49 protein-coding genes (1 of these 49 running past the window's edge) are annotated in these 57,671 nt (G+C 67.7%); 29 read left to right on the forward strand and 20 right to left on the reverse strand.

Translation table 11 applies throughout. From position 1 onward, the window contains the following. Positions 1–173: 173 nt before the first annotated feature. Positions 174–1,163, reverse strand: a complete 990-nt coding sequence (locus ACFW3F_RS10085) for a metalloprotease (RefSeq protein ID WP_388056818.1) — start codon at positions 1,161–1,163, stop codon at positions 174–176. A gap of 153 nt (positions 1,164–1,316) precedes the next feature. Here ACFW3F_RS10085 and ACFW3F_RS10090 point away from each other — a divergent pair, with 153 nt between their 5' ends. From ACFW3F_RS10090 to ACFW3F_RS10110, 5 genes are all read left to right on the forward strand, one after another. After that, complete coding sequence (locus ACFW3F_RS10090) at positions 1,317–2,213, forward strand: sulfurtransferase (protein WP_388056819.1); 897 nt, start codon at positions 1,317–1,319, stop codon at positions 2,211–2,213. Positions 2,214–2,226: 13 nt separating this feature from the next. After that, positions 2,227–2,664, forward strand: a complete 438-nt coding sequence (locus ACFW3F_RS10095; protein ID WP_388056827.1) for a SufE family protein — start codon at positions 2,227–2,229, stop codon at positions 2,662–2,664. Continuing rightward, positions 2,661–4,193, forward strand: coding sequence for a condensation domain-containing protein (locus tag ACFW3F_RS10100; protein WP_388056829.1), 1,533 nt, complete (start codon positions 2,661–2,663; stop codon positions 4,191–4,193). Before ACFW3F_RS10095 ends, ACFW3F_RS10100 begins: the two co-directional genes overlap by 4 nt. Positions 4,194–4,401: 208 nt before the next feature. Next, on the forward strand, positions 4,402–6,204 hold the full coding sequence (locus tag ACFW3F_RS10105; RefSeq protein WP_388056831.1) for an acetyl/propionyl/methylcrotonyl-CoA carboxylase subunit alpha: 1,803 nt from the start codon (positions 4,402–4,404) through the stop codon (positions 6,202–6,204). Positions 6,205–6,558: 354 nt separating this feature from the next. Beyond that, complete coding sequence (locus tag ACFW3F_RS10110; protein WP_388056833.1) at positions 6,559–6,921, forward strand: hypothetical protein; 363 nt, start codon at positions 6,559–6,561, stop codon at positions 6,919–6,921. Positions 6,922–6,942: 21 nt separating this feature from the next. On the opposite strand, the gene ACFW3F_RS10115 is transcribed toward ACFW3F_RS10110, so the two are convergent. Continuing rightward, positions 6,943–7,494, reverse strand: a complete 552-nt coding sequence (locus ACFW3F_RS10115; protein ID WP_388056835.1) for a hypothetical protein — start codon at positions 7,492–7,494, stop codon at positions 6,943–6,945. 275 nt (positions 7,495–7,769) lie between these two features. On the opposite strand from ACFW3F_RS10115, the gene ACFW3F_RS10120 reads away from it, so the two are divergent. Continuing rightward, positions 7,770–9,419 (forward strand): DUF222 domain-containing protein, encoded by a 1,650-nt coding sequence (locus tag ACFW3F_RS10120; protein WP_388056837.1) that lies wholly within the window; start codon positions 7,770–7,772, stop codon positions 9,417–9,419. A 573-nt stretch (positions 9,420–9,992) separates the two neighbouring features. After that, positions 9,993–11,747, forward strand: a complete 1,755-nt coding sequence (locus ACFW3F_RS10125) for an FAD-dependent monooxygenase (protein ID WP_388056839.1) — start codon at positions 9,993–9,995, stop codon at positions 11,745–11,747. On the opposite strand, the gene ACFW3F_RS10130 is transcribed toward ACFW3F_RS10125, so the two are convergent. The 3 genes from ACFW3F_RS10130 to ACFW3F_RS10140 are packed head-to-tail and all read right to left on the reverse strand — an operon-like array spanning position 11,683 to position 14,895. Next, on the reverse strand, positions 11,683–12,246 hold the full coding sequence (locus ACFW3F_RS10130) for a nuclear transport factor 2 family protein (protein WP_388056841.1): 564 nt from the start codon (positions 12,244–12,246) through the stop codon (positions 11,683–11,685). The two genes, ACFW3F_RS10125 and ACFW3F_RS10130, sit on opposite strands and share 65 nt — an antisense overlap. Next, positions 12,243–13,415, reverse strand: a complete 1,173-nt coding sequence (locus ACFW3F_RS10135; RefSeq protein WP_388056843.1) for a flavin reductase family protein — start codon at positions 13,413–13,415, stop codon at positions 12,243–12,245. Before ACFW3F_RS10135 ends, ACFW3F_RS10130 begins: the two co-directional genes overlap by 4 nt. A gap of 19 nt (positions 13,416–13,434) precedes the next feature. Continuing rightward, positions 13,435–14,895: an MFS transporter gene (locus ACFW3F_RS10140; protein ID WP_388056845.1), complete on the reverse strand. Its 1,461-nt coding sequence runs from the start codon at positions 14,893–14,895 to the stop codon at positions 13,435–13,437. Between the two features lie 157 nt (positions 14,896–15,052). On the opposite strand from ACFW3F_RS10140, the gene ACFW3F_RS10145 reads away from it, so the two are divergent. The 3 genes from ACFW3F_RS10145 to ACFW3F_RS10155 are packed head-to-tail and all read left to right on the forward strand — an operon-like array spanning position 15,053 to position 17,300. Then, on the forward strand, positions 15,053–16,348 hold the full coding sequence (locus ACFW3F_RS10145) for an amidase (RefSeq protein ID WP_388056846.1): 1,296 nt from the start codon (positions 15,053–15,055) through the stop codon (positions 16,346–16,348). 26 nt (positions 16,349–16,374) lie between these two features. Continuing rightward, the gene (locus ACFW3F_RS10150; RefSeq protein WP_388056847.1) at positions 16,375–16,653 is read left to right on the forward strand and encodes a hypothetical protein; all 279 of its coding nucleotides are present in this window, start codon (positions 16,375–16,377) and stop codon (positions 16,651–16,653) included. Beyond that, on the forward strand, positions 16,644–17,300 hold the full coding sequence (locus ACFW3F_RS10155) for a response regulator transcription factor (RefSeq protein ID WP_388056849.1): 657 nt from the start codon (positions 16,644–16,646) through the stop codon (positions 17,298–17,300). The genes ACFW3F_RS10150 and ACFW3F_RS10155 overlap by 10 nt, the downstream gene beginning before the upstream one ends. 9 nt (positions 17,301–17,309) lie before the next feature. Here ACFW3F_RS10155 and ACFW3F_RS10160 read toward each other — a convergent pair whose 3' ends face one another. The 6 genes from ACFW3F_RS10160 to ACFW3F_RS10185 form a co-directional block, all read right to left on the reverse strand. Then, positions 17,310–18,260: a PDR/VanB family oxidoreductase gene (locus ACFW3F_RS10160; protein ID WP_388056851.1), complete on the reverse strand. Its 951-nt coding sequence runs from the start codon at positions 18,258–18,260 to the stop codon at positions 17,310–17,312. Positions 18,261–18,301: 41 nt separating this feature from the next. Continuing rightward, positions 18,302–19,054 (reverse strand): SDR family NAD(P)-dependent oxidoreductase, encoded by a 753-nt coding sequence (locus ACFW3F_RS10165; protein WP_388056853.1) that lies wholly within the window; start codon positions 19,052–19,054, stop codon positions 18,302–18,304. 13 nt (positions 19,055–19,067) lie between these two features. Then, on the reverse strand, positions 19,068–19,565 hold the full coding sequence (locus tag ACFW3F_RS10170) for an aromatic-ring-hydroxylating dioxygenase subunit beta (protein ID WP_388056855.1): 498 nt from the start codon (positions 19,563–19,565) through the stop codon (positions 19,068–19,070). Continuing rightward, positions 19,558–20,835, reverse strand: a complete 1,278-nt coding sequence (locus tag ACFW3F_RS10175) for a Rieske 2Fe-2S domain-containing protein (protein ID WP_388056857.1) — start codon at positions 20,833–20,835, stop codon at positions 19,558–19,560. Before ACFW3F_RS10175 ends, ACFW3F_RS10170 begins: the two co-directional genes overlap by 8 nt. A 47-nt stretch (positions 20,836–20,882) precedes the next feature. Further along, positions 20,883–21,245 (reverse strand): hypothetical protein, encoded by a 363-nt coding sequence (locus ACFW3F_RS10180; RefSeq protein WP_388056859.1) that lies wholly within the window; start codon positions 21,243–21,245, stop codon positions 20,883–20,885. 64 nt (positions 21,246–21,309) lie between these two features. Continuing rightward, entirely contained in the window at positions 21,310–22,485 is a 1,176-nt protein-coding gene (locus ACFW3F_RS10185) for a flavin-dependent monooxygenase (protein ID WP_388056861.1), read from the reverse strand. 223 nt (positions 22,486–22,708) lie between these two features. Between ACFW3F_RS10185 and ACFW3F_RS10190 the strand changes: the two genes are divergently transcribed. Further along, positions 22,709–24,184 (forward strand): PAS domain S-box protein, encoded by a 1,476-nt coding sequence (locus ACFW3F_RS10190; protein ID WP_388057023.1) that lies wholly within the window; start codon positions 22,709–22,711, stop codon positions 24,182–24,184. 6 nt (positions 24,185–24,190) lie between these two features. Here ACFW3F_RS10190 and ACFW3F_RS10195 read toward each other — a convergent pair whose 3' ends face one another. After that, positions 24,191–24,772 (reverse strand): TetR/AcrR family transcriptional regulator, encoded by a 582-nt coding sequence (locus ACFW3F_RS10195; RefSeq protein WP_388056863.1) that lies wholly within the window; start codon positions 24,770–24,772, stop codon positions 24,191–24,193. Positions 24,773–24,915: 143 nt separating this feature from the next. Here ACFW3F_RS10195 and ACFW3F_RS10200 point away from each other — a divergent pair, with 143 nt between their 5' ends. The 5 genes from ACFW3F_RS10200 to ACFW3F_RS10220 are packed head-to-tail and all read left to right on the forward strand — an operon-like array spanning position 24,916 to position 30,095. Next, positions 24,916–26,352 carry an APC family permease gene (locus ACFW3F_RS10200; protein ID WP_388056865.1) on the forward strand — a complete coding sequence of 479 codons (1,437 nt, stop codon included), beginning with the start codon at positions 24,916–24,918 and terminating at the stop codon, positions 26,350–26,352. 33 nt (positions 26,353–26,385) lie between these two features. Further along, on the forward strand, positions 26,386–27,840 hold the full coding sequence (locus ACFW3F_RS10205) for an aldehyde dehydrogenase family protein (RefSeq protein WP_388056867.1): 1,455 nt from the start codon (positions 26,386–26,388) through the stop codon (positions 27,838–27,840). 37 nt (positions 27,841–27,877) lie between these two features. Beyond that, a complete protein-coding gene (locus ACFW3F_RS10210; RefSeq protein ID WP_388056869.1) occupies positions 27,878–29,272 on the forward strand; it encodes a flavin monoamine oxidase family protein in 1,395 nt (464 codons plus the stop codon). 48 nt (positions 29,273–29,320) lie between these two features. Further along, on the forward strand, positions 29,321–29,734 hold the full coding sequence (locus tag ACFW3F_RS10215) for a MarR family winged helix-turn-helix transcriptional regulator (RefSeq protein ID WP_388056871.1): 414 nt from the start codon (positions 29,321–29,323) through the stop codon (positions 29,732–29,734). Positions 29,735–29,765: 31 nt separating this feature from the next. Next, positions 29,766–30,095: a rhodanese-like domain-containing protein gene (locus tag ACFW3F_RS10220; RefSeq protein ID WP_388056873.1), complete on the forward strand. Its 330-nt coding sequence runs from the start codon at positions 29,766–29,768 to the stop codon at positions 30,093–30,095. A 19-nt stretch (positions 30,096–30,114) separates the two neighbouring features. On the opposite strand, the gene ACFW3F_RS10225 is transcribed toward ACFW3F_RS10220, so the two are convergent. Beyond that, entirely contained in the window at positions 30,115–31,242 is a 1,128-nt protein-coding gene (locus ACFW3F_RS10225) for a nitronate monooxygenase (RefSeq protein ID WP_388056875.1), read from the reverse strand. Positions 31,243–31,340: 98 nt separating this feature from the next. Then, a complete protein-coding gene (locus ACFW3F_RS10230; RefSeq protein ID WP_388056877.1) occupies positions 31,341–32,651 on the reverse strand; it encodes an NAD(P)/FAD-dependent oxidoreductase in 1,311 nt (436 codons plus the stop codon). 75 nt (positions 32,652–32,726) lie between these two features. Here ACFW3F_RS10230 and ACFW3F_RS10235 point away from each other — a divergent pair, with 75 nt between their 5' ends. The 3 genes from ACFW3F_RS10235 to ACFW3F_RS10245 are packed head-to-tail and all read left to right on the forward strand — an operon-like array spanning position 32,727 to position 36,330. Next, entirely contained in the window at positions 32,727–33,248 is a 522-nt protein-coding gene (locus ACFW3F_RS10235; RefSeq protein ID WP_388056879.1) for a 2Fe-2S iron-sulfur cluster-binding protein, read from the forward strand. Next, positions 33,245–34,228 (forward strand): FAD binding domain-containing protein, encoded by a 984-nt coding sequence (locus ACFW3F_RS10240; RefSeq protein WP_388056880.1) that lies wholly within the window; start codon positions 33,245–33,247, stop codon positions 34,226–34,228. The genes ACFW3F_RS10235 and ACFW3F_RS10240 overlap by 4 nt, the downstream gene beginning before the upstream one ends. After that, positions 34,225–36,330 (forward strand): xanthine dehydrogenase family protein molybdopterin-binding subunit, encoded by a 2,106-nt coding sequence (locus ACFW3F_RS10245; protein ID WP_388056882.1) that lies wholly within the window; start codon positions 34,225–34,227, stop codon positions 36,328–36,330. Before ACFW3F_RS10240 ends, ACFW3F_RS10245 begins: the two co-directional genes overlap by 4 nt. 11 nt (positions 36,331–36,341) lie before the next feature. Here the strand turns inward: ACFW3F_RS10245 and ACFW3F_RS10250 are convergent, their stop codons facing one another. Both ACFW3F_RS10250 and ACFW3F_RS10255 read right to left on the reverse strand, forming a co-directional pair. Continuing rightward, entirely contained in the window at positions 36,342–37,112 is a 771-nt protein-coding gene (locus tag ACFW3F_RS10250) for a hypothetical protein (RefSeq protein WP_388056884.1), read from the reverse strand. A 132-nt stretch (positions 37,113–37,244) separates the two neighbouring features. Continuing rightward, complete coding sequence (locus tag ACFW3F_RS10255) at positions 37,245–37,829, reverse strand: NTP transferase domain-containing protein (RefSeq protein WP_388056886.1); 585 nt, start codon at positions 37,827–37,829, stop codon at positions 37,245–37,247. 51 nt (positions 37,830–37,880) lie between these two features. Here ACFW3F_RS10255 and uraD point away from each other — a divergent pair, with 51 nt between their 5' ends. Then, on the forward strand, positions 37,881–38,384 hold the full coding sequence (gene uraD, locus ACFW3F_RS10260; RefSeq protein WP_388056888.1) for a 2-oxo-4-hydroxy-4-carboxy-5-ureidoimidazoline decarboxylase: 504 nt from the start codon (positions 37,881–37,883) through the stop codon (positions 38,382–38,384). Next, on the forward strand, positions 38,381–38,707 hold the full coding sequence (uraH, locus tag ACFW3F_RS10265; RefSeq protein WP_388056890.1) for a hydroxyisourate hydrolase: 327 nt from the start codon (positions 38,381–38,383) through the stop codon (positions 38,705–38,707). The genes uraD and uraH overlap by 4 nt, the downstream gene beginning before the upstream one ends. 47 nt (positions 38,708–38,754) lie before the next feature. Here the strand turns inward: uraH and ACFW3F_RS10270 are convergent, their stop codons facing one another. Next, positions 38,755–42,144 carry a pyruvate carboxylase gene (locus ACFW3F_RS10270; protein ID WP_388056892.1) on the reverse strand — a complete coding sequence of 1,130 codons (3,390 nt, stop codon included), beginning with the start codon at positions 42,142–42,144 and terminating at the stop codon, positions 38,755–38,757. Positions 42,145–42,663: 519 nt separating this feature from the next. Between ACFW3F_RS10270 and ACFW3F_RS10275 the strand changes: the two genes are divergently transcribed. From ACFW3F_RS10275 to ACFW3F_RS10305, 7 genes are all read left to right on the forward strand, one after another. Further along, on the forward strand, positions 42,664–43,452 hold the full coding sequence (locus ACFW3F_RS10275) for a GDSL-type esterase/lipase family protein (RefSeq protein ID WP_388056894.1): 789 nt from the start codon (positions 42,664–42,666) through the stop codon (positions 43,450–43,452). A gap of 110 nt (positions 43,453–43,562) precedes the next feature. After that, complete coding sequence (locus ACFW3F_RS10280; protein WP_388056896.1) at positions 43,563–45,059, forward strand: MFS transporter; 1,497 nt, start codon at positions 43,563–43,565, stop codon at positions 45,057–45,059. Positions 45,060–45,240: 181 nt separating this feature from the next. After that, entirely contained in the window at positions 45,241–46,086 is an 846-nt protein-coding gene (locus tag ACFW3F_RS10285) for an FAD binding domain-containing protein (protein ID WP_388057025.1), read from the forward strand. Further along, positions 46,083–48,851 (forward strand): molybdopterin-dependent oxidoreductase, encoded by a 2,769-nt coding sequence (locus ACFW3F_RS10290; RefSeq protein WP_388056898.1) that lies wholly within the window; start codon positions 46,083–46,085, stop codon positions 48,849–48,851. Before ACFW3F_RS10285 ends, ACFW3F_RS10290 begins: the two co-directional genes overlap by 4 nt. Positions 48,852–49,030: 179 nt before the next feature. Further along, positions 49,031–49,459 carry a hypothetical protein gene (locus tag ACFW3F_RS10295; RefSeq protein ID WP_388056900.1) on the forward strand — a complete coding sequence of 143 codons (429 nt, stop codon included), beginning with the start codon at positions 49,031–49,033 and terminating at the stop codon, positions 49,457–49,459. 22 nt (positions 49,460–49,481) lie between these two features. Beyond that, positions 49,482–50,933 carry a hypothetical protein gene (locus ACFW3F_RS10300; protein WP_388056902.1) on the forward strand — a complete coding sequence of 484 codons (1,452 nt, stop codon included), beginning with the start codon at positions 49,482–49,484 and terminating at the stop codon, positions 50,931–50,933. Then, positions 50,930–52,267 carry a diacylglycerol/lipid kinase family protein gene (locus ACFW3F_RS10305; RefSeq protein WP_388056904.1) on the forward strand — a complete coding sequence of 446 codons (1,338 nt, stop codon included), beginning with the start codon at positions 50,930–50,932 and terminating at the stop codon, positions 52,265–52,267. The genes ACFW3F_RS10300 and ACFW3F_RS10305 overlap by 4 nt, the downstream gene beginning before the upstream one ends. Positions 52,268–52,279: 12 nt before the next feature. Here the strand turns inward: ACFW3F_RS10305 and ACFW3F_RS10310 are convergent, their stop codons facing one another. Together ACFW3F_RS10310 and ppk2 are read right to left on the reverse strand one after the other, a co-directional pair. Continuing rightward, positions 52,280–55,060, reverse strand: a complete 2,781-nt coding sequence (locus tag ACFW3F_RS10310) for a cation-translocating P-type ATPase (protein ID WP_388056906.1) — start codon at positions 55,058–55,060, stop codon at positions 52,280–52,282. A 62-nt stretch (positions 55,061–55,122) separates the two neighbouring features. Next, a complete protein-coding gene (gene ppk2 / locus ACFW3F_RS10315; protein WP_388056908.1) occupies positions 55,123–55,956 on the reverse strand; it encodes a polyphosphate kinase 2 in 834 nt (277 codons plus the stop codon). A gap of 137 nt (positions 55,957–56,093) precedes the next feature. On the opposite strand from ppk2, the gene ACFW3F_RS10320 reads away from it, so the two are divergent. Continuing rightward, positions 56,094–56,429 (forward strand): three-helix bundle dimerization domain-containing protein, encoded by a 336-nt coding sequence (locus ACFW3F_RS10320; RefSeq protein ID WP_388056910.1) that lies wholly within the window; start codon positions 56,094–56,096, stop codon positions 56,427–56,429. Positions 56,430–56,450: 21 nt separating this feature from the next. Here ACFW3F_RS10320 and ACFW3F_RS10325 read toward each other — a convergent pair whose 3' ends face one another. After that, positions 56,451–57,671, reverse strand: partial view of an acyl-CoA dehydrogenase family protein gene (locus tag ACFW3F_RS10325; protein WP_388056912.1) — the 3' portion only. It continues 6 nt past the right edge of the window; 1,221 of the gene's 1,227 nt are visible here — the last part of the coding sequence; its start codon lies beyond the right edge, outside the window — the gene reads right to left on this strand; its stop codon occupies positions 56,451–56,453.

Raw genomic sequence — 57,671 nt, forward strand, 5'->3', positions numbered from 1 at the left:
CTGGTGAGACACGTTGCGAGACCCTTCGTGGCTCGCTTCGCTCGCACCTCAGGGAGCATGGATTTCGGACACTCACGAGTGTTCTTTTGTGGTCCACGACAGCCGCCAAGCCGCAGATACCTAGCCTTCTGCTCCCTGAGGTGCGAGGAGCGCAAGCGACGAGCCTCGAAGGGTCACTCCACCTCGAAGAACTCCGGCCAGTACCGCTCGATGCAGTCCACCGGCTGCCCCTGCCGGTTGAACTGCGGGCCGGTGAGCCCGACCGTGAGGGCCACGGCGCGTTCGCGTGCCGACCCGTGTCCGGAGGCCCCACCGGTGTCACCGATGATCGGCAGCAGACTCGCGACCTGCAGGATCTCTTTCGCGCCGAGCGCATCCCGCTGGTAGGCGGTTGCTCCCCAGTTCGCCGCGAGGCAGTCGGCGATCAGCTCGCTGTTCTTGCCGGCCGGGAGACGGCTGTCCGGGATGTCGAACGCCTCGGCCATCCGGAACACGACGTTGTGACCGTATTCGTGTGCGACCACGATGGCGGCGGTGAAGTCACCGACGATCGGTGACGGCACCCCGAAGACGTTGCCGTCCCAGATTGCCGCGAAGGTCTCGACCGGCAGCACGACGCTGCCCTCGGTCGGGGTGCCCTGCCCGTTGGGTTCGGTGTCCACACCGCAGAAGAATGCGTTCGCCTCATCGGAGGGAATGGGCACCGGACTCGAATCCTCGTCACCGGCAATGCATTCGGTGGTGAACGAGGTGCCCGATTCGATGAGCACCCGGCCCGGTGCGGGGTCGCCCCAGCCGAGTTGGTCGAACCATCCACCCCACGTCTGGTCGAGGTCGTCGAGGAGCGTCGTCAGGTATTCGGGGACCGCGGTGTCGACGTTGGCCGGGTTCACCCCGCTGGTCATGAGTTCCGCGGTCGGAGTCGGCAGCTTCGGGCAGTCGTCGGGCCGGCACTGCGCCGGGTCGGCGTCACCGGATGGAGAGGAATCCGGCGAGCGTGACGGCGTCGGACTCGGTGTGCTGCTCGTCGACGCGGACGATTCGGGGGCCTGCCCGGAGTCGTCGGACGGGATCAGCGAGCACCCGCTTCCGACGGTCAGTGTCACCACGGCGGCCACGGAGACCGCCCACCGCATCGCGAGGGAGCCGCGTCGATCGATCATTCGGCGAACCTAGCAGGCGATGACCCATCTCACCTGCGGTTTGTCGTCTGATCGAAGCACGCCCCGGCCGATGCCCTACCCTTTATCAGCGGGACCGCAGATGGTCCGCGCGTGATCCACGACGAACGTCCGAACAGCGAGCTGGAGAGCACCGTGAGCGTTGACACCGACCCGAATCCGGCCTTCGCCGAATACGCCCACCCTGAACGGCTGGTGACGACGCAGTGGCTGTCGGCGCATCTCGGCGCCAAGGGACTCAAGATCATCGAGTCCGACGAAGATGTGTTGCTCTACGACATCGGCCACATCCCGACGGCCCAGAAGATCGACTGGCACCTGCACCTCAACGACCCGGTCACGCGCGACTACATCAACGGCGAACAGTTCGCGGAATTGATGCGCAGCAAGGGAATCGAGCGGGACGACACCGTCGTGATCTACGGCGACAAGAGCAACTGGTGGGCCGCCTACGCACTGTGGGTCTTCACCCTGTTCGGTCATGAGGACGTCCGCCTGCTCGACGGTGGCCGCGATGCCTGGATGTCCGAGGACCGCGACACCTCCTTCGACGTCCCCGACTACCCGAGGTCGGACTATCCGGTCGTCGAGCGCGACGACGCCGCGATCCGCGCGTTCGCGCCGCAGGTCCTCGAGGCACTGGGTACCGAGCCGCTCGTCGACGTGCGTTCGCCGCAGGAGTACACCGGGGAACGCACCCACATGCCGGATTACCCGGAGGAGGGGGCGCTGCGCGGCGGGCACATCCCCACCGCCATCTCGATCCCGTGGGCGAAGTCCGCTGCCCCCGACGGTCGGTTCCGCAGCCGCGCCGAACTCGACGAGATCTATGCCGACCTCGATCCGCAGACACCCACGATCGCCTACTGCCGCATCGGCGAACGGTCGAGTCACACCTGGTTCGTGCTGACGCACCTGTTGGGGCACACCGCGGTCCGCAACTACGACGGTTCGTGGACCGAATGGGGCAACGCGGTGCGTGTCCCGATCGCGGTCGGCGAGGAGCCGGGCGCCGTCCCCGGCACCAAGTGAGCCCGAACGCACGATGAGCCTGCCTCCAGCCCTGGCCGAGATCGTCGACGACTTCGGCGCGCTCGGCGACTCCGACAAGATCACGCTGCTGCTCGAGTTCGCCGGCGAATTGCCCGACATACCCGCCCATCTCGAGCAGGATGCGATGGAACCGGTACCCGAGTGCCAGTCCCCGGTGTTCCTGTCCGTCGACGCCACCGACCCGTCGTCGGTGCGGTTGCATTTCAGTGCCCCGCGCGAGGCGCCGACGACCCGCGGGTTCGCCGCCATCCTGCACCAGGGGCTCGACACCGCGTCGGCGCGCGAGATCCTGGACGTGCCTTCGGATTTCTACTATGACCTCGGCCTGGGCAGCGCGGTGAGTCCGCTGCGTCTGAGGGGTATGGCGGGCATGCTCGGCCGGATCAAGGCCCAGGTACGCGCCCAGGTGCCCGACACCTCTGGGGCATGAAGTTCATCCAGATCCGCGACGAACCCATCGCGCCCGGCGGTCTCGTCGAGTGGACGCCGTATGTGCCTGGCGGGCTGGGCAACTGGGACTATGACTCTCGATTGACCTCGCACAACCACGAGCAGCATCTCCGGGCCGCGTTTGAGTACCGGGTCCGCACCCGGCGCGAGGGTGGGCGCGAGGCATGGCTCGGCCTGAGCATCGAGTTCGACGAGCCACTGTCGATCCCGGCCATCCGGTCGGTGCTGACCCAGTGGATCGACCGGCACGAGGTACTGCGGAGCCACGTCGTGATCAAGGGCTCCGGTCTGCAGCGGCTGACCACCGCGCCCGGCACCGTGAAGCTCACGATGGGCCGGATCGGTTGGTATTCCGAGTCCGGTCCCCTCGTCGAACAACTGGCGGGGTCGTTCGATCGTGCGACCGCGCCGTTGCACTGGCCGGCGTATCGATTCGCGACGGTCGGGCGTGAGCGGTCGTTCACCCTGCTGTTCGCCGCCGACCACTCCCTGGTGGACGGGTACTCGCTGATCATGGCGCAGCAGGAACTGGTCTCGATGTACCGCGCGGCCCGAGAGCATCGCGGCGCGAACCTGCCCGAGGTCGGCAGCTACGTCGACTTCAGCGCCGAGGAGCGTCGCCTCGCCGATCAGACCGGTGGTGACCACCCGGCCGTCGGCCTGTGGTCGGAGTTCCTTGCGGCCGGTGACGGTGGCATGCCCGCGCTGCAGGCGGCCAACGCGTCCGCTGCCGAGCTCCCGGCGGAAGCCACCGGAGCGCCGGTCCCCCAGGAATCGCTGTGGGGTGTCATCGCCGACGACGCGACTGCCAACCGGTTCACCGCAATCTGCTCGGAGGCCGGCGGGACCCTGACCGCCGGGGTCCTCGCGGCCTTTGCCCTCGTCCATCACGAGCTGACCGGCGATCGCGAGTTCCGCTGCGTGCTCCCCCGGCACACCCGCGACGACGCCCGTTGGCTGACCTCCCTCGGCTGGTTCGTGGGGGTCGCGCCCTTCTGTGTGGACATGTCCGACTCCCCCACGTTCGATCAGACTGTTGCTCGGTCGACCGCCGCGCTCAAGCGCGGTCGCCAGGGGGCGTCGTTGCCGTTCCTGCGGGTGGCCGACCTGATCGGCCACGTCGGCGGGCCTCGATTCGTGATCTCGTTCATCGACACCCGATACGCACCGGGCGCCGGGGCAGCCGACGCGGGGCGCGCAAAGGTCATCCGGAGTCACAGCTACTCGCCGGACGAGGTGTACATCTGGATCAATCGCACTCCGTCGGGCCTGCGGTACTCCGCCCGGTTCCCGTGGGAGTCACCCCTGCACGAGCTCGGCGTCGCCTCATCGGCGAACACACCGGGAGCGCAACATGAGGGAAACGTCACATTCAATTCCGGTGAGGTCGACTCGGGAAACGCCCTCAGAGTCGATCCAGCAGCAGGTCCTGTCCACGCCTACCTGCACGGTTTCGCCGAACTCGTCGCCCGCCTCGGTGATGCGAGCACATTCTCTCCGTCGTTGTGACCCAGGGCGCCACCGAACGATTGCTCGGTGGGCTAGGGTATTGCCCGGAAGGTCGCGACACCTGCACCTCGACGGTGTCGCATCGCCCTCGCCGTCCGCATCCCGGCCGGTGACGGCGGACCACCAGACTTGACCGACGTCCGACAAACGTGTCGCGTGCGCTACCGCGTCGTGAGCACCTGAGTACGAGTAAGGCCCAGGAGAACAAGTGCCCAGTACCTCTGCGAACACCCCGTCCGCAATCAGCAAGGTCCTCATCGCCAACCGCGGCGAGATCGCTGTCCGCGTGATCCGCGCCGCCCGGGATGCAGGCATCGCGAGCGTCGCCGTCTACGCCGAGCCAGACGCGAACGCGCTGTTCGTCAAGCTCGCCGACGAGGCATTCGCACTGGGCGGTCAGACCTCGGCGGAGTCGTACCTGGTCTTCGACAAGATCCTCGACGCGGCGAAGAAGTCCGGCGCCGACGCGATCCACCCGGGTTACGGCTTCCTGTCGGAGAACGGCGACTTCGCCCAGGCCGTCATCGACGCCGGGCTGATCTGGATCGGACCGTCACCGCAGTCGATCCGCGACCTCGGCGACAAGGTCACCGCGCGCCACATCGCCCTGAAGGCCGACGCCCCGATGGCCCCTGGCACCAAGGACCCGGTCAAGAACGCCGACGAGGTCGTGGAGTTCGCGAAGGAGCACGGCGTCCCGGTCGCCATCAAGGCAGCGTTCGGCGGCGGTGGGCGCGGCATGAAGGTCGCCTACACCATCGAGGAGATCCCCGACCTGTTCGAATCGGCGACCCGTGAGGCCGTCGCGGCGTTCGGTCGCGGCGAGTGCTTCGTCGAGCGCTACCTCGACAAGGCCCGCCACGTGGAGGCGCAGGTCATCGCCGACCAGCACGGCAACGTGATCGTCGCAGGCACCCGCGACTGCTCGCTGCAGCGTCGCTTCCAGAAGCTCGTCGAGGAGGCCCCCGCGCCGTTCCTGACCGCCGAGCAGCGCACCAAGATCCACGAGTCCGCCAAGGCGATCTGCCGCGAAGCCGGTTACTACGGTGCGGGCACGGTCGAGTTCCTCGTCGGCAGCGACGGCCTGGTCTCGTTCCTCGAGGTCAACACCCGCCTGCAGGTGGAGCACCCCGTCACCGAGGAGACCGCGGGAATCGACCTCGTTCGTCAGCAGTTCCGCATCGCCAACGGCGAGAAGCTGGAGTTCACCGAGGACCCGACGCCGCGCGGCCACTCCTTCGAGTTCCGCATCAACGGCGAGGACGCCGGCCGCAACTTCCTGCCCGCTCCCGGACCGGTCTCGGTCTACAAGGAGCCGACCGGCCCCGGCGTGCGCGTCGACTCCGGTGTCGTCGAGGGTGACGTCATCGGCGGCCAGTTCGACTCGATGCTGGCCAAGCTGATCGTCACCGGCGAAACCCGCGAGCAGGCTCTCGAGCGTTCGCGTCGCGCGCTCGCCGAGTTCCAGGTCGAGGGTCTCGCGACGGTCATCCCGTTCCACCGCCACATCGTCTCGAACCCGGCCTTCATCGGGGACGGCGAGAAGTTCGACATCTACACCAAGTGGATCGAGACCGATTGGGACAACCCGATCGAGCCGTACACCGCCGGCGAGGCCATCGACGAGGACGACGCGGCACCGCGTCAGAACGTCGTCGTCGAGGTCGGCGGGCGCCGCGTCGAGGTGTCCCTGCCCGGTGATCTCGCGCTCGGCGGCGGTGGCGGATCGGCCAACGGTGTCGTCCGCAAGAAGCCGAAGGCACGGTCGCGCAAGAAGGGCGGCGGCGCAGCCGCCTCGGGCGATGCCGTGGCCGCTCCGATGCAGGGCACCGTCGTGAAGGTCGCCGTCGAAGAGGGCCAGGAGGTCGCTGCCGGCGATCTGGTCGTCGTGCTCGAGGCCATGAAGATGGAGAACCCGGTCACCGCACACAAGGACGGCGTCGTCACCGGTCTCACCATCGAGGCCGGCGCCGCGGTCACCCAGGGCACGGTGCTCCTCGAGCTGAAGTAGGTCCTGCGGCCCCGAGGTGCGCTCCCCTGCTCCCTGAGGTGCGAGGAGCGCAAGCTCCGAGCCTCCCCCGCTCCCTGAGGAGCCCCGGAGCTTACGGAGGGGCGAGCCTCCCCCGCTCCCTGAGGTGCGAGGAGCGCAAGCGACGAGCCTCGAAGGGCCTGGTGAGGCGAGTTGCGAAGACCCTTCGTGGCTCGCTTCGCTCGCACCTCAGGGAGCAGAGAAGCGGGCCCCCTCGCATCGATCCCTGAGGAGCCCCGGAGCTTGCGGAGGGGCGCGGATCCCCCGCTCCCTGAGGAGCCCCGGAGCTTGCGGAGGGGCGTCACGAAGGGTCAACGCCAGAATAGCCTGGAGACCATGCAACCAGTCGAGATCAACGCCGGGACGTGGTATCTGCGTTCGCTTCGTGCGGACGAGCGGATCACCGACGTCCCGGCGTTGTCTCATCTCCAGGTTGACGACCCCACGACGTACGTCACTGCGGCACAGCGCGGTTGGGAATCCGAGACCCGATTCGTCTGGGCGATCTGCATCCCCACCACCGGTGAGCTCATCGCACTGATCGGGATCACCACCGACGGTTCGTCCGGCCGACTCTGGGGCGAGGCACGCGACGGCTACGACGAGGCGCTCGACGCCGCGATCGGACCGGTCACCCGGTTCGCCGAGGGGGCCCTGGGTCTGCCTGTCGGCGAACCGCTTTCGCGCGGTATCTACTGAGGTTCAGGCGTCGGCGCGGCCCTACTGCCCGACTCCGATGACCTTGATGGTCTCGGTGGCCACGATCGGCTGTCCACCGCCGGGCGGGGTGACCGACACCGTGACCCGGTAGTCACCGGGCACAGTGATCGACGGCATCTGAATGGAATTGCGCCCACCACTGCACTCGTCGCTCCGGTACCGTTCATCGACGTCGCCCGGGCCGGTCACATCGATCACGACTGCGCATTCATCCGACTCCAGGTCGCCGTCCTCTGAACGCGACGTCCAACTCACTCCGGGAAAGCTCGTGCCACCCCGTCGGTTGAGCTGAAAGAGCTTGTCGCCCACCTTGTCGCCGCTGAAGTATTCGAGCTTCACCGACCGGATCGCCTCGACATCGACACTGGCTTCGACACTGCTGGCCGAAGAATATGCAGCACCACTCGGGGAGGGTGCGGTAGAAGTGCTCGTGGTCTGCGTCGCAGTGACGGTCGAGGTCACGGTCTCCGGCGCAGCCGCCCTCTCCTCCGCACATCCCGCAATCACGCCGAGAGCGGCGACGCCGACCAGTCCACACACGATCCGACGCATGCGCGCCCCTTCCCCAGTTGCTTACCGACAGAGCATGGTCCCACGTTGGTCATCAAGTTGCGCGCGCAATGACCGGTCAGTCCGCAAAATGGTACGGACGGACTACATGATCGGTGCGAATCACTCGGCCTCGTCACCGGTGAGAGGTGACGGGACAATAGAGACATACAGCCGTCGTCACCCCGGACCGGGGCACCGGCCACAGACGTCGTGTCGACGGGCCGCGGTCCAGCAAGAACCCTTGACTCGAACGCGTGTTCGAGTATGATGGAGGCATGTCATCGGGGGCGGGGGCCGGATCCACCACATCGGTGGACCCATCACAGGAGTCGGTCGAACCACGGCTACGCCCCGACCATGAACTCTCCGCTTCTGAACTCATCGAGGTCCTGAATCACTGCGCCGGGCTGGCAGCGGCGTCCGCGCATCGAATGATGGTCGTTGCCAGCCTCATTCACGACGAACGCGAAATGGACTACGCGCAGCAGCGGGCCGAGGTGCACAGCGGCGAACTCGACTCCATCGAAGCCTTCGAGAACCTGTCGGCACGAGTAGCGGCCGGCGAGAACCCGTACGAGCAGTTCGGCCCGAACGGGCTCGAGCAGGCGATCGCCGAGGTCGGCGCCACTCTCACGGTGACACCGGCCGAGGCGAAAGAACTCATCGAGGCCGGCGACGCCCTGCGCTACCGGCTTGCGTTCACCGGACACGCACTGGCGTGCGGTCGAATCGACAAGCGCCGCTTCCTCATCGCCCTCAAGCGCACCGATCTCATCACCGACGATGAGGAGATGCAGACCGTCGACGCCCATCTGGCCGAGGCGATCTTCGCCCGCGCGCCGATGTCGACGGCGCGCTTCACCGCCATGGTCGACTCCATCGTCGCCAAGTGGGCGCCCGACGCGATCCGCCGACGCAAAGAGCGGGTCAGGGGTGATCGCAAAGTGACGGTCACCCCCGATCGGTTCACACCCGGGCAGTCCCGGATCGTCGGCACGCTGCCCGCCTCCGACGCCGCCGAGTTCGATGCCCGCCTGTCGTCGATGGCCAACGCCGTCCACGCCGGCGATCCGCGAAACTTCTCTCAGCGTCGCGCCGACGCCCTCAAAGCGCTCGCACGCAACGAAGCGGCTCTCGCCTGCCGGTGCGACGACTGCGACGCTGCCCCAGGCGACGCCGACTCAGCGCAACACCTCGATGCGGAAGTAGCCGCCGCCGCGGAACCTGTCGTAGACCCGTCCACCGACAGCGTGGTCGCCGAGCACCGCGACCCGAACGCCTCACCATCGCCCGCGCCGCGCGCGACCTTCCACATCGTGGTGAACCTGTCGACCCTGATCGGTCTCGACGACGACCCCGCATTCCTCGACCGCCACGGCATCATCGACGCCGACACCGCCCGGCAGCTCCTCACCCAAGCCCGGCGCACTTACATCCATCCCGCGCCCGACGCGCCACCGGCTCCCGTCGCCGACACTTCGACGACGCGGTACACCCCATCGAAGAAGCTCCAAGCCCTGGTTCGTGCCGGCGAACTGTGCTGCACCTTCCCCGGCTGCAACGCACCGGTCTGGCAGATCGATCTCGACCATACCGATCCGTTCGACCACGCCGACCCCCGTCGCGGCGGCCCGACCAATGCGCGCAATCTGAAACCGCTGTGCCGGTTTCATCACCGAATCAAGACCTTCACCAGCTGGCAGGACCACCAAGACGAATTCCAGACCGCCTGGTACACCACACCCACCGGACACATGTTCGTCGGCAACGCCTTCAGCGGACGCGACCTGTTCAACCGGCTCACCCCGAGCCGGCCACCCGATCACCCAGCACGGGCGAGGCTCAACGACCTGCGCGACAACGACTTCCGACGCCAACAACGCGCCGAGAAGCGCTGGAACGACGCCAACCCGCCGCCCTTCTAGACACAAGGCTCCGAGCACCGCCGGTCAGAACAACTCCGCCGCGGTGCTCGAAGTCATGCGCCGGATCTCGATTCTCGCCACCCTCCCACCAGTGGTCGCGACCTCGATGCCAGCCAAACCATGACCACCGGGTGCGATCACGTGAATCCGCCTGCCACCCAGCCGCATCGGGGCGCTCGCGCGGATTCGGTCGGCGAACAACCGGGTCTCCTCGGCGACAGCGCGCGCACCGGCGACCACGGCCGGTGTTCCCACAGGGACCAATGAGGGATCGGCGACACGTTCTCGCGCCGCAGATAGTGTTCATCGGCCGCGACGGTCTCCGCGCCCCGCGCTACTTCGTCGACAAGCGATTCCTCCCGGCGCCGGCTCCGCGCTCGCAACTGATCGAGGCACACACGGGTGAGTGCCGTCGTCAACCATGCTGCGGGATTGCGGATCTCGGCGTGATCGGCAAGCAATGTCTTGACCCACGTGCACCTGGAGTATCTGCGGCCCGGCGGCCGTCGTGGAGGACGAAAGAGGGGTCGGGTCGTTCTTTCGGGTCAGGAGGAAGGCCACGGGTCACCCCGCATGAGCACTGCACTGTTCATCGCGACGGTCCTCTGCATCGTCGCCAACGCGGGGATCGCCATCGCGGATTTCGCGAAAGCCGAGCTCGTTCTGCACAACTCCGCAGAAGTGCACGTAGCGCCGCGGGCTCTGCCCTACCTCGCGACCGCGAAGGCCGCTGGAGCCGTGGGACTCCTCATCGGGTTGACCGCCGAACCCTGGATCGGGGTTGCCGCCGGGATCGTACTCACGCTTCATCGGTGCCGTCTACGCCCACATACGGGCCCAGAGCGGATCAAACCGCCCCGCGGCGAGACGCAACACGGATATCGTCTCATCTGTCCGGGTGACCACCCGATGGATGGAGAATTCGCGATGAGCGAGCGAACCGAGGAATACGACGCCGTCATCGTGGGTGCCCGATGCGCCGGCGCCGCGACGGCAATCGCGCTGGCCGGACGAGGTTTACGTGTTCTCGTCATCGATTCGGCACGCTTTCCGTCCGACACCCTGTCGACTCATCTGCTGTGGCCGTCGACCATGGCCGAGATCCATGCGCTCGGCGCGCTGCCTGCCGTCGAGGACGCCGGCGCGCCGCGGCTCCCGACAGCCGAGGCCGTTCTGGATGAGATCGCATGGCGTACCCCGTATTCACCGGTCTCGGGTATCGATTACGCGATGTGTCTACGTCGCTCACACCTCGACGCCGCCCTCCAACGAACCGCTGTCACCGCCGGCGCCGACCTCCGGCAACTCTGCCGGGCGACGTCGTTGATCTGGGCCGACGGCCGCGCGGCGGGCGTCGTCTACGTCGACGAGGACGAACGTGAGCATCGTGCGGTCGCCCCCGTGGTGATCGGCGCGGACGGGCGCAAGAGCATGGTGGCCCGAGAGGCGAATGCCCAGATCCCGCTGATCTCGTCGCCGAGCGGCCGGTCCTGCTATTTCGCGTACTGGACGGACCCACGAAACGATCAGCGCCACATCGCCTCTCAGTGGCGAGTCGACGGTCTTCTCGGGACCGCGTTCCCGTGCGACGGCGGTCATACGCTCTGCCTCCTGCAGCCGCCGATCGACTTGGACGAGGAGTTCCGCGGCCGAAAGGTCACCGACGCCTACCTGGCGGGAATTGCCGCGATACCCGGACTCGCTCGCCGTCTCGACGGCGCCGAGATGACCTCCCGCGTCCGCTCCTGCACCGGCATCGAATCCTACTTCCGCCGGTCGAGCGGACCGGGCTGGGCGCTGCCCGGCGACGCCGGACACTTCAAGGACCCCGTCACCGCACAGGGCATCCGGGATGCCTACCGATACGGCCGCCTGCTCGGCGAAGAACTTGCCCCCGTCCTGCGAGGCGGTGACCCCGACCCCGATGCCGTCGACACCGCCACCGCGGCATGGGCGAGACGACGCGAGCGCGAATGCGTCGAGATCTATCAGTGGACGAACTTCCTGGCGTCCGGCACCCCACCGTCGCCGCTCGAGTACGAGGTCAACCGCCGGGCACGGGATCGAGCAGGGTATGCCGCGACACTCGGAGACATCTACAACCGGACGCAACCGCCATCGGCGATGCTGCCCATGACCGCGCTGCCGGGGCTCGTCTACAACGCGACTCGGCGCGCGTCGCTGCGCAAGGTCGCGGCCGATCTACGGACACAATCGCAGCGCCTGCGATCCGACCGACGCGAACGTCGCACACTCGAACGGATCAGCCCATCAGCACCGACGACGACGGGTAGCTCTCGGCGAATCCCGTGGGCAGCGGTGCGATGAAGACGTTCTCGGTGCGGGTGCGGGTGATGCGCCACCGGCCGTTGTCCTTACGGAAGGCGTTGTTCAGTCGACTCGACCGCAGGAGCGCAGTGCCGTCGTCGAAGAGCCACGGCTGCATGTGAATCCACTGCCCCTCCGCTCTGTCGCCGTCGACGTGGATCTGCTCCGACGTCAGGTAGTGCGCGTTGAGAAGAAGCGCCGGGTCGCGCTTCTCACCCCAGAAGCGCTGGAAGTGCTCACGGATCGCCTGCTTGCCCTCGGCACGTCCGAACTGTCCGTCGTAGTACTCGCCGACGCCCTCCCACACCGCGTCGTCGGTGTAGAGGTCCACGATGCGCTCGATGCGTTCCGCGTCGTCCGCGAGACCGGGTTCCGGGCACGGGGTGTCGCACAGGAACATGTAGCGGGCCTGGATCCGCCGGATGTCGGCTTCGGCCTCGAGCGTCTCGACGCGGGCCACCAGGCTTGCGATCCGGGCGTCGATGTCCACACCGGTCATCGGCCGAGGACCTCCACCACGGCGCGCGCCTGCTCGATCCAGGCCTCGACCTCGGCGCCGTTCACGCCGAGGGGCAGCTGCGACAGCCGAAGCGTCATCGAATAGCCACCGCGCGCGTCCCGGATGGGCAGCACAACCGAACCCACGTCATAGGTCTGATCGGGTCGCACGTCACGAATCCGATAGTCGACCGGCGACTTCCCGATGGACTCGCAGATCTCGCGTTCCAGCGAAGGCGTGAGGCGGCCCCGCTCATAGGATTTCGTCGCCGCGCGCATCTCCTCGTACGCCGCCGAGTCCGCGTCGGGCAGAAAGGACACCAGATAGCCGTGCTGCCGGACGAAGTCGAGACGGTCGCGATGCACCTGTCGCACATCGTCATCGGCGTTCCGCAGCTTCGCCAGCCACCTCTCGCGGGTCTCGTCGTCCTGGTCGAAGACATACGTGTCGCCGATCGGCGGCACCATCGGGATGCGATACGCCAGACCTTCCTCGCGGTCGATGCCGGGCGCGGTGGCCGACAGGACCACGGCCATCTCGTCGCGACTGACCGCGGTGAGGACCGAGACCTCGCATCGAACGGACGTGGCCAGGGCCTCGACCTGCGGGCGTGCCGCGTGCGCGGCGTGGATCGTCGGCAGGATCTCGTGATCCATCCGGGCCATCAGCGACGTCGACACGAAGCTGCCGTAACCACCCTGGAAGAAGATCAGCGGTGACACAGGGTTGGTGACGGCCAGGTCCTGCACCTCGCAGAGCGCGATCCAGTGATCACCCGCTTCGACGACGTTGCGGATGCGGGTGTCGATCCAGGCCACCGAATCGGCCAGAACCGGGTCCCCGGACGGGGACGGGAACCAGTCGACACCGTCGAGTTTGTTCTCCCACCTCTGCGCAACAGTGAGGACGACGTCTTCCTGCTCACCCCCGAGGATGTTGATGCACAGCGACTCGCAGCCGCGCATCTTCTCGAAGGTGCGCGAGGTCTTCATCGGCATGAAGGACACCAGCGGCGGGTCCATCGACACCGAGCTGAAGGTCCCGACGACCATGGCCAGCACCGATCCGTCGTCACCACGTCCGGTCACCACCACCACGCCGGTGGGATAGTGCCCCATCACATTTCGGAAGATTCCTGGATCGATGGCACTGATTACGTTGTCGGACATGATTTCTCCTGAGATCGGGTCAGGCGGCCGGTGCGTCGGCCGATACCTTGACGTAGCGCTTCTGCAGAGTGGCACCGAGTCGTTCCGGCCGGAGGAAGGCGATACAGAGTGCGCCGCCCACCAGGAGGACGATCCCGGTGATGGTGAAGGCCTGGTGCACGCCGTCGGCCATGTTGCCGGCCATCTCCGCACTCGGCTTCTCGCCCTTCGGCGGTGACACGTAGCCGGCGTCGGTCATCAGCCATCCGACCAGGATCGGCGAGATGACCGCGCCGAACGACGCCACGCCGCCGAGAGTCGCCATCAGGATCGGTCGCTGCCGGGCGCCGACCGCGTAACCGATCGCGGTCGCTGTCATCGGAAAGGCCAGGCTGCATCCACCGGCGAGACACAGCAGCGCGACCGCGGTGATCCCCGACGTCGCCTGGATGGCGATGAAACACAGTCCCGCCAGCACCGCGGCACAGCCGAACGGAACCGCGATCGCCAGGTGTGCCGAACTCCCCCGATGCAACATCCGGTGCCCCAGGGCGCCCAGTCCGAGCAGGACCAGCGCCCCGACCACCCACGGCACGGTCGTCATCGCACCGACCTCGCCGAGCGAGAGCCCGACGACGGTGCCCAGGTACTGGGGCAGCCAGGTCGTCAGGAAGCCCTGCACCCAGAAGTTCGACGCCCCGCCGATCACAGCCGACACGAACGCCAGGCTGAGCAGGGCACGCCAGATCACGACCGGCTTCTGCTCATCGACCGCGGCGGTCGCCGTCTCGTCGGTGTCGGTCACGACCTCATCCGGATCGGACACCACCTCGCCCGCGTCGGGTGCCGCGTCGTTCTTCTTGGGCCGGTAGGGTCCATCCGCGCCGATCGCCCACCAGGCGATCACCCACACCAGGCCGATGATCCCGAGGACACCGAACGCCCATCGCCACCCCCACACGGCGATGACCCAGGCCAGCAACGGTGCCGCGAAGACCGGCCCGAGCGTGGAGCCGGCGGCGATCAGGTTCGACGGCAGCGCGCGTCGCGTCGGCGAGAACCAGGTGTGCGCGGAGGTGAGCGACATGGCGGTGGCGGGTCCCTCGGCACCGCCGAGGACGATCCGCGTCACCAACAGGATGGCGGCGCCCCCACCGAGGAGCATCGGGAACTGCAGCACCGCCCAGGTGACACCCATCGCGAACAGGATCCACTTCACCGAGATCTTGGATGCCAGGAATCCGGTGATGACCGAGACGATCGCGTACAGGAAGAAGAAGGCGCTGCCGATGAATCCGAATTCGGTTGCAGTCAGCCCGAGTTCGGGCATGGCGTCGGCCGAGACCAGACCGAGGACCGCTTTGTCGGCGAAGGCGATGATCTGGAACAGCACGAGCATGCCGGTGACGACCCACGCTCGTCTCGACATGCGGCTGAGATCGATTCGTCGATCGGGGGCAGGCGACGACGGCGTCGTCACCTCGGATTCTCTGATGGTCATTGCGTTTCCTTGAGGCTGGCGGGAGAGATGACGCCTGGATTTCGAGGGCTGACATCGAAGTTATGGCCACTCGTGCCTACGGCGATACGAGGGAAATCTTTACTGTCGCCCCGCTGCCCGAGAGGGCAGACTGGTGCCAGCACAAGAAGGAGGAACGGTGAGCTCGGCCTACTGGAAACAGCCCATCAGTGAGCAGGCGACCGCGGTCCACGAAAAGGTGGTGTCGGCGGAGATTCTCGCGCAACAGACTCGTGAGGAGATCCGCCGCACCGACACCGAACTGCACGCGTGGGTCGAGCTGTCCCCGACCGTCGTCGACGACGCGCGCCGACAGGACGCGATGCCGGGTCGTCGCCCCCTGCGAGGTGTGTCGCTCGGGGTCAAGGACCTCATCGACGTCGAGGGGTTGCCGACCCGCGCCGGCTCGAGCATCACATCCTCGGCTCCCGCAGCGTCGGATGCGCGCTGTGTCAGCCGGTTTCGCGATCTGGGCGCAGTGATCCAGGGCAAGACGGTCACGACCGAGTTCGGTTACTTCGCACCCGGCCCGACGCGAAATCCGCACGACCACGAGCACACCCCGGGCGGGTCGTCCAGCGGATCGGCCGCCGCCGTCGGTGCGGGTGTCATCCCGGTGGCGCTGGGAACGCAGACCGCAGGTTCACTGACGCGTCCGGCTGCCTACTGTGGCGCGGCGGGCATGGTCCTCGCACACGGATCGACGCACTTGTCCGGCGTGACCGGACTCAGCGAGTCGCTGGACTCGCTGGGGCTCCTCACGCGGGACATCACCGACCTGCAGTATGTGTACTCCGCGTTCTCGGGTCGCTCGCCGTACGTCCCGGGACGGGCCACCGTCCGGACCGTGGTGGTGTGGGGTGGCAGCGACCTGCACCCGATCGATCCGTCGATGTCCGAGCTGATCAACCGCCTGCCCGGCCTGCTCGAACGAGCCGGCGTCGAGACCCGCACGCTCGAGTACGACGACCATGTGCGCACCCTGGCCGACGACCACGTGACGGTGATGTCCCACGAGGCGGCCGGCACGCTGGACGATGTCGTCCGGGAGCACGCGAGTGCGCTCAGCCCCGCCCTGCGCGATCTCGTCGAGGCCGGACGTGCGGTCGGCGTCGCCGATCACGCCGCCGCCCTCATCCGCCGCGACCGGTCGCGGGATCTGTTGGCCGAGGCGCTCGGTGATCACACGGTGATCGTCGGTCCTGCCGCACCCGGACCGGCACCACGGGGCCTCTCGGCGACCGGATCGCCGGTGCTGAGCCGCCCGTGGCAGCTCCTCGGTTGTCCGGTCGTCGTCGTACCCGGTGCGACCACCGACTCCGGGATGCCCCTCGGGCTCCAGGTGATCGGTCTGCCCGGCCGGGAGTCCGCGCTGTTCGAGATCGCCACCGTGCTCGAGACCGAGCTGCGGTCGCATCCGGTCGTTCCGGCCTGAGTCCGGTTGGAAGAGAGAAGATCTGCATGACGCTCAAACCCCGTCCCGAGACGCATCACCGGATGTTCCTCACGTGTTACGAGGACACCTTCAACTACGGCTGGCACCACGTCGACCTGTTCGTTCACGACGAGCACGGCCGGGAGGTCAACTGGGTGCACTGGACCGTCGAAGCCGATGGGCCGGAGGCCGCCGACGCGTCGGTCCGGCAAGAGGAACCGTGGCTGAACCGGACCTCGGAGTGGCAGCACCGGGTGAGTGCCGTCGGTATGAATTACTGGACGGCCGACGCGGCATGGACGTGACCCCGGCCGACGTGACCGCAGCAGACGTGACCGCGACCGTGTTCGTCGTCGACGATGATCCGGAACTGTGCGAATCAGTCGACTGGTTGCTCGGCAGCATCGGCATCTCACCGCGGATCTGCCACAGCGCCGACGACTTCCTCGCCCAGTACTCCGGCGACACACCCGCGTGCATCGTCCTCGACGTCCGCATGCCGACGATGAGCGGTCCGCGATTGCAGGAGAAGCTCAACGAGTTCGCGCCGCACGTCGCCATCATCTTCGTCTCCGCGCACGGTGACATCCGGATGTCGGTGTCCACCCTGCAGGCCGGCGCGATGGACTTCCTGGAGAAGCCCTACGATCCCCAGCGGCTGCTCGACGCCGTTCAGGCGGGTATGGAGAAGGCCGTCGAACGGTTTCGTACCCACGCGCAGAAGCGGTGGGTGGAATCGAAGGTCGCACTGCTCACCCCGCGTGAGCGGGAGATCCTCGCGCTGGTCGTCGAAGGTCTGCCGAGCCAGAACATCGCCCGCCGTCTCGACATGAGCGTCAAGACGGTGGACGTGCACCGTGCCCGGATCAAGAGCAAGACCGACGCCGACAGCATCAGCACTCTCGTTCGGGACATCCTGCGGTTCGACGTCGAGGTGCCGACCAATCCCTGACGCCCCTGGTCAGTAGTAGTCGAGCACGATCTTCTCGCCGGCAGTACGCGACACGCACACCGCCATCACCTCTCCGGACTCTCGCTCGGCCTTGGTCAGCACATTGTCGCGATGCTCGGGCTCGCCGGCGAGGACCTGCATGATGCAGGTGCCGCAGATGCCCTCCTGACACGAGGTGTCGACGTCGCAACCGTTCTCCTCGAGGACCTCGACGATGCTCCGGTCGGCGGGTACGTGATAGGTCTCCCCGTCGAGTTCGACGTCGAAGGATGTGTTCTCCGACGCATCCGGCTGGTCCGTCGCGTGGAAGTTCTCGAAGTGGACCGCGTCGGCCGGGACGAATTGTTGCGCCAGATCGCGGACCTTGGTCATGAACCCGTCGGGACCACAGACGTAGACATGCGCCTGCTGCGGTGCCGCCTGCAGTGCTGTTGTCAGGATCGAGGCGTGGGCGTCCCGCCCGACGCCGACGTGTGCGTGGAGCTTCTCCGGGCACCGCTCGCGCAGCAGCGGCAGAAAGGCCGCGTCCTCGACCGTCCGGGCGAAGTAGTGCAGTTCGAAGCTGATGCCGTGCACGTCCATGTAGCGCGCCATGCTCAGCATCGGGGTGATGCCGATGCCGGCGGCCACGAGCACGTGATGTGTTGCTGTGGAATCTATCCCGAGCAGGTTCCGCGGCTCGCTGATCTGCAGCCGGTCGCCGACGCGCAGGTCGTGCAGTGCCGCCGACCCACCACGGGACTGGTCCTCGCGCTTGACCGCCACGGCGAACGACTCGCGGCCGTCGGGGCGGCTGCACAGCGAGTACTGCCGGGTGATGGCGGTCGGTCCGACGACGTCGATGTGCGCGCCCGGCGTGTACTCCCCCATCGTCGAGCCGTCGGGCTTCGACAGGTAGAACGTCTTGATGCTCGGGGTCTCCTGGACGATTGCGGAGACGACGACGTCGGTGAGGGCCATGGGAGTGCTCCTGGTGGTGGCGGTGGCTGTCGGAGATGCGGTCAGCGGACGAAGAGCCCGCCGTTGACGTCCCAGCAGGCACCCGTGACGAAGAAGGCGTTCTCGGCGGTCAGCAGGCCGACCATGTCGGCGATGAAATCCGGGCTGCCCAATGAGCCGACGGGGATGCCGGCGATCACGGCGTCGAGCTTGTCCGGCGGTACGGTCGCCTTCACGACAGGTAGGTCGTGGGGTCCAGGCGCGATCGCATTGACCGTAACTCCGCGCGCCGCAAGCTCTTTGGCGAAGATCTTGGTCGCCGTGAGGATCGCGCCCTTCGACGTGGCGTAATGGGCGCCGGTGGCCGTGCCGCCGTTCTGACCGGCGAGCGAGGCCATGTTCACGATGCGGCCGTAACCCTCGTCAGCCATCGCGGCACCGAACACCTGGCAGCCGAAGAAGATGCTGTTGACGTTCGTGTTCAGCACCCGGTTGAAGTCCGGCTCGTCGAGGGTCATGAGGTCGGCAGCCTGGGTGAGGGCGGCGTTGTTGACGACGATCGTCGGTGTGCCCCACATGGACTGCACGTGCGCCAGCGCGTCGACGAAGTTCTGTCGGTGCGCGACGTCGAGAACTGCCGCCTGCGCCGTCGACCCATCGGGCGAGAGTTCCTCGGCGATCCGCTGGGCCGGGTCGAGAGTGATGTCGGTGAGCAGTACGCGATGACCGTCCCGATGCAGGCCGCGGGCGATGACCGAACCCATCCCGCCGGCCGCGCCGGTGACGACCGCGATCCCCTTGGTTGTCGAGCTCATGTCCACTCCCCGCTCACACCAGGTATCCGGAGGCGCTGACCGCGTCCTCGCTGTCGATGAGACGGGCGACCTTCAAACTGATCCGGTCGTCCCCGTCGGGCCCGAGCGCAATGGTGTGGGTGAGCTCGGCGCCGATCGTCGAGAAGGCGTCCCGCTTGAACGCGTTGAGGATCTGTGCCGAGCGCAGGATGACGGTGTCGTCGCTGACGTCGGACACCGTGAACCGCGAGATGACCCGGACCGTACGGGCCGCGGCGACCGCCGACGGTGCGTATCCCTGCATCATCCGTTCGACGCGCAACCGGCGCATCCGCTTGTCGTCGTACACCATGTTCAGCGACGAGTCGAAGTCGTCGGTGTCGGGATCGATCGGGATGACGTAATGCGCGTCGTCGGTGTAGAGGGCTTCCCATGCCGGGTAGTCCTTGGCGTCGAGGAGTTCGGCCTCCTTCCACACGAGCGCGATCGCGCGCAGCACGCGCGGGTCGTTGAAGGTGTGCAGCTCAGTCATCGCTCATCATCCTCTTCCACATGCCGTAGGACTCGCGCATCCCGGTTTCGTCGGTGACATGCGAAGTGGGCCAGCCCTCTTCGGTCGTGAACTCGCGGTTCTCGCCGCGGTTGACCAGGATCGGCATGTTCGGGTTGCCCCCGGCACCGATCTGCACCCGGTCCCATCCCTCCGCATCGTCGGGACTGCCGAATCCGAAGGGGCCCTGGAAATGCTCGTGGATACGCAGGCGCTCTCGGTTGATGCTCTCGGGGCCGCCGTCCATGCCGATGGCCATGTGCCAGACCTCGGTGACGTCCACGCTGATCGGGATGAGCACCCGGAAGAACGACGACGACATCGCGATGTTCGGGAACATGTTGAGGTTGAACCCGCAGCCGTGCATGGACCGCATGTAGCGGCGGATGCGTTCGGGACTCTCACCGGCCTCGGTGAGTTCGTCCACGAGGTGCTGGAATCGCGGCTGGATCTCCTCGTCGCCGTCGTCGACGTCGAGATCGGCGTGAGCTGCCGCCATGATCGCGACGCTGTGCCCGTTGCCGAGTGCGTGCGTCTGCGCGGCCGGGTCGTCCATGAACGACATCATGTTCGCGGTCTCGGCGTCGACGGAGGCCATCCACGACTTGTGCACCATCGGGAAGTGGTAGCCGTCGGTGGTGTTCTCGAGCTGGATCTTCCAGTTTCCCTTGAACCGGAACTTGTGGCTGCCGAGGACCTTGGTCGGAAATCCGTTGGACTGCTTGAGGAATCGGTCCATCCAGATCTTGGCGTCCCCGAGGTGATCCTCGAGCGGCTCGATCTCCTGATTGAACGTTGCGAAGATCATGCCGAGATAGCTCTCGGTGCGCAGCTTCTGCAACGGGAAGTCGTTCTTCTCGACGACACCCTCATACCCATCCGGGTAGGGGATGCCGCGCAGTCGGCCGTCGAGGGTGTACGACCAGTTGTGGTACGGGCAGGTGAACCCGTTGGCCTTGCCGCTGCGCTGGTCGCACACGGTTGCGCCGCGGTGTCGGCACCGGTTGAGCAGGGTGTTGAAGTTGCCCTTGCGATCCCGGGTCACGATGACCGGTTGATCACCGACCTGCGTCGTCTTGAACGAACCCGCCTCCGGGACCTCGCTCTCGTGCGCGACCCACACCCAGGTGCGGTAGAAGATCTTGCGCATCTCCTCGGCGAAGATCTCGGGGTCGGTGTACAGCTGACCGGCGACGCGGTCCTTCTCGGCGAGGTCCGCGAAGCCGCGGGACGGCCGCTCGATGGTGGTCATCGATGTTCCTTCGGTCTGGGTCGGGATGGACGGGGTCGGGTGTCGCCTCAGGAGGTGACGTCGTCGCGGATGGTGAGGGCTCTGCCCATCCGCGCCTCGACCTTGAAGTACTTCCACAGCGCGTACTCGCCGACCATGGTGGTGCGCAACAGGTTGCAGGCGGCCTTGACGGTCGGCTGGTCGCGCACGTCGGCGAGAACGTAGAACGTCCACGGCCAGCCGTCGGACGGTCCGACCATGTGGGCGTCGTCGTCGAAGGTCCCGATGATGTCGACGCCGTCGAGATTCTTCAGATTCGTGAGGAACTCCATCGTCGCCTCCCATACCGGCCCGATGTCGGCCTTGGGCAGGTCGAAGAAGTTCTGGTTGTTCCCCACGCAGAACAGCGTGCGCAACGGTTCGTCGGTCATGGGCGGTGCACTCCTTGCGGGTGGTGATCTCGGCGGTCGTGACAGTCAGGACTGGATGTCACGTTCAGGGAAAGCTGGGGATACCGGCATCGAGGCCGAGCAGCAGTGCGCCCGCCGCCTCGTAGGTGTTCGTCTGCAACATGGCGTGCTGGGCGGGCACCAGGGCGTCCTGCAGGAACCGCTGCAACGGATGGGTCTCGTAGATCGCTCCGGTCCCGGCGAGATCGAAGACCTGCAGCACGACGCTGCGGCCGACGTGCGCGGCATGCGTGGCGCTCAGCCGCAGCACCGCCTGATCGTCGGTCGAGATATGCTCTCCCGCCAGGGCTTTGGCCCACACCCCATCGGTGCTCTCGTAGAAGAACGCGCGAGCCGATCGCAGTTGCGCTTCGGCGATCGCGAGGCCGCTCTTGTATGCCGGCCGGTTGCCCTTGCTGGCACCCCCGGTGATGGAGGTCCGTGCGGCGCCGACCTCGATGGCGTAGTCGAGCGCACCCCGGGCGGCCCCGAGAGTCACCACCGCCAGCACCTGGGCGGCGTAAGCCAGCGCGGGATAGCGGGTCAGCGGTTCGTCGATCTGCGGCGCGCCGCCGCGCACGAAGGTCATCTCCTCCGGCACGAACACGCGATCGGCGCGGACGGCGTGCGAACCCGTCGCCTTCATCCCGGCGACATCCCAGTTGTCGACGATCTCCACCTCGGCCGGATCGACCAGCGCCGTCAGCGGTTTGCCGCCGGTCTCGGGCCCGCCGGCCAGTCCGATGCCGATGAGGTCGGCGCCGCGACAGCCGCTCGCGAACTGCCAGACCCCGCTGCACAGGTAGCCGCCGTCGACCTTCTGGGCCTCCTGCATCGGGAAGAGACCGCCCGCGTAGGCGATGTCGGGGCCGTACGCGTAGATCTTCGCCTGTGTCTCGGCAGGCAGCGCGGCGAAGTACACCAGCGACGAGCCGAAGCTGGACACCCACCCGGTGGCCGGGTCGACCGCGGAGATGCGCTCGACGAGGGACATGAAGTCCGACGGAGCCATCGGCTCGCCACCGAACACCGCGGGCGTCGACGCCCGGTACATGCCGGCCCGCTTCAGCAGCGCGATGTAGTCGCCGGGGACGTATCGCTGCGAGTTGAACTCGTCTCGACGATCCCGGAGCACGTCGAGCGCATGATCGAACGCTGCGTCACGCGCCGCCCCCGCCGGTTCCGCACACACCCGTTCGGTCAGGCTCTCCGCGGTCATCATTGTCTCCGTTCGGAATCGACTCTCGATCTCGAGTCCGACACTATGGACGCGGGGCCCGGCCCGGTATCGGGATTTCCCGCGATGCGGGTAAGCAATTCCTTACTTGCGTGTCGTCACCTGCATGGCATCGTGACGGGGGCGAAGGTCGGCTGGGGTGAATCCTGGCTGGGGTGAATCCTGGCTGGGGTGAATGCCACACACGGACGAAGGTGAGGTGATGGCGATGTTCCCCGCTCGTCGGGACTTCGAGCAGATGATCCTCCACACCGGCACCGGCATCCTCATCCACGAGGCGAGTTCGAAGAACATCCTGTGGGCGAACCCGGCCGCGTGCCGCATCTTCGGGTTCACGCTCGAGGAGCTCAAGCCCCTCAAGGCGCACCACATGAGCGCCCAGGAACGCCAGTACCGCCGGGAGGTCGGTGTGGCCTGGCTCCAGTCAGCGGTGGTCCACGGGTCGAGCCGCAAGCAGTGGAAGTACCGCGCGAAGGACGGCACCGAATTCCTCACCGATGCACGCGCGACTCTCGTGCGGTGCGAGGACGGGCCGGTCGTGATGGTCGAGTTCCGCAACATCTCCGACGAGGTCGAGCTGCAGGAAGAACTCACGTGGGTGTCGGAATCGTTGCAGCGCATCATGACCCACACGTCCGCCGGTATCGTCGTGCTCGACGACGACAACTGCATCGACGACATCTCCCCGCTCGCCGCGAAGCTTTTCGGCCGGACCCCCGCGCAGCTGTCGGGGGTCCACCTCGAGGACCTCGGTCGCTGCGAGCCACGACTCACCAGCGACCTCGTCGTCGAACGACTGGCCGGCGGAGCCGGGTCCGTCGAGATCCAGCAGGAGATCGTCAAGGACGACGACACCACCATCTGGCTGGCAGGCGAACTCGAGATCGTCGCCCATGACGGCATCCGTTCCCGGGTCCTGACCGTCCGAGACGTGACCGATCGCGTCGAATGGGAGCGGCGCAACGCCTATCAGGAGGCCAACCTCCAGTACCTGAGCCGCTATCACGCCATGGGCGACATGGCGATGATCCTGGCCCATGAACTCGGCCAGCCGCTCGCGGCGTCGACCAACTATCTCAGCGGACTCAAGGCCCGCGTCTCCGCCGAGACCGTTGACGCCCGCAGTCTCGCCTACGGGATCGACCAGATCGAGAAACAACTCCACCGCGCGGCCGACATCGTGGCCTCGGTACGGCGCTACGTGCGGCGCATCGAGAGCACGACGACGCTGATGGACCTCAACGAGACCGTCGAGGAGAGTCTGTATTTCGTGCGGCTGCGCGCGGCCGAGCAGGGCGTGCGCGTGTACGCCGAGATCCCCGACCGCGACCTGCCGATCCAGGGCGAGAACGTGCTCATCGGGCAGGTCATCATCAACCTCTGCGTCAACGCACTCGACGAGATCGTCCGCCCGACGACCGAGGTCAAAGAACTGTCGATCCAGACCGGCGAGGCCGACGGACTGGCCACGGTGTGGATCCGGGACCAGGGTCGCGGCATGACCGGCGCACCCACCGATCGGCTCGCGTCCGGCGCATTCTCGGCCAAACAGGACGGCTCGGGCATCGGGCTGATCATCTCCGAACACATCGTGGAGCGGCACGGCGGCACGATCAGGTACCTGCCGAACGAACCGTCCGGCACCGCCGTCCAGGTGACGCTCCCGCTCGCGACCGTGGGGTGAACCCGGTCAGTCGCCGTCGAGAATCGCGTCGACCAGTCTGATCTGGTCGACGCGCGACGTCGTCCGCGGGTCCAGGACCGCCGTCACCTGGAGTCCGAAGATGGTCGTCATCAGTAATTCGACACCCACACCGATGTCGCGGGCCGGTAGTTCACCTGCGGCGACCGCCTCGTTCCACAACTGCGCCATCCGAACCTTCCACTCCGCGACCGCCGCGTTGTTCACCTCCGCCATCACGGTGTCGGTCATCGCTCGCTGCCACAGCGACATGGCGATACGGGCCTCGAGGGTGGCCTCGTCGGTCAGCGGCATCAGCTCCTGACACAGCGCCCGCAGCGCCGCGCTCCCCGTGCGGCGCTGCGTCGCCGCCTCGATCCGGGCGTTGGTCGCCTCGATCACGTATTCATATGCGGTGCGGAGGATCTCGTCCTTCCCCGCGAAGTAGTGACTGAGCGCTCCGTTGGTGTACCCGGCCTCCGTGGCGAGATCCCGCATGCTGATCCCGTCGACTCCCCGCGTGGCGAGCAGCCGCCACGCGGCGGCGACGATGGCCCGTCGGCGCTCATCATGGTCGACCAGTCGTGGCATCACACCTCCCTGGGCTCGATTGCGCCCCGGGTAAAGGTTTTACCGACCCTCGTTCCGCTTCCCGCGCGCACACCCCGGATGTAGCCTCCATCACAGTTCTTGGTTCTACGTTCGTTGAACCATAGCCGACAGGAGAGCTCGCCATGGTCGACACCATCCATCCGACGTCGACGCCCGCCCGATCAGCCCTCAGGGGTTCGATCGGTGTTTCCGGAATCGTCTTCCTGGTCATCGCGGCGGCCGCACCGCTCACAGCGGTGGCGGGTTCGCTGCCGGTGATGATCGCGATCGGCAACGGCGCGGGAGCCCCGATGGCCTACATCGTCGCCGCGGCCGTCCTGCTGGTGTTCAGCGTCGGCTATGCGGCGATGAGCAGTTCGGTGACCGACACCGGCGCCTTCTACGCCTACGTCACCCACGGTCTCGGCCGCAGCGCCGGCGTCGGCTCGGCCGCGCTGGCCCTGCTCGCCTACACGACCATTCAGGCGGCCATCTACGGCCTGGCGGCGTCCACCATGCGCGACGTCGTTCTCCGATTCGGCGGTCCCGACCTGCCGTGGTGGTTGTGGGCATTCGTGCTGATGGCCATGGTGGCCGTTCTCGGTTATCGCAGCATCGACCTCGGCGCCAAGGTGCTCGGCGTCCTCCTCGTGGCCGAGATCGCGCTGATCGTCGCGTTGACGGTCGCGGTGCTGGCACAGGGTGGCGCGCACGGCGTCGACGTCGTGTCCTTCACGCCGTCGGAATTCCTGTCGGGCTCACCCGGCATCGCGCTGATGTTCGCGATCGGTTCGTTCGTCGGCTTCGAGGCGACGGCCATCTATGGCGAGGAGGCCCGCAATCCGAGGCGAACCGTGCCGATCGCGACCTACGTCGCCGTGGGCACCATCGGAATCCTCTACGCCGCGGCGAGCTGGGCGGTGGTGCTCGCCTTCGGCTCGGATCAGGTGCAGGCCGCCGCGCAGGCCGATACGGCGAATCTGACCTTCGTCGCCACCACCACCTTCCTCGGGAGCGTCGCCGCCGACGTGATGATGGTGATGCTGGTGACGAGCCTGTTCGCCGCCCTGCTGGCATTCCACAACGCCATCGCGCGGTACACCTTCGCGCTGTCGCGGACCGGGTACGCACCGCGCCGACTCATGGACGTGCACGGCCGCCACGGCTCGCCCCACGTCGGCTCGGTGGTGCAGACGGTGACCGCCTTCATCCTGGTCGGCGCGTTCGCCGTGGCCGGTGCCGATCCCGTGCTGCAGTTGTTCACCTGGATGGCCGGTGTCGCGATCGTCAGCATCCTGGTGCTGATGGTGCTCACCAGCATCGCGATCATCGTCTGGTTCCGGCGCAGCTCCACCGACAACCGGCTGTGGCACACCAGGATCGCGCCGGCCCTGGGCACCGTCGGACTGCTCGGTATCACCGCACTCGTGGTCGCCAACTTCACCACGCTGATCAGCGGATCGCAGATCCTCGCCACCGTGTTCCTGCTCGTCATCGTCGCCGTCTTCGTGATCGGCGCATCCATCGGCCGCTGGCGTCGGCCGGCGCGCCGAGACACCCCGGCCGCATCCGCCTCGTGACCAGTCCTGCCCCGCACAGAAAGCGAACTCACCATGATCGACATCTCGAACCTGCACACCGGCCTGTACATCGGTGGTACCTGGCACCGTTCAGACGCCACCTTCACGACCCTCAATCCGGCGACGGCACAACCACTTGCCGAGCTCGCATCGGCCGATGCCGCCGACGTCGACACCGCGGTCACCGCCGCGCGGTCGGCTTTCCGCGGCGAGTGGGGCGCCCTCGCCCCGTCCCGTAAAGGTCTGCTGCTCAACCGGCTCGCCGACCTCGTCGAGCGAGACATCGAGCAACTCGCCGCGCTCGAGTCGCTCGACATGGGGCGGCCACTCGGCATGAGTTCGGCACTGATGATCCCGAATCTGATCGCCACCCTTCGCTACTACGCGGGGTGGGCGGACAAGATCAACGGCGAACTCATCGCCAACGACGGATACCTCGGCGGACCGGTCCCCACTCACGCGTACACGCGACGCGAACCGATCGGCGTGATCGGTGCCATCATCCCGTGGAACGCGCCGCTGATGATCCTCGGGTGGAAGCTGGCTCCCGCCCTGGCCGCAGGCAACACCGTGGTCATCAAGCCTGCCGAGGACGCCTCGCTGTCGGTGCTCCGCCTCGCCGAACTCGTGGACGAGGCCGGCTTCCCACCCGGAACGGTCAACGTGGTCACCGGCATCGGCAGCGTGGCCGGCGCCGTCCTGTCCCGCCACCCCGGGGTCAAGAAGATCTCCTTCACCGGCTCCACCGAGACCGGTCGCACGATCCTGCGTGACTCCGCGGACACGTTCCGACGCACCGCACTCGAGTTGGGCGGCAAGGCGCCGCAGATCGTCTTCGCCGACGCCGATCTCGACGCGGCCATCCAGGGGTGCGCGATGGGCATGTTCTTCAACCAGGGCGAGGTCTGCGCGGCGGGAACCCGCGTGCTCGCGCACCGGAAGGTCTACGACGCGATCCTCGACGGGCTCACCGGTGCCGCGCAGGCACAGGTGCTCGGCGACCCGTTCGACCCGTCGACGACGATGGGGCCGCTGGTCAACGCCCGTCAGCGGGACCGCGTACTCGCGCTCCTGGACACCGGCGTCGACGAGGGCGCCGAGGTCGTCAGCGGCGGTGCGGCACCGGACTCCGCCGGGTTCTACGTGACACCCACCGTCCTGGCCGGGCGCAACGACATGACCGTCGCCCGCGAGGAGATCTTCGGACCCGTCGGCCTGGTCATCCCGTTCGACACCGACGACGAGGCGTTGGCACTGGCCAACGACAACCAGTACGGACTGTCGGCGACCGTCTGGACCACCGACCTGTCCCGCGCCCACACCGTCGCCGCGCGCATCGACGCCGGAGCGATCGGGATCAACGGCTGGTCGCCGCTGGCTCCGCAACTCCCGTGGGGTGGTGTCAAGGCGAGCGGGATCGGTCGCGAGCTCGGGTACGAGGGCATCCTCGCCTACACCGAGCCCAAGACCGTCACCGTCGTGCTCTGACACCCCGTAACCTTCCTGCCATCGTCAAGGAGCAGTCATGTCCCCCGATCCCCGACCCGCCGGCCCCGCGTCCGTCTCCCGCGCAACGGATCCCGGCCCATCACCACGTCCGTCGGTCATCGTCATCGGCGCGGGCTTCGCCGGCCTCACCGCGGCCCGCGAGCTCGAGGCCGCCGGCATCGACGTCCGCGTCATCGAGGCACGCGAGCGCATCGGCGGGCGCGCGTGGACCGACGAACGTCTGGGCGGCCATGCCCTGGAGATGGGCGCCACCTGGGTGCACTGGATGCAACCGTTCGTCTGGACCGAGATCACCCGGTACGCGCAGACGATCTACCCCAGCCCCGACATCGAGTCGGCGTACTGGGTGAGCGAGGGCGTCGTGCACTCCGGCACCGAGCACGACCTCGACACCAAGCTGTCACGGCTGCAGGAGACCATCGTCGACGGTTCACGCGAGTTCTTCCCCTACCCGCACGACCCGCTCGCGATCCTCCGCGACCCCGACACGGATCCCGAACTGCGGGAACGCTTCCTGGCCGCCGACAAGGGAAGCGTGCTCGATTGCCTGCACAACGGCGACTTCACCCGCGAGGAGATCGACCTCGCCGACTCGTACTGGTCGGCCGGGTACCAGGGCCCGACGGCCACGGCGTCCCCGCTGATGGCCAAACACTGGGCGTCTCTGAGCGATCACCGCAGCGCTCTGATGGACGAGCAGACCCTGCGATTCAAACTCACCAACGGGATGCGAGGCCTCTACGAGGCGATCGCCGGCGACCTTCGCGGTGAGATCGTGCTCGGCACCCCGGTCCGCTCGGTGACGCACGATCCTGGCGGCGCCCGGGTGACAATGGCGACCGGCGAGGTCGTCGCGGCCGACGCGGTGATCGTCACCGCACCCATCGGCGCACTGCGCACCATCGACTTCAGCCCCGCCCTGTCGGCCGAGCAGACCGCACTCATCGCCGACGGGACCAACTCGGTGGGCTTCAAGATCTGGATCAAGGTCGCCGGTCACCACTCCGTCATCGCCGGAGCGCCCGGACAGCATCCGATTTCGCTGCTGCGCAGCGAGTACTTCCTCGACGATGAGGACGCCACGATCCTGGTGGGGTTCGGGTCCGACCACACGGCCATCGACCTCGACGACGTCGCCTCGGCGCAGAGGGCGGTCGATGTGTGGCGGAACGACCTGACGGTGATCGATTGCGGCGGTCACGACTGGGTGGCCGATCCGTGGTCCGGCCAGACCTGGGCGACGCTCAAGTCGGGTCAGTTCTTCAACGGCTGGAGTCACTTCCACGACTCCACCACGCGTCTGCACTTCGCCGGCGCCGACTTCGCGAAGGGCTGGAACGGCGTGGTCGTCGACGGCGCCATCGAATCCGGTATCACCACGGCTCGCAAGGTGATGGCGCAACTGCGGTGAACGCCCGACGCCGGTGATCTCTGTCCGGGTGGCTGTTAGCCTGCCCCCATGCCGGAGCCGCCGCCGTTCAGTCCCACCGTCACACTGCTCACGATTGGGCGCGTCTGGGAGGCCGAGCTGGCGGCGGCACTCACACCGCTCGGCCTGACCCCGCGCAAGTACGGCCTCCTGGGCCACATCCGGGGCACGCCGGGCATCTCGTTCAGCGAGTTGGCCCGGCGCTCGCGGATCACTGTGCAGAGCGCGCACACGGCGGTCTCGGGATTCGTCGACGCCGGACTCGTCGATGACCGGACGGCACATGCCGGCGCCGCATCGGCACTGGGTATCACCGCGGCCGGCGAGGAGCTTCTGGAGCGGGCGGCCCAGCAGGTCAGCCGCCTCGACGCCGAATTCGCCGAGCGCCTCCCCGGGCTCACCGCGGCACTCGCGGCGCACTTCGCGTCCGTGACCGGTTCCTGACCGCCCACAACCTTCAGTTAGACTGAAGGTTGTGAAGGTTCGCCACTATCTCCGCCGCCCTCCGACCGTGCCCGCAGCCGCGGCGCTTCGCCTGGTCACCGCCGGCGCCGTCGTGGTGGATGTTCGACGCGACTTCGAATGGAACCGCGTCCACATCCCGGGCGCGGTACACATGCCTCTCGAGGTCCTTCCGCAGCGATGCGTCGAACTCCCCGAGGACACCCTGCTCATAGCGTTCTGCACCGGCGGGATCAGATCCGCCGGTGCAGCAAATCTCCTCGTGGAGAACGGCTTCGAGGCCGTCAACATGAGCGGCGGCCTCATCGGCTGGCGAGCGGCCGGTGGCGACCTCACCGAGTGAGATCGCCACCGTCGACGTCTCAGGCGTTCGCGTTGGCGAACGAGTCCAGACTGCTCGTCGCGTCGATGTACTCGGTGACCCACCGTTCGATCACCGCGGAGGTCTTCTCGACCTTGCGGAACTGTCCGACGACCTGGCCGACGGGATTGAAGGCGACGTCGATGCTCTCGTCGGGATGCTTGTGCGTGGCCGCGACCGCCATGCCGGAGACCATGTACTGCAACGGCATTCCCAGCGGATCGGGGTTGTTCGGGTCCTCCCAGGCCTCGGTCCAGTCGTTGCGGAGCATGCGGCACGGCTTGCCGGTGAACGACCGGCTGCGCACGGTGTCGCGACTGGAGGCCTCGATGTAGGTCTGCTGCTGGACCGGGGTGTTCTCCGCCTCCTCGACCATCAGCCACTGCGAACCACTCCACGCGCCCTGCGCGCCGAGCGCGAGGGCCGCCGCGATCTGCTCACCGCTACCGATGCCACCGGCGGCCAGAACCGGCACCGGCGCAACTTCTTTGACAACCTGCGGCCACAGCACGATGGAACCCACCTCGCCGCAGTGCCCGCCGCCCTCGCCGCCCTGGGCGATGATGATGTCGACGCCCGCGTCGGCGTGCTTGCGCGCCTGCTTCGGCGATCCGCACAGGGCGGCCACCTTGCGGCCTGCGGACTGGATCTTCTCGATCATGTCGGCGGGCGGCGTGCCGAGGGCGTTCGCGATCAGGGTGACCTTGGGATGCTGGAGTGCGATCTCGACCTGCGGGGTGGCGGTGGCCTCGGTCCAGCCCAGGAGCTGCAGCGAGTTGTCGCTGTCCTCGTTGAGCGGCACACCGTGGTCGCGCAGGAGCTTGCGGCCGAAGTCGAGGGTCTCCGCCGGAACCATCGACTGCAGCATCTTGGCCAGTTCTTCGCCCGACATGTTCGAGTCCATGCCCTCGTACTTGTTCGGGATGACGATGTCGACGCCGTAAGGACGGTCGCCGATGTGCTCGTCGATCCAGTTGAGCTCGATCTCGAGCTCCTCCGGGGAGAACCCGACCGCGCCGAGCACGCCGAACCCGCCCGCCTTGCTCACCGCGACCACCACGTCGCGGCAGTGGGTGAACGCGAAGATCGGGAACTCGATACCGAGCTCGTCACAGATCGGGGTGTGCATACAGGACTCCTCGCCCAGTCAGACGGTCAGAATTAGAACGTGTTCTACTCTGGATACCAGGCGAGGGGTTCACGGACAAGCGATCGAGGGAACTCCGGTCATCGACCGTAGGGCTGTCGCGCCGTCTCCGGGTCACCGTAGGTGATCGCACGCTCCCGCCGGCTGTCGGTGAGGAGTGTTGCGCCCCAGGTCATCACGGTGCCCATCCGGTTTCGCACACCCGCCAGGAAGGCGATGTGGATGACGCCCCACGCGACCCAGCCGAGGAATCCCGACAGCTGGAGCGGCCCCGACTGCACGATCGCGTGCCGGCGCGCGATGTAGGCTGCCGTGCCGAGATCACGGTACTTGAATGGCGACCTATCGGTCTGCCCGGCAACGGTTTCGGCGATCACCGCCCCGGCATGGCGGCCGCCCTGCATGGCCACCTCGGCGACCCCCGCGAGGTCGCGGTAGGAGCTCATGTCGCCGCACACGAAGACGTCGGGGTGGCCCGGGACCGAGAGGTCGGGCCCCACCGGTATCCGGCCACCGCGGTCCTGTTCGGCACCCAGCGCGCGGGCGAGCGTGGTGGCGAACGGGACGGCCTCGACACCGGTCGTCCACAGGGTCGTCCGCGCGGGATACGTCTGCTTGTCGCCGTCGGCCTTGCGGGTCGTCTCGACGAAGTTCTCCCCCACTCCCGTCACATGCACGCCGAGGTGGGTCTCGACCCCGAGTTCGTCGAGCGTGCGTTGGGCACTGGCCGAGAGCTTCGGGGAGAACGACGGCAACACCCGATCTCCGCCGTGGAGCAGCAGCACCCGCGCCTGGGCCGGATCGATCGCATCGAACTCGCGCTCGAGCGCGAGCGTCGCGACCTCCCGGATCTGCCCCGCGAGCTCGACACCGGTGGGCCCGCCACCGGCCACCGCGAAGGTGAGCCAGGAGCGTTGCTCCTCCGGGTCGGTGATCGTCTCGGCCATCTCGAACGCGGCCATGATCTTGCGCCGGATCGACAGCGCGTCGTCGAGCGTCTTCATCCCCGGGGCGTGTGCGGCGAACGCCTCGTTGCCGCGGTAGGCGGTGCGCATCCCGGCCGCGACGACGAGGTGGTCGTACGAGAGATGAAACGACGACCCGTCGATGCGGTCGACGGTCAGCTCACGGGCGTCGACGTCGATGTCCGACGCCTCGCCGAGCACCACGTCGAGGTTCTTGTGCCGGCGGGTCAGGTGACGAATCGGGCTGGAGATCGCGCCCTCCGACAGCAGACCCGTGGCGCATTGATACAGCAGCGGCTGGAACAGGTGACTGGTCCCGCGGTCGACGACGGTGACATCGACCGGCTCGTTCTTGAGCCGGCGGACGCAGTGCATGCCCGCGAATCCGGCGCCGATGACGACAACTCTGGGTCTCGAGGTGGCCATTGGGCCGATTGTTCCAGACATTCCCGCGCATGCGGTGGGTGTTTACCACCCGGTGCGTCGGGTACGCCCCGCGATGTGGAAGCCAGGATCTCGCTCTCCGTGAACGGTGCCGACCATGACGTCGTCGTGGACACGCGCACAACCCTGCTCGACGGTCTCCGTGACCGGCTCGGCATCTTCTCCCCCAAGAAGGGATGCGATCACGGACAGTGCGGTTCGTGCACCGTGCTGGTCGACGGTCGGCGGATCGTGAGTTGCCTGTCGTTCGCGGTGTCCTATGAGGGCAGCGAGATCGTGACGGCCGAAGGCCTCGGCGACGGCGACGACCTGCACGAGATGCAGCAGGCGTTCATCGACGAAGACGCCTTCCAATGCGGATACTGCACCCCCGGCCAGCTGTGTTCGGCGGTCGGGATGCTCGACGAGGCGAAGCAGGGCCACCCGAGTCACGTCACCGAGGACCTGGACCCGACCTCGGGCGGCGACGACAGCCGTTTGGCCGACGACGAGATCCGAGAACGGATGAGCGGCAACCTCTGCCGCTGCGCCGCCTACCCCAACATCCTCGCCGCGATCCGACAGGTGGCCGATCAATGATCCCGTTCACCTACGACCGCGCGACCGACGTGGCCGGTGCCGTCGAGTTCCTGCGCGCCCACGACGGCGCCAAGCTGATCGCCGGAGGCACCAACCTCGTCGATCACATGAAGCTCGGGGTCGCCGATCCGACCGCCCTGCTGGACGTCTCGCGACTCCCGCTCGACGGGATCACCGAGAAGCCGGACGGTTCGTTACGTCTGGGCGGCACCGCACGCAATGCCGACACCGCCGCCCATCCCCTGGTCCGGCGTCGTTACCCCGTGCTGGCGCGCGCTCTGCTGTCGGGCGCCTCACCACAACTGCGCAACCTCGCGACCAACGCGGGGAATCTGCTGCAGCGCACGCGCTGCGTGTACTTCCAGGACGTGACCACCCCCTGCAACAAACGGACGCCGGGCTCGGGATGCTCGGCCATCGGCGGCTACACGCGGTACCACGCCATCCTGGGCGCGTCGGACGCGTGCGTGGCGACCCACCCCTCCGACATGGCGGTCGCCCTCACCGCACTCGACGCACGCGTCGTCGTGCAGGGTCCCGATGGTGAGCGCGAGGTGGACATCCGCGACCTGTACCGGCTCCCGGGCGAACACCCCGAGCGGGACACCGTACTCGAGCCGCACGACGTCATCGTGGCCATCGACGTGCCGCCTCCCCTGCCCGACTCGGCGTCGACCTACCGCAAGGTCCGCGACCGTGCCTCGTACGCTTTCGCACTCATCTCCGTCGGGGCCGAGGTGAGCATGGACGGGGACGTGATCGGCGAGTCACGCATCGCATTCGGCGGTGTCGCACACACACCGTGGCGGGCCGAACGCGCGGAATCCGTGGTGCGCGGACAGCGTCCGTCACCGCAATTGTTCGCTGCGGCAGCCGAAGCCGAACTCGGCGACGCACGCCCGCTGGCGGGCAACGAGTTCAAGGTGGCCCTCGCTCGACGTACCCTGATCGCCACACTGCGGGAGCTGAGCACGCGATGACCGCCATCGGCACCTCCCATGCACGGATCGACGGCGTCGAGAAGGTCCGCGGCACAGCACCGTACGCCTACGAGCACCTGATCGACGGGGTGTATCTCTGGCCGATCACCGCCACCGTCGCGCGCGGACGCGTGACGGCGATCGACGCTGCCGCCGCGCACGGCACCGATGGCGTGCACCTGGTGCTGACGTACGAGAACGCCCCGCGGCTGGCCGACACCTCCGACGGCGACCTGACGATCCTGCAGTCGCCGGAGATCGCCTACCGCGGGCAGCTGATCGGCGCCGTCGTCGCGAACAGTCCCGAGACGGCCCGGGAGGCCGCGGCAGCGGTGACCGTGACGTACGACGAGGCCGACCACGACACCGAGTTCCGCATCGACCACCCGGCGAGCTACCGCCCCGAGCAGGTCAACGGCGGGTTCGAGCCGACCTCGCTGGACGGCGACCCCGATCGGATCTTCGACCAGGCGGCCGGGGACTCCGGCCGCACGGACACCGTCACGATCGACGAGTGGTACTCGACACCGGAAGAACACAACAATCCGATGGAGCCCCACACGGTGGTGGCGACGTGGCACCCGGACGAGAAGACCCTGACGCTGTACGATTCGACCCAGTCGACGCAGGGCGTCGTGTCCTCGCTGGCGCCGGTGCTGGGACTCGAACCCGAGCAGATGAGGGTCGTCGCACCGCACGTCGGCGGCGGATTCGGTTCCAAGGGGTCACCACATTCCCACGACGTGCTGGCGGCCATGGCGGCGATGATGCTGCCCGGGCGCCCGGTGAAATTCGCCGTGACCCGGCAACACATGTTCGCCTACGTCGGCCACCGCGCGCCCACGCGCTCGCGGCTCCGGCTGGCCGCTGACCGCGACGGCCAGCTCACCGCCCTGGTGCACGAGGCGCACACGCACAGCGCTCATGCCAAGGAGTTCGCCGAGCAGGCCGCGGTCACCTCTCGCTCGATGTATGCCGTCGCGAACCGCCGGACCGATCATCACGTCGTCCCCTTGGACGTCGCAGTCCCCTTCTGGATGCGGGCGCCGGGTGAGGCACCCGGGATGTTCGCCGGCGAGGTGGCGATGGACGAGCTCGCGCACGCGGTGAACATCGACCCGATCGAGCTTCGGGTGCGTAACGAACCGGCCGAGGACCCCGAGACGGGCAATCCCTGGTCGTCGAGGCGGCTGCTCGAGTGTCTCCGCGAGGGCGCGGACAGGTTCGGGTGGGACCATCGTCCCGCCGAGCCCGGCTCCCGCCGCTCCGGGCGGCACCTGGTCGGCCTGGGCGTCGCCTCGTCCACCTACCCCCACATGGTGCAGCCGGGCAACGAGGCCGCCATCGCACACCGCGGCGGCCGCTACTCGGTCCGGATCGCGGCCACCGACATCGGCACCGGGGCGTGGACGACCCTGCTGATCATCGCCGCCGACGCGCTCGGGATACCGACCGACGTGGTCGACATCGAGATCGGTGACAGCGCCCTCCCGAGCGCGACCGTCGCCGGCGGATCGTCGGGCACGTCGTCGTGGGGGTCGGCCATCGTCACCGCCGCGCATCAGTTCCGCGCGCGATTCGGCGACGACCCGCCCGAGGGCGCCGAGCTCAGTGCCGAGGCCGCGGACAACCCCGACCTCGAGAAGTTCACCGCGGCCTCGTTCGGAGCGCATTTCGTGGAGGTCCGCGTCGACGTGGACACCGGTGAGATCCGGATCCCGCGCATGCTCGGGGTGTTCTCCATCGGGCGTGTCATCAACCCGCGCACGGTTCGCTCGCAGCTCATCGGCGGCATGACGTTCGGCATCTCGATGGCGTTGCACGAGGAGAGCGTTCGCGATCACCGCTTCGGTCACGTGGTCACCCAGGACCTCGCCGACTACCACATCCCCGTGCACGCCGACATCGCCGACGTCGACGCGATCTGGCTCGACGACCGTGACGACCGCGCCACCCCGATGGGTTCACGGGGGGCGGGCGAGATCGGCATCGTGGGCAGCGCCGCGGCGGTGGTCAATGCGATCCACAACGCCACCGGAGTTCGGGTCCGCGACCTCCCGGTACATCTCGACGATCTGCTCGACGGGTTGCCCGACCAGTAGTCGGTGCGGGTTCAGCCGGCGCCCGGGTAGGTCGACCATCCGGGCGTCGGGGCCATGATCGGCCACGGGTCGCCGCTCGTCATCGGCAGCCAGTGCGGCATCCCCTCCGGACTCATCGCCGCACACGCCTTCTGATCCGCTGTCGGGGTCGGATACAGCGCGGCGAAGTCGTAGCGGGACGTGAACCACCCGCCGAACACATCGGCCCCTGGGGTTCGCTCGCCGCCGCGTGGGGCTGCTGCGGGATCGTCCCCGACCCGTCGGATGTCGATCTCGACCGGTCGCGGGGTGTCGAAACCGACGGTCCACTCGCCGCCGTGCTGCACGGACCGATACCCGTGACGGCACAGTACGATTCGAGCCCAGCCGTTGTCGTCGACGCGGCGAAGCGCGCGATAGAAGGCGGTGCCGACCTCGCGCCCCGACGTCGAGAGGGCTGCGGGATACGCCGTCACCATCTCGTCGATGTTCGACGGTGCGGCCTCGGCGAATCCCGGATACCCCCACCGCGCCGACCGTCCGGCGTTGGCGAGTTCGAAGGACTCGGTGAAGGCGCGTACGAAGGTGCCCTCCGCGGTCTGCGGATCGAGGACGCCGGTCGCGGTCCAATGGAAGGTGGTGTCGAAACCGGGCGGCAGATGCGAGTCGTCGACGGACCGGGGCGCAGGCGCCGACTCGGTGGCGTCGGGACCGGTCGCGCACGCGGCGAGCCCGGCTGCCACGACGAGCGCGGCGAGAATCGCGGTGAGGCGTCGACGACGATCGTGCGCCACGGTGATCACCCGCTTCGCGAAGAGTGCGGTCCGTTACCCGGCTCTGTCTGCACCCTAGACATGGACGGTTGTCCCACGTGGGATCACCGTGCACCGGAACGGCGACGAGAAGGTCTCGAAACGGGCACGCTCGTCCGGTGGTCAGAGTCGCTCGTCGATGTCCTCGCCACCCGCCAGGTCGCCGCACTCGACGGGGGTCACCTCCCGGGACCGGAGATACACCTGGGCCCCCACGTCACCGCCGACCACGCGCAGCGCAGGTCCGAAGTGCTCGGCACCGATGTACACCGGATGCCCCGGACGACCGTCGAAGACCGCTCGCGCCAGCACAGCCCGATCACCCGCCACCGCGTCGAGGAGGCGTTCGGTGATCTCCGGTCCGCTGTCCGGGGTGTCGACCACATGCACCACCAGCCCCGCGGCGTCCGGTCGTGTCATCGCCCAGCGCAGGGACGCCGACACCGTGGCGCCGACACCGTCGGCCCAGTTCTCGACGATCAGCGCACCGGCGCCTTCGGGTGGGTCCACGACGACGGCCCCCATGGCAACCGCGACCTCGGCACAACCGCCGTCGCGCAGCGCCGCGATCGCGCGTTGGAGCCACGCGCCGTCGTCGGCAAGGATCTTCGGCATCCCGTATCGGGTCCCGGCGCCGGCGGCGAGCACCACACCGAGCACCCGACCCGCCGATCGCTGCGCGCGCCGTGGCGCCGTGGCGTCGCTCATCGCTCCATCTTCCACGCGACGTCGCGGCCGCCGCCTCCTAGGCTGGTCGGCATGCTCCTCAACGAGATGGACGACGACGAGGCGCGGTCCGCGCTGCGCGCCTGCTGCGCCTCGACGGCCTGGGTCGAGCGCATGCTGCGCGCAAGACCCTACGGCGATGTCCCCGCAGTGCTCGACGCCGCCGACCGCGTGCTGGCCGAGATCACGGAGGACGACCTCGACGAGGCGCTCGCCGGGCATCCCCGGATCGGCGACCGGCCGGACAACGCGTCGTCGGCGCGTGAGCAGTCCGGGGTGGCGGGCGCAGCGGCATCGGTGCTCGCCCGGCTGAAGGACGGCAATGCCGACTACGAGAGACGGTTCGGGCACGTGTACCTGGTCTTCGCGAACGGCCGACCCGCCGACGAGCTGCTCGCCGTCCTCGAGCAGAGGATGACCAACGACGCCGCGACCGAACGGCGCGTCCTGCGTGCGGAACTGGCGAAGATCAATCGCGCGCGGCTGCTCCGTATGCTGTCGACCGAGCTCACCGCCGACGAAGGGGTTTCACGATGACCGGTCTGTCCACGCACGTTCTCGACGCCGTGTCCGGCGCGCCCGCCGTCGGCATCGAGGTGTCGCTCCAGGACGCGTCGGGAACGCAATTGTCCGCCGGCACGACGGATTCGGACGGACGCATCACCGCGGTGAACACCGAGGCCCTCGTCCCGGGGATCTACCACCTCGTCTTCGACACCGGGAACTGGTTCGCCGACAACGACATCAAGGGCTTCTTCCCCGAGATCGACATCTGCTTCGAGATCGACGACGCCGGACGCCACCACCACGTTCCGATCCTGTTGAGCCCCTTCGCATACTCGACATACCGGGGTAGCTGACCGGGGTAGCTGACCGGCGGCGGGGCGCCCACCCCGCCGCCGGATGCTCAGCGGATCTCGATGAGGAGATCTCCGGGCGCGACCTGGGTGACCGAGCCGATGGCCAGACGGGTGACCTTGCCGGCCACCGGAGCGGTGATCGCGGCCTCCATCTTCATCGCCTCGATGGTGCCGATCGTCGCACCGGCGGCCACCTCGTCACCGACGTCCACCGACAGCGACACCACTCCGGCGAACGGGGCGCCGATGTGGTGCGGGTTGGACCGGTCGGCCTTCTCCGCCGACGCCACGGTCGAGTCGACAGAATGATCGCGCACCGCGATCGGCCGCAACTGGCCGTTCAGGACGCACATGACGGTCCGCATGCCCTGGTCATCCGGATCACTCACCGCTTCGAGCCCGATGAGCAGTTCGACGCCGGGCTCGAGCTCGACACGGTGCTCCTCGCCGTAGCGCAGGCCGTAGAAGAACTGGTTGGCCGACAGCGTCGAGGTGTCCCCGAAGGCCTCGTAGTGCTCCTCGAACTCCTTGGCGGGGCCGGGGAACAGCAGGTGGTTGAGCCGGACCTGACGGTCGCGCCCGGGTTTGTCGAGGATGGCCTCGTCGTCGGCGGAGAGTTCGGTGACCTCGGGTGCGGGTGCCCGGCCCTGCAGGGCGAGGGTGCGCAGCGGTTCGGGCCAGCCACCGGGCGGGTCACCCAGCTCGCCGCGCAGGAAGCCGATCACCGAATCCGGGATGTCGTAGGACGCCGGGTCGGCCGCGAAGTCCGACGCGGTGATGCCGCGACCGACCAGAGCGAGCGCGAGGTCGCCGACGACCTTCGACGACGGGGTCACCTTGACCAGCCGGCCCAGCATCGAATCGGCTGCGGCATACGCCTGCTCGACCGCCTCGAACCGGTTGCCCAGACCGAGGGAGATGGCCTGCTGCCGCAGATTCGACAGCTGACCGCCCGGGATCTCGTGCGAGTAGACGCGGCCGGTCGGTGCCGGAAGCCCGGACTCGAAGGGCGAGTACACCTTTCGCAGCGCCTCCCAATACGGCTCGAGATCGCACACCCGTGCGAGGTCGATCCCGCTGTCCCGCTCGGTGTGTGCGGTCGCGGCCACGATCGCCGACAGCGGCGGCTGGCTCGTGGTGCCCGCCAGCGCGGCGCTGGCGCCGTCGACCGCGTCGGCACCGGCCTGCCACGCGGCCATGTAGGTCGCGAGCTGCCCGCCCGGGGTGTCGTGGGTGTGCACATGGATCGGCAGATCGAACTCCCGCCGCAGCGCGGAGACCAGCGTGGTCGCCGCGGGCGCACGCAGCAGGCCCGCCATGTCCTTGATCGCGAGGACGTGGGCGCCCGCGTCCACGATCTGTTCGGCCAGCCGCAGGTAGTAGTCGAGGGTGTAGAGGTCCTCGGCTGGATCCGACAGATCACCGGTGTAGCTCATCGCCACCTCGGCCACCGCCGTACCGGTCTCGCGCACCGCATCGATCGCGGGTCGCATCGCCTCGATGTTGTTCAGCGCGTCGAAGATACGGAAGATGTCGATGCCGACGTCGGTCGCCTCCGACACGAACGCGGTCGTCACCTTCGTCGGGTACGGCGTGTACCCCACCGTGTTGGCACCACGCAGCAGCATCTGCAGACAGATGTTGGGGATGGCTTCGCGCAACTGCGCGAGGCGATCCCACGGATCTTCCTTCAGGAAGCGAAGCGCCACATCATAGGTCGCGCCGCCCCAGCACTCGACCGACAGCAGCTCGGGGGTCAGCGCCGCCACATACGGTGCCACGTTGAGCAGTCCGTTGGTGCGCACACGCGTCGCGAGCAGCGACTGGTGCGCATCGCGGAACGTCGTGTCGGTGATGCCCAGACGCGGGTTCTCGCGCAGGTCGCGCGCGAACCCCTCCGGACCGAGTTCCAGCAACCGCTGCCGCGAGCCGTTCGACGGCGAGGCCAGCACCGAACGCTCGACGGTGGGTAGTTTGTCGCGCGGATACACCGTGGTGGGTCGCTCGCCGTGCGGCTTGTTCACCGTGACATCGGCGAGGTACGAGAGGATCTTCGTCCCGCGGTCGGCTGACGTGCGCGAGGTCAGCAGGCCGGGGCGTTCGTCGATGAACGAGGTGGTGACGCGACCGGCGCGGAAGTCCGGGTCGTCGAGCACCGCCTGCAGGAACGGGATGTTCGTCGCGACGCCGCGGATGCGGAACTCGGCGACAGCGCGCCGCGCACGACGCATCGCGGTCGGGAAATCTCTTCCGCGACAAGTGAGTTTGACCAGCATCGAGTCGAAGTGACCACTGACCTCGGCACCCAGGGTGGCACCGCCGTCCAGCCGCACGCCCGCGCCGCCCGGGCTGCGGTAGGCGGTGATCCGCCCGACGTCGGGCCGGAAACCGTTCGCGGGATCCTCGGTGGTGATGCGGCACTGCAGGGCGGCTCCACGGATGCGGATCACGTCCTGACTCAGGCCCAGATCGTCGAGCGACTCACCCGCGGCGATCCGCAGCTGCGAACTCACGAGGTCGACGTCGGTGATCTCCTCGGTCACCGTGTGCTCGACCTGGATGCGCGGATTCATCTCGATGAACACGTGCCGGCCCCGCTCGTCGAGCAGGAACTCCACCGTGCCCGCACACGAGTAGCCGATGTGGCGGGCGAAGGCGACGGCGTCGGCGCAGATCCGCTCACGCAACTCATCGGAGAGGTTCGGGGCCGGGGCCAGCTCGATCACCTTCTGGTGCCGGCGCTGGAGACTGCAATCCCGCTCGTAGAGATGGATGACGTTGCCCTGGGTATCGGCGAGGATCTGGACCTCGATGTGCCGCGGGTTGACCACGGCCTGCTCGAGGAACACCGTCGCATCACCGAACGCGGCCTCGGCCTCGCGCGATGCGGCGGCGATGGCCTCGGCGAGATCGCCGCGCTCCTCGACCCGGCGCATACCCCGACCGCCGCCACCCGCGACGGCTTTCACGAAGACCGGGAACTGCATGTCCTCGGCGGCGGCGAGCAACTCGTCGAGATCCGACGACGGCTCCGAGCTGGCGAGGACGGGGATGCCCGCCGCCTTCGCCGCGGCCACCGCCGTGGCCTTGTTGCCGGTCATCTCCAAGATGTCGGCGCTCGGGCCCACGAAGGTGATACCCGCCTCGGCACACGCGGCGGCGAGGCCCTGGTTCTCCGACAGGAATCCGTACCCGGGATAGATCGCATCGGCGCCGCACCGAACCGCCGCGCTCACCACTTCGTCGACGGACAGGTAGGCCCGCACCGGATGGCCCGGCACCCCGATCTGGTAGGACTCGTCCGCCTTGAGCCGGTGCACGGAGTTGCGGTCCTCGTACGGGAAGATCGCGACCGTGCGCGCACCCAGCTCGTAGGCGGCGCGGAATGCGCGGATGGCGATCTCGCCGCGGTTGGCGACCAGAACCTTGTCGAACATCGTGGTGTTCTCTTTCTCTCACGCCTGCGCCGGTCCGGCGCGTGCTAGCGACTCGCACAATCGCGGTGGAGATCGCGCGAACGAACTCCCGGCGGACACGGGTCGACGCAGGAATCCCCGACGACGCCGACCCATTTCACGGGCAGTTCACGTCGTGATCCTACTCACCGAGACCGGCCAACCGGCCACCCCCTCACACTGTCTTCGACGCCTTCGGAAAGGGCGCGCGTCACCGCTTTCCGGAATGGCCGAGACACCGAAACCCCGGGGTGGGCCAACCTCACCGAAGGACCCGAAAACAATTGCCGCGCAATGTACGTGGCACTCATTGCCGAAGTGTTGAGAAATACTCTCCGGTGCCGTTCGCCAATGAGAGATCCGCCATCTCGAGCATTCGTGAATGCCGATCGATCGCTCCGTCGGAATGCCGACCGATCGCTCCGTCCACGGCACGCTTTGGCCGCAACCGGCGGTCGGGATTAGCGTCATCGCCGACCATTCGATCAGGAAGGCGCACTCGTGGGCTTCACCCGATACGTCGCATTGGGCGATTCGTTCACCGAAGGCGTCGGCGATCCGGATCCGAGCAGACCCAACGGGGTCCGTGGTTGGGCCGACCGCGTCGCCGAGCAACTCGCCGCGTCGACGGCCGGGGCGGCAGACATGGCGGCTTTCACCTATGCGAATCTCGCCATCCGCGGCCGGTTGCTCGACGAGGTGATCGCCGAGCAGGTGGGTCCGGCCATCGACCTGGTGCCCGACCTCGTCACGATCTACGCCGGCGGCAACGACCTCATGCGCCCCTCCCTCGACATCGACGCGATGATCGCGCGATACGACACGGCTCTCGGTGACCTCGCCGCGACCGGCGCCACCGTCGTCGTCTTCACCGCCTACGACACCGGATGGGCTCCGGTGTTCCGCATGCTGCGCGGGCGCATCGCGATCTACAACGAGCTCGTTCGCGCGGTGGCCGAGCGCCACGGCGCACTGATCTGCGACTTCTGGCGCATGCCGGGATATGACGACTACCGCATGTGGGACACCGACCGACTGCACATGTCCCCGCTCGGCCACGCGCACATGTCCGGTCGGGTCCTCGACCTGCTCGGCGTCGACCACCACATCAGCCCCGGCACCCTGGCCGCCGCCGCGGTCGCGACGCGCCGGGAGCAGCGGCGCCAGAACGCGGACTGGGCCAGGACGTTTCTCGGACCGTGGGTGGTGCGGCGTATCCGCGGCATCTCGTCGGGCGACGGGCTCGGGCCGCGATGGCCGCAACCCGTGAGCGCTTCCGAGCTCGCGTAGCCCAGCAGGCCCGTTCGGCCGGATGCGAACGTTTGCATCGATGGTCCGCGCGATACCCTGATCGTTCGGAGGTGTGAACAATCGATGAGCGGAACCAGCGGGGCGACGGCATGACCAGCCGCGCCGACGCCGACGGAACGACAGACAGCACTCCGGACCTCCCACCCCCTGATCCAGCTGCCGAGAAGCCCCACCCCCGCCTTGCGGTGGCGGTGCTCTGCCTCGCCGGCATCGTCGTGGCGCTGATGCAGACGATCATCGTGCCGCTCATCCCCCAGCTCCCCGCCTTGCTCGAGGCCGACGCCTCCGACACCACGTGGGCGATCACCATCACCCTGCTGCTCGGCGCGGTCGCCACCCCGATCGGCGGGCGGATCGGCGACATGTACGGCAAACGCCTCGCCATCCTGGTGAGTCTCGGGTTCGTCGCGATCGGCTCCGTCGCCTGCGCGGTCGCGACGTCCCTCCCGCTGTTCATCATCGGTCGAGGACTCCAGGGGCTGGGTTTCGGCATCGTCGCGCTCGGCATCAGCGTGATGCGCGACATCGTCCCGCCTCGGCACCTCGGCTCGTCGGTGGGCACCATGAGCGCCTCGCTCGGTATCGGCGGTGCCCTGGGCCTTCCCGTCGCCGCCGTCATCGCGCAGCACGTCAGCTGGCACGCCCTGTTCTGGTCGTGCGCCGGGGCCGCCACGCTCGCCGCCGTCGGCGTCGCACTGACCGTGAAGTCCACCGCCAAGCCCTCGGGTGGCCGGTTCGACGCCCTCGGGGCACTCGGCCTGACCGTTCTGCTCGTCTGCCTGCTGTTGCCGCTGTCGAAGGGCGCCGAGTGGGGATGGTCGAATCCGCTCACGCTCGGTCTGTTCGCCGGGTTCGTCGCATCCCTGGGTGTGTGGGTCCTCGTCGAGCTCCGTCGCGCCAGCCCGCTGATCGATCTCCGCATCCTGGGGAAGCGCCCGCTGCTCCTCACGAACCTGGCGTCGGTCGCGACCGGGTTCGCCTTCTACGCCATGCAACTCATCCCGATCCAGTTGCTGATGGCCCCGACGAACAGCCAGGACGGTTTCGGGTACGACATGGTCCACGCGAGTCTGGTCCTCGCCCCGAGCGGACTGGTCATGTTCGTGTTCTCGCACATCAGCGGTCGCATCAACGCCGTCTTCGGCGCCCGGATCTCGCTCGCCCTGGGCGGGGTCGTCATCGGCGTCGGATACGTGATCTTCATCGTGGGGATCGCCGGGCCGTGGGACCTGACCTGGATTCACATGCTCGTCATCGCCTGCTGCATCGGCGCAGGCCTCGGCATCGCCTACTCGGCGATGCCGGCCTTGATCATGCAATCGGTCAGTGTGGAGCAGACCGGCGAATCCAACGGCGTCAACGCGCTGATGCGGATCATCGGCACCTCGACCGCCGCCGCGGCGGTCGGCATGCTGCTCACGTGGTCGATGGTCCCGGTTCCCGCCGCCGACGGGACCGCGATCGCGGTCCCCACCGCCGAGGGGTATCTGTGGGCCTCGGGCATCGCCCTCGTCATGAGTGTGGTCGCCGCCGTGGTCGCCTTCGCCATCCCAGCACACGGACGCAGCACCGAAACCCCGGTCTGACGCGGCGACCACGTCGGGCACCGGCTCGTCGGTCACGAGATGCGCACCGCGGTGGATGCACGTAGCGTGACGCCGTGCCTCTCCTGACGTCGATCTCTGCGATCCGCCCCGGCGCGCGCATCGGCCTCGTACGGTGGAAGCCACTCACCGCTGCACCCCGCCTCCTCGACAAGGCACGATGATGGACCTCACCGCCGTCTCCCACTACCGGTTCGCGCGCACCCGCGACGAGGTATTCCCCGGAGCGGGCGAACAGATCGTCGCCGGTGGCACATGGGTGTTCTCCGAGCCGCAGCCGGCGACCACCGGCCTCGTCGACCTGAGCGAGATGGGTTGGGCACCTGTAGAAGATCTACCCGAGGGCGGTCTGCGGATCGCGGCCACCTGCACCATCGCCGAGCTCGCCGCACTCCCCCCGAGTCCGGGCTTCGTGGCCCATCCGATGTTCGCGCAGTGCGCCAACGCTCTGCTGGCATCGTTCAAGATCTGGAACATGGCCACGGTCGGCGGCAACATCTGCCGATCGTTCGCCGCCGCGTCGATGGTCTCCCTCGCGGTCGGACTCGACGCGACAGCCCATGTGTGGCATCCCGATGGCACCGACCGCGATCTGCCCGTGTCCGAGCTCGTGATCGGCAACGGGATCAACCTACTCGGACCTGGAGAGGTCCTGCGCGCCATCGACTTCCCCGGCCACGCCCTGCGCGCACGCACCGGGGTGCGCACGATCGCCCTTGCCGAACTCGGTCGCTCGGGTGCGGTGGTGACCGGCCGGGTCGACGACGACGGCACCGCCACCTTCGGGATCACCGCGGCCACCGAGTGGCCGACGGTCCTGCGCTACCCCGGCCTGCCGACCCGGGATGCACTCCACGACGACATCGTCGCAGCGAGCGGCTATTACACCGACCCGCTGGGCTCGGCCGACTGGCGCCGCGGCGTCTCGGCGGTCCTGGGCGAGGAGATCCGGACGGAATTGGCGCCGATGGACGACATGAACCACGTGGGATTCGGGGCCGGCGCATGAGATTCGAGATCAACGGCGAGCAAATCGACGCCGAACCCGCTGCGGGACAGTGCCTTCGGATGCTGCTGCGCGAACACGCCCACTACGAGGTCAAAAAGGGGTGCGACGCCGGGGATTGTGGTGCCTGCTCGGTACTCGTCGACGGAGAGCCGGTGCACTCCTGCATCTTCCCGGCTCAGCGCGTCGCCGGGAAGTCGGTGACGACGGTCTCCGGGCTCGGCACCCCGGACGATCTGCACCCGGTCCAGCAGTCCTTCGTCGACAACTTCGGGTTCCAGTGCGGGTTCTGTACCGCGGGGATGATCGTGACCGCGTCCACCGTCACCGCCGAGCATCTCCCCGACCTGCCACGGCGGATGAAGGGAAATCTCTGCCGCTGCACCGGTTACCGCTCCATCCGCGATGCGATCACCGCGGCCGTCGCACCCGCCGACGCCGCCACCACCGCCCCTCGCCCCACCGAACCCGGCCCGCTCGTCGGCACGTCGGTCAATCCGCTCGCCGCCCGGCGAGTCGTGACCGGCACCGAGCCATACACTTTCGACGTTCCCACGCCGGGGACGTTGCACATCCATGTGCTCGGATCACCGCATGCGCACGCGCGGATCACTGCCATCGACACCACCGACGCGGCCGCGCTGCCGGGTGTCGAGCTGATCCTGACCCATGAGAACGTCTCGACCCCGAGGTTTTCCACCGGGCGTCATCAGAACCGCCTCGAGGATCCCGACGACACCCTCGTCTTCGACCCGGTCGTGCGATTCGTCGGTCAGCGGGTCGCCGCGGTGGTGGCGTCGTCCCCGGCCGTCGCCGACCAGGCGCTGGCTCTGATCGACATCACCTACGAGGTACTCCCCGCGGTGTTCGACCCAGAGGAGGCGAGGACCCCCGGAGCACCGCTGCTCCATCCCGACCGCACCCCGGCCGATCGCGTCGCGGAGGCCGACCGCAACGTGGTCGCCACCTTCCACGAGGGTTTCGGCGGGGACATCGACACCGCACTCGCCGCGTCGTCGTCGACCGTGCACGGAACCTGGTCCAGCGGACGGGTCTCGCACGCCCAGTTGGAGACACACGGTTCGATCGGGTGGATCGACGAGCACGGACGCCTCGTCATCCGCACCAGCACGCAGGTCCCGTTCCTCGTCCGTGACGAACTCGCGCTCCTCGTCGACCTTCCGCCGGATCGCATCCGGGTCTTCAGTGCCCGGGTGGGCGGCGGATTCGGCGGCAAGCAGGAGATGCTGACCGAGGACCTCGTCGCCCTCGCCGTACTCCGTACCGGCCGACCCTGCGCATACGGGATGACCCGCACAGATGAGCTGACCCGCACCACCTTCCGGCACCCGATGCGGGTCACCGTCGATGTCGGTGCCGACGAGGACGGCAAGCTCACGGGCCTGCGCGTCAACCTGTTGTCGGACACGGGCGCCTACGGCAACCATGCGATCGGCGTGATGTTCCACGCCTGCGCGGAATCGGTGTCGGTGTACAACTGCCCGGTCAAGCGACTCGACGCGGAGGTCGTCTACACGAACAACCCGCCCTCGGGCGCCTTCCGCGGCTACGGCCTCGGCCAGGTGGTCTTCGCCGTGGAGAGCGCGATGGACGAGCTCGCCATCCGACTCGGCATCGATCCGTTCGAGTTCCGGCGACGCAACGCGGTCGCCGACGGTGATCCGCTCCTCATCGCGCGCGCCGAACCCGAAGTCGACCTGGTCTACGGCAGCTACGGCCTCGACCAGTGTCTCGACCTCGCCGACGAGGCTCTCCGTCGAGGCAACGGTGTCGCGGCACCGTCTGGGGATCGCTGGCGGGTCGGTGAGGGCATGGCCATCTCCGCCATCGCCACGATGGCCCCGCGCGGGCACTTCGCCGACGTCACCGTCGCCGTCGACGCCGCGGGCACCTACCACGTGGCCGTCGGGACCGCCGAGTTCGGCAACGGCACCACCACAGTCCACGCCCAGATCGTCGCCACCGCCCTGTCGACCGCGCTCGACCGGGTCTCGTTGTGGCACGGCGACACCGACGCCGTCACCCACGACACCGGGGCATTCGCCTCGGCCGGCACCACCGTCGCCGGAAAAGCCGTCCACTCGGCCTGTCTCGCACTGCGCGACGCCCTCGTCAGCGCCACGGCAACGCTCACCGGGACCGACCCGGCACAGGTCGCGCTCGTCGCCGACGGCGCGCTCGTCGACGGCCGGATCGTCGGGTTCGGCGACCTCATCGGTGCCGTCGATCCGGCGAATCGGGTCGATCACCCCGCCGGACCGCGCGCCGTCGCCGCGGGCGCCGAACGCGGCGAGATGCGGTCCATCGCGTTCAACGTGCAGGCGTTCCGGGTCGCGGTCGACACCGAGACGGGCACCGTGCGCATCCTGCAGTCGGTGCACGCGGCCGACGCCGGCACGGTGATGAATCCCGAGCAGTGCCGCGGTCAGGTGGAAGGCGGTGTCGCACAGGGCATCGGGACAGCACTGTACGAGGAGATCATGATCGACGAGCACGGGCGGCCGGTGACGAACGTCTTCCGGACATACCGCGTGCCACAGATGGCCGACGTCCCGATCACGGAGGTCCATTTTGCCGAGACCAGCGACGAATTGGGGCCTTTCGGCGCCAAGTCGATGAGCGAATCGCCCTACAATCCGGTTGCGCCGGCGCTCGCGAACGCGATCCGCCGCGCACTCGGGAACCGACCAGTCGAGACGCCGATGTCGCGAGACCGGATCTGGCGGCTCTGCCGGGATGCGGTGTGATCGGACGTCGTTAGCTGTGCGTAAGGCATTGTGGGACAAAGCCGTTTCGATTCAGCGGCGTGATTGTCACAAATCTGCGCCCGCTCTCCGCCGAACGCTTGCGGGGCGACATCACTGGTAGGACACTCCTCCCTGTACGTGTTGTCCAACGTCAGAGCTGTCCAGAGAAGGGCGTCATCATGACTCACACCGCTCCCATCCACGAGAACGATCGTCCACCCGTCAGTCAGGGCATCGCCGCGGGAACCTCCATCGGAGCCGCGATCATCCTGACCGTCCTCGGTGTCATCCAGCTCGCCCAGGGGATCGCCGCGGTTGCCGAGGACGAGGTCTTCGTCCGCGGCGTGGAGTACGTCTACAAGCTCGACTTCACCACCTGGGGCTGGATCCACGTCGTCCTGGGCGTCGTCATGGTCATCGTCGGCGTCGCACTGATGACCGGCGCCACCTGGGCGCGGTTCACCGCGATCGTCATCGCCGGTCTGTCGATCATCGCGAACTTCCTGTGGTTGCCCTACTACCCGTGGTGGTCGATCCTGATCATCGCTCTCGACATCGTGGTCATCTGGGCCGTGTCCACGTGGCAGCCGAAGGCCGAGTACCGGTAGATCTCAGCGGATACGGGTCGAGATGACCACGGACACCGACGGACCGGGTGTCGCGCACAGCGACGGCATCACCGACCCCGAGCGAGCCGAGCTCGAACGGTTACGGGCCGAAGTCGCGCGCTTGCGCGAAGCGGCCGATGGCGAACCACCGGCCTCGCCATCCGATTCCCCATCGAGACACCGGTGGCGCTGGGCCGCGGTCGCAGTGTTGTGCGTCCTCGTCGCGCTCCTCGCCATCACCTCGGTCACGTCGCGGTTCGTCCGCGGCGAGATCCTCGACACCGACCGCTACGTCAGCACCGTCGCCCCACTCGCCTCGAATCCCGCTGTGCAAGCGGAGATCTCGAACACGATCACCGACGAGATCTTCGCTCGCATCGACGTCGAGGCACTCACCGCAGCTGCGCTGACGACCCTGACCGATGCAGTGCCGGCCACCGAGAACGCGCCTCGCGTCGACCGTGCGGTCGAGGGTCTCGCTCCGGTGCTGGCAGGCCAGGCGCGCGGGTTCGTCCAGCAGACCGTGTCGTCCTTCGTCGCGAGCGACCAGTTCGAATCGCTCTGGTTACAGGCCAATCGAGCCGCACACACATCCCTGGTCGCGGTCGTGACCGGCGACGTCGGACCGTCGTCGGTGACCGTGGACGACTCCGGGACGGTGAGCATCTCGCTCGGCACCGTGATCGACAACGTCAAGGCACGCCTGCTGGATCGGGGCTTCACCTTCGCCGAGAAGATCCCGGCTGTCGACGAAGAGTTCGTCCTCTTCCGCTCACCCGAACTCGTCCGCGCCCAACGCGCCGTCTCGACACTCGACACCGCGGCCGACGTCCTGCCCTGGCTGACGATCGCGCTCGTGTTCGCCGCCGTCGCTGTCGCCCCACGCGGCCGGCGTCTGCGGGCACTCTCGCTCGCCGGACTGTCACTGGTCCTCGCCATGCTCGTCCTGGCCATCGGGCTGCTGATCGGCCGGGCACTGTATCTCGACGCGATGCCTCCCGATGTCCTCGCCCCGGACGCTGCGACAGCCGCCATCGACACGGTGCTCGACCCGTTGCGCCTGGCACTGCGTGCCGTGGCGGTCCTCGGCCTCGTCGTCGCGGTCGGGGCCTACCTGCTGGGCGGTTCCGCCTCGGCCGCAGCGGTTCGGCGTGGATTCGGCCAAGGGCTCGACTCCGTGCAGCGGATGCGCCGGTCGCGACCACCGAATGCCATCGAGGAGAGCCTGTTCCGCGCACGTATCGCGCTGCGCAGCGCGATCGTCGGCATCGCCGCACTGCTCCTCGTGTTCTGGAACTACCCCACCGGGCTGGTGGTCCTCCTCATCGCCATCGTCGGGCTTCTCGCTCTGCTGGTTCTCGAACTCGCGATCAGGCCGGCGACGTACCGGGCCGAGAATCCGAGGCCGCCGGATCAGGAGGTCCCGGCTCAGACGGCCCCGGCTCAGACGGCGCCGTCGGTCGAGACCGTATGAGTCAGGCTTCGGTCGCGGCGGCGACCGCACCTCCCACCACGCGTCGGTGGTGGGCACGCGCGGCGATGGCACTGGCCGTCGCCGCGATCGTGCTGCCGGTGGCCGCCGCCGGCGTCCTACGACTGGTGGGCCTGGTGCTCATCTGCGGCGCCTGTGTCGTCGTCATCGTCGCCGCGATGTACTGGTTCCTCGTCAGCCGTGGGGTCCTCCGCGTGGTCTCGGCCGCCCTCGCCGTGCTGCCGGTGGTGGTACTCGTGGTGTTCCTCGTCCGCGAGCGTCAACTCTGGGTCGTGATCGTGGCCGCACTGCTGGCGGCGGCCGCGGTCGGATGCGGCCGGCGCGCACTGCGACCGTCCCGCGCCGACTCCCTGATGCCCGAACATCCGGCACGCGACGTCCACCGTCCGTTCGTCATCATGAATCCGCGATCGGGGGGCGGCAAGGTCGTCCGGTTCGACCTGCAGCGCAAGGCCGAGGACCTGGGCGTCGAAGTCACGCTGCTGAGCGGGCCGGAGGAGATCGACGTGGCCCGGCTCGCGCGGGACGCGGTGGCGCGGGGCGCCGACCTGCTCGGTGTCGCGGGCGGTGACGGCACCCAGGCACTCGTCGCGGGGGTCGCCGCCGAGGCCGGGGTACCGTTCCTGGTCATCAGTGCGGGGACACGGAACCATTTCGCCCTCGACCTGGGCCTGGACCGCCAGGATCCGAGCCGGTGCCTCGACGCGCTGCGCGACGGTGTCGAGTTCCGGGTCGACCTCTGTCACATCAACGGTCGCCCCTTCGTCAACAACGCGTCGTTCGGCATCTACGCCGAAGTCGTGCAGAGTCCCGAGTACCGAGACGACAAGACGCGCACGGTGTTACGCATGCTCCCCGACCTCCTGGGCCGAGGCGCGAGGTCTGGTCTGCGCGCGGTCATCGGGGACGAGGGCGTCGACGATCCCCAGGCGATCCTGGTCAGCAACGGCCCCTACGCCACCAACGACGTGGCCGGGCTCGGCCGTCGCACCCGGATCGACGAGGGACGTCTCGGGGTCGTCACCGTCTCGGTGCCCGACACCCGGCAAGCGGTCGGACTGCTACGGCGCACCCACGACCGCGGACTCGTGCAGCGAACCACCACCGAGGTGACCGTCGATGCCGACGCCGAGACCATCCCCGTCGGGGTCGACGGCGAATCGCTACGGCTCACGACGCCGGTCCGTTGCACCATCACACCCGGCGCACTCCGCGTGCGCGTTCCCCGCCACCGGCCCGAAACCCGGGTCGCGCCACCACAACTGGACTGGCTGCAGTTGTGGTACCTGGCGTGGAACCCACATCGGGCCTCGTAGCCGCCCGTTCTGTCAGCGAAGCGCTCGCCGGGGTGCCACCGCTTCCACGGCCGAGATCGCGGACACCGCCGGACTCCGGCGACGCCGCACCCGCTTCTCCGCCTCCACCACGACGGGGATGATCAGCGACCATCCGATGCAGGCGAGCCACTGGCCGCCGGTCAGCGAGGTCGTCTGCAGCAGGTCTTGCAAGAACCCGAGCTCCACCGCGAGCACGGTGACGATGATCGGGATCGACAGGATCTTCACGGCGTTGACGATCGGCGGTGTGAGGCCCGACTCCGGATCGCGCCGCATGACCAGCCCGGCGAACACCGAACCCAAGGACAGCACGACGAAGCCCATGGTCATCGGGACGTTCGGTTCGGTCGGACTCATCGGACCGGGCGCCACCATCATCGCGACGAAGGTCACCGCGAACTGCAGGACCCCGTAGGCGAACCACTGCACGAACGACGCGCGATTCGTGATCGGCTGTTTCGGGTCCCGCGGTGGTTTGGCCATCAGATCGGGCGCCGGCGGGTCCTGCATGATCACGATCACCGGGAACAGGGTGATGAAGAAGTGCTGGAAGACCACCATCAGCGGCGCCAGCGCGACGCCCTCGTTGATGTCGAAGATGCTCGCGACCAGGAACAGGAGCACCAGCGAGAACAGCTTGGACATCTGGTAGCGGATGTAGGCGACGATCTTGTCGTAGACGCTGCGCCCCAACCGGATCGCGGTGATCAGCGTCCCGAAGTTGTCGTCGGTGAGGATCAGCTTGCCCGCCTGCTTGGTGACCTCACTACCCGAGCCCATCGCCACACCGATGTCGGCCTTCTTCAGCGCAGCCGCGTCGTTCACCGCGTCGCCGGTCATCGCCACGATCGCGCCTTGCCGCTGCATCACGTCGGCGAGCCGGAGTTTGTCCGACGGTGTGACGCGCCCGAAGACGTGCAACCGCGGAAGCGCCTCGGCCAGTTCGTCATCGGACATCGCCGCGAGTTCGGTACCGCTGATGGCCCCGGGACCGAGTCCCAACTGCGCACCGATCGCCGACGCGGTTCCCGTGTGGTCGCCGGTGATCATGCGCACATCGATCCCGGCCGCATGCGCCGTCCGGACGGCATCGACGGCCTCGGCGCGCAACGGATCGATGATCCCGACCATGCCGACGAAGACGAGGTCGTCGACGAGCGACATCGGATCGGCGGCAACCTCGTCGTCCCAGCGGTCGAGCACGCGAGCGGCGAACGCCAGTACTCGCAGACCCTGGGTCGACATCTGCTCGTTGGCCGCTTCGATCTCTGCCCGAACCTCGTCGAGCGGGACCATCTCCCGCCCGGAGCGGAAAGCCGACTGGCATCGGTTCAGGACCACATCCGGTCCGCCCTTGACCATCTCGACGAAGTGAACGGTGCCGTCGACCGGTAGTCGATGGAACGTCACCATGAACTTGTAGGCCGAGTCGAAGGGGATCTCGGCGAGACGCGGGTAGGTGTGGCGGGTGAGCGGGGCGTCGACCCCCATCTTCGCCGCCAGCACGATCAGTGCCGCCTCGGTCGGATCACCGATGACATCACCGGTGTCCGACACCGTAGCGTCGCTGTCGAGGCACAGGCCGTATGCGAGCATGGTGAAGTCTGGAACCGCACCTCCCGCCGCCTGGGTGATGCTCCCGGTCTTGCTGTAGCCCTCCCCGTCGACGGCGAACCACTGACCGTGGAAGTACAACGAACGCACCATCATCTGGTTCATGGTCAGCGTTCCGGTCTTGTCAGAGTTGATCAGGCTCGTCGCGCCAAGCGTCTCTACGTCGGTCAGATTCTTGACGACCGCCTTTGCATCGGCGAGCTGTCGGGCCCCGAAAGCGAGCATCGCCTGGACGAAGGTCGGCAGGCCGGAGGGTATCGCCGAGATACCCATCGAGATGCCGAGGAGCATCACAGTCGTCAGGTCTTGTCCGCGCACCAGGCCGATCACCACGATGATCGCCACCGCGGTCCACGCGATCACGCCCAGGATCTTGGTGAGCGAATCCAGTTCACGCTGAAGCGGTGACCGCTGCGGGGCGATCGCCGACAGCATCGACGCGATTTGTCCCATCTGCGTACGCATCCCGGTCTCCGTGACGACCATCGTCGCGGTGCCGCGGGTGACCGAGGTGTTCTGGAACAGCATGTTGCTGCGATCACCCAGCGCCAGCTCGGCATCGGTGAGCGCCGCTGAATCCTTCGGGATCGGAGCACTCTCGCCGGTGAGCGCAGCCTCCTGGGTCTCGAGCGTTGCCGCGCGCAGCAGGCGCCCGTCGGCCGGCACCAGGTCGCCGGCTTCGAGCTGGACGATGTCTCCGGGCACCAGTTCGACCGCAGGCACTTCCAGTAGGGTGCCGCCACGGACCACGCGGGACTGCGGGACCTGTATTCGTGCCAGTGCATCCACACTGGCACGCGCCTTCAACTCCTGCCGAGTTCCCAGCACCAGGTTGAGTACCACCAGCGCGGCCACCACGAGCGCAGTCGAGACCTCGGCGATGACTACGCTGACGATCACCACGGCGATCAGCATCAGGTTCATCGGATCCTTGAGCTGCACCAGCACGAGCGCGACCGCCGACGGTGCCGGCTCGGCGGCGATCGCGTTGCTCCCATAACGTTGTCGTCTCTCGTCGATCTCGGCTGCCGAGAGTCCGCCGGCGGTGTCGGAGCCGAGTTCGGATACGACTGATTGAGCCTCCTGGACGTGCCATGTCGGTACGGGGACATCCTCTTCGCGGCCACGCGGGGGTGACGACGGGCGTACGGTGGCCATCCAGCTCTCCTGCCTCGGGTCGTGCGGCATGTCGTATCTGTTCGACCGCGGTGTCGACCGGCTCAGTACGGGGTCGGAATCCAGTGCAGGGCTTGCGCGGGCGGCTGGTCGCCCTTCGCTTTCTGTCGCTTGGGCAGCTCGATGTCGGGGCGTTTGAGCGGCGCATAGGGAACCTGACTGAGAAGGTGCTCGATCACGTTCAGACGGCCACGCTTCTTATCGTCGGTGGAGACGACATACCAGGGCGCCCAGCCGGTGTCGGTCAACCGGAACATCTCGTCGCGTGCGCGCGAATAGTCATACCAGCGGCTGTACGACGCCAGATCCATCCCCGACAGTTTCCAGATCTTGCGGGGATCGTCGATTCGGCTCTGCAGGCGCAGGGTCTGCTGTTCCTCGCTGACCTCGAGCCAGTACTTCAGCAGGACGATCCCCGACTCGACCATGGACCGTTCCACCGTGGGTACCTGTTCCAAGAACTGCTGTGCCTGGTTCTCGGTGCAGAACCCGAGAACCCGTTCGATGCCGGCCCGGTTGTACCAACTCCGATCGAAGATGACTACCTCACCGGCCGCAGGCAGATGCGGGATGTAGCGCTGGAGGTACATCTGAGACTTCTCCCGGTCGGTGGGAGCCGGCAGCGCGACGACGCGGAAGATCCGCGGACTCACCCTGGCGGTGATCGCCTTGATGACACCGCCCTTGCCCGCCGTGTCGCGGCCCTCGAACACGATGCAGACCTTCGCGCCGCTAGAGCGAACCCAATCCTGCATCGCGACCAGTTCCGCATGCAGCGGTTCGAGATGCTTGCGGTACTTCTTGCCCGACATCGGAGGGGAGGAACCGTCGCGACCCGGGCCACGCAGTTCACCCGAGGAGGATGTCGAATCAGGCATGGCCGTGCTCCCGTGGCTGGACTGTAATACTCATCGGCCATTCTGTGCCACCACCGGGCGGCCCGCGCAGTTACCGCCGAACAGGACGCGCAATTGTCGCACCGACACGCCCGGGCACGTCTCGCCCATCAACCGTTATGCAATTTTTCCGTGACGAACCGGCGGTCGCCGACGATTTCCGACAGACTGAGGTGATGGCTCGGCTTGACGAGGCGCTCGAAGTCGAACAGGTGATTCTCCGCCTGATCGCACGGTTTCCGGTTGTGGCCGTTGATGACATCAACACTCGTGTGCGTGCCATCTACGGCCGATTCGATGACTGCAAGGTCAGGGTCTTCGTGCCATTGTTGATCGAGAAGGCGGCGCGCCGAGAGATCGAAGTCACCCTCGATCGACAGCCCCGACAAGGCATTCTCTACAAACCCGATACCGCACCGCAAGCGGCAGAGGCGCGGCCAGACGAAGTCGCCTGAACCAGCCCGGCGCCGTGATGCTCAACCGCGCAGCAAGCCCTTGGCCACGTGGGTCACCTGGATCTCGTTGCTGCCGGCATAGATCATCAGCGACTTGGCGTCGCGCGCAAGCTGTTCCACGCGGTACTCGGCCATGTAACCGTTGCCGCCGAACAGCTGGACCGCCTCCATGGCGACATCGGTGGCTGCCTTGGACGAGTAGAGCTTCATCGCCGAGGCCTCGGACAGGCTGAGCGGCTTTCCCGCCTTGCCACGTTCGATGGCACTGAAGAGCATGTTCTGGACATTGATCCGCGCGACCTCCATCTCGGCCAGCTTGAGCTGGATGAGCTGGAACTGGGCGATCTCCTGACCCCAGAGCTTGCGGTTCTTCGCGTAGTCGATCGACAGCCGTTGCGCCTCGTTGATGATGCCCAGCGACAGCGCGGCGATCCCGACCCGTTCCGCGGTGAAACCGGCCTTGGCGCCCTCGGAACCGCGCGAATCCGAACCGGTGTCCTCGGTCTCACCCAGCAGTCGGTCCTTGCCGACGCGAACACTGTCGAAGAACAGCTCGCCGGTCGGCGAGCTCATCATGCCCATCTTCTTGAACGCCTTGCCCTGGGTCAGCCCGGGCATCCCCTTGTCCAGGACGAACGACAGGACCTTGCGGTCACGCATCGGAATTCCGCTGCCGTCGTCGAGCTTGGCGAACACGACGATCGTGTCGGCGTAGGGGCCGTTGGTGATGAACGTCTTCTGTCCGGTGAGGATGTAGTCGTCCCCGTCCCGACGGACGGTCGTCTTCATGCCGCCCAGCGCGTCCGACCCGGAGTCGGGTTCGGTGATCGCCCAGGCGCCGACCTTCTCCATCGTGACCAGTTCGGGCAGCCACCGCTTCTTCTGGGCCAGCGTGCCCTTGCCGCGGATGGTCGAGGCGGTCAGGCCCATGCTCACACCCAGGGAGGCGACGAGTCCGAGACAGACCCCCGCGAGTTCGATGTTGACCATCATGAACATCGATCCGCCCATGCCGCCGCCATCGCCGGAGGCCTTCTTCTTCTCGCCGTTGGCCTCCGCCTCGAGTTCCTTCTCGAGGGCGTCCTTGGCCATCGCGTCGACGCCGAAGCTCGACAGCAGCTTGCGGGTGATGTCGTAGGGCGGCAGCACACCGGACTCGAGCTCGTCGAGATGTGGCCGGATCTCCTTGTCGATGAACGCCCGCAGGGCGTCCCGAACCATCAGATCTTCGTCGGACCACTC

This window comes from Gordonia sp. NPDC058843, assembly GCF_042743165.1.
In the GTDB taxonomy this organism is placed as follows: Bacteria; Actinomycetota; Actinomycetes; order Mycobacteriales; family Mycobacteriaceae; genus Gordonia.

Coding starts and splice junctions, on each gene's coding strand:
- ACFW3F_RS10085 (WP_388056818.1), bottom strand. CDS start 1,163: ATGATCGATCGACGCGGCTCCCTCGCGATGCGGTGGGCGGTCTCCGTG.
- ACFW3F_RS10095 (WP_388056827.1), top strand. CDS start 2,227: ATGAGCCTGCCTCCAGCCCTGGCCGAGATCGTCGACGACTTCGGCGCG.
- ACFW3F_RS10100 (WP_388056829.1), top strand. CDS start 2,661: ATGAAGTTCATCCAGATCCGCGACGAACCCATCGCGCCCGGCGGTCTC.
- ACFW3F_RS10110 (WP_388056833.1), top strand. CDS start 6,559: ATGCAACCAGTCGAGATCAACGCCGGGACGTGGTATCTGCGTTCGCTT.
- ACFW3F_RS10115 (WP_388056835.1), bottom strand. CDS start 7,494: ATGCGTCGGATCGTGTGTGGACTGGTCGGCGTCGCCGCTCTCGGCGTG.
- ACFW3F_RS10120 (WP_388056837.1), top strand. CDS start 7,770: ATGTCATCGGGGGCGGGGGCCGGATCCACCACATCGGTGGACCCATCA.
- ACFW3F_RS10125 (WP_388056839.1), top strand. CDS start 9,993: ATGAGCACTGCACTGTTCATCGCGACGGTCCTCTGCATCGTCGCCAAC.
- ACFW3F_RS10130 (WP_388056841.1), bottom strand. CDS start 12,246: ATGACCGGTGTGGACATCGACGCCCGGATCGCAAGCCTGGTGGCCCGC.
- ACFW3F_RS10135 (WP_388056843.1), bottom strand. CDS start 13,415: ATGTCCGACAACGTAATCAGTGCCATCGATCCAGGAATCTTCCGAAAT.
- ACFW3F_RS10140 (WP_388056845.1), bottom strand. CDS start 14,895: ATGACCATCAGAGAATCCGAGGTGACGACGCCGTCGTCGCCTGCCCCC.
- ACFW3F_RS10150 (WP_388056847.1), top strand. CDS start 16,375: ATGACGCTCAAACCCCGTCCCGAGACGCATCACCGGATGTTCCTCACG.
- ACFW3F_RS10155 (WP_388056849.1), top strand. CDS start 16,644: ATGGACGTGACCCCGGCCGACGTGACCGCAGCAGACGTGACCGCGACC.
- ACFW3F_RS10160 (WP_388056851.1), bottom strand. CDS start 18,260: ATGGCCCTCACCGACGTCGTCGTCTCCGCAATCGTCCAGGAGACCCCG.
- ACFW3F_RS10165 (WP_388056853.1), bottom strand. CDS start 19,054: ATGAGCTCGACAACCAAGGGGATCGCGGTCGTCACCGGCGCGGCCGGC.
- ACFW3F_RS10170 (WP_388056855.1), bottom strand. CDS start 19,565: ATGACTGAGCTGCACACCTTCAACGACCCGCGCGTGCTGCGCGCGATC.
- ACFW3F_RS10175 (WP_388056857.1), bottom strand. CDS start 20,835: ATGACCACCATCGAGCGGCCGTCCCGCGGCTTCGCGGACCTCGCCGAG.
- ACFW3F_RS10180 (WP_388056859.1), bottom strand. CDS start 21,245: ATGACCGACGAACCGTTGCGCACGCTGTTCTGCGTGGGGAACAACCAG.
- ACFW3F_RS10185 (WP_388056861.1), bottom strand. CDS start 22,485: ATGATGACCGCGGAGAGCCTGACCGAACGGGTGTGTGCGGAACCGGCG.
- ACFW3F_RS10190 (WP_388057023.1), top strand. CDS start 22,709: ATGTTCCCCGCTCGTCGGGACTTCGAGCAGATGATCCTCCACACCGGC.
- ACFW3F_RS10195 (WP_388056863.1), bottom strand. CDS start 24,772: ATGCCACGACTGGTCGACCATGATGAGCGCCGACGGGCCATCGTCGCC.
- ACFW3F_RS10200 (WP_388056865.1), top strand. CDS start 24,916: ATGGTCGACACCATCCATCCGACGTCGACGCCCGCCCGATCAGCCCTC.
- ACFW3F_RS10205 (WP_388056867.1), top strand. CDS start 26,386: ATGATCGACATCTCGAACCTGCACACCGGCCTGTACATCGGTGGTACC.
- ACFW3F_RS10210 (WP_388056869.1), top strand. CDS start 27,878: ATGTCCCCCGATCCCCGACCCGCCGGCCCCGCGTCCGTCTCCCGCGCA.
- ACFW3F_RS10215 (WP_388056871.1), top strand. CDS start 29,321: ATGCCGGAGCCGCCGCCGTTCAGTCCCACCGTCACACTGCTCACGATT.
- ACFW3F_RS10225 (WP_388056875.1), bottom strand. CDS start 31,242: ATGCACACCCCGATCTGTGACGAGCTCGGTATCGAGTTCCCGATCTTC.
- ACFW3F_RS10230 (WP_388056877.1), bottom strand. CDS start 32,651: ATGGCCACCTCGAGACCCAGAGTTGTCGTCATCGGCGCCGGATTCGCG.
- ACFW3F_RS10240 (WP_388056880.1), top strand. CDS start 33,245: ATGATCCCGTTCACCTACGACCGCGCGACCGACGTGGCCGGTGCCGTC.
- ACFW3F_RS10245 (WP_388056882.1), top strand. CDS start 34,225: ATGACCGCCATCGGCACCTCCCATGCACGGATCGACGGCGTCGAGAAG.
- ACFW3F_RS10255 (WP_388056886.1), bottom strand. CDS start 37,829: ATGAGCGACGCCACGGCGCCACGGCGCGCGCAGCGATCGGCGGGTCGG.
- uraD (WP_388056888.1), top strand. CDS start 37,881: ATGCTCCTCAACGAGATGGACGACGACGAGGCGCGGTCCGCGCTGCGC.
- uraH (WP_388056890.1), top strand. CDS start 38,381: ATGACCGGTCTGTCCACGCACGTTCTCGACGCCGTGTCCGGCGCGCCC.
- ACFW3F_RS10270 (WP_388056892.1), bottom strand. CDS start 42,144: ATGTTCGACAAGGTTCTGGTCGCCAACCGCGGCGAGATCGCCATCCGC.
- ACFW3F_RS10280 (WP_388056896.1), top strand. CDS start 43,563: ATGACCAGCCGCGCCGACGCCGACGGAACGACAGACAGCACTCCGGAC.
- ACFW3F_RS10285 (WP_388057025.1), top strand. CDS start 45,241: ATGGACCTCACCGCCGTCTCCCACTACCGGTTCGCGCGCACCCGCGAC.
- ACFW3F_RS10290 (WP_388056898.1), top strand. CDS start 46,083: ATGAGATTCGAGATCAACGGCGAGCAAATCGACGCCGAACCCGCTGCG.
- ACFW3F_RS10295 (WP_388056900.1), top strand. CDS start 49,031: ATGACTCACACCGCTCCCATCCACGAGAACGATCGTCCACCCGTCAGT.
- ACFW3F_RS10300 (WP_388056902.1), top strand. CDS start 49,482: ATGACCACGGACACCGACGGACCGGGTGTCGCGCACAGCGACGGCATC.
- ACFW3F_RS10305 (WP_388056904.1), top strand. CDS start 50,930: ATGAGTCAGGCTTCGGTCGCGGCGGCGACCGCACCTCCCACCACGCGT.
- ACFW3F_RS10310 (WP_388056906.1), bottom strand. CDS start 55,060: ATGGCCACCGTACGCCCGTCGTCACCCCCGCGTGGCCGCGAAGAGGAT.
- ppk2 (WP_388056908.1), bottom strand. CDS start 55,956: ATGCCTGATTCGACATCCTCCTCGGGTGAACTGCGTGGCCCGGGTCGC.
- ACFW3F_RS10320 (WP_388056910.1), top strand. CDS start 56,094: ATGCAATTTTTCCGTGACGAACCGGCGGTCGCCGACGATTTCCGACAG.